The following is a 56,460-nucleotide window of genomic DNA, read 5'->3' as shown; positions in this document are numbered from 1 at the left end:
AGGTGGCGCCCAGTGGGTAGGCCGTTCCGGGCCACACGGGGATGTGTGTGGTGCCGATCTCGTCGCTGGCAGTCATGAGAAGAACATTAGCCCGCGGCGCCCCGGCGCTCAGCTCGAGGCGAGAGGGCTTCCGGCGCCGCGCGAGCTACCTGCCGCGGCAAGCATTCCGGCTGTGATGTTCCGCACGTCGTCCCCGGTGGACACGTAGGGAGGCATGGCGTAGATCAGGTTGCGGAACGGTCGAAGCCAGACCCCGGCGTCCACCGCCGCGTCGGTCGCCGCCTGCATGTCGACGGGGTCGGTGAGTTCGATGACGCCGATACCGCCGAGCACCCGCACATCCCGCACGCCGGGCAGGTCGCGGGCAGGAGCGAGGCCGGACTCGAGTCCGCGGTGCAGCGCCGCGACCTCACCCCGCCAGTCGCGCGCGAGCAGCAATTCGACGGCGGCGACGGCGACAGCGCACGCGAGGGGATTGGCCATGAACGTGGGACCGTGCATCAGTCCACCGGCATCCCCGGCGCTGATGGTCTCGGCCACCTCGGTGCTGCAGAGGGTGGCCCCGAGCGTGAGGTACCCGCCGGTGAGCGCCTTGCCGATACACATGACGTCCGGGCTGACACCCGCGTGCTCGGCGGCGAACAGCTCACCGGTCCGGCCGAACCCTGTCGCGATCTCGTCGAAGACCAGCAAGAGTCCCTGCTCGTCGCAGATTCTTCGTAGTTCCGTCAGGTAGCGGGAATCGTGGAAGCGCATACCGCCCGCACCCTGGACCACCGGCTCCACGATGACCGCCGCGAGCTCGTCGGCATGCGAGCGTGCGAGGCGCTCGAACTCGTCGACGTACTGCGGATCGAAGTCGCGTGGGGGCGGTCCTGCGAACACCTGCCGGGCGAGCACGTCCGTCCACAGCGAATGCATCCCGCCGTCCGGATCGCAGACGCTCATCGGGGCGAAGGTGTCACCGTGATAGCCGCCGCGCCAGGTCAGGACCCGGTGCTTCTGCGGCTTGCCCCGGCTCCGCCAGTACTGCAGGCACATCTTCACGGCCACCTCGACCGACACGGAACCGGAGTCGGCGAGGAAGACCTTGTCGAGCCCGTCCGGCGTGATGTCGACGAGCAGTCGCGCCAGCCGCGCCGCAGGCTCGTGGGTGAGACCCCCGAACATGACGTGGCTCATCCGCCCCAGTTGCTCCGCGGCCGCAGCATCGAGAACGGGGTGGCGATAGCCGTGCACTGCCGCCCACCAGGAACTCATTCCGTCCACCAGTTCGCGCCCGTCCGCCAGGACGAGGCGCGTGCCCCTGGCCTCGGTCACGACCAGCGGGGTGGTGGAGGAGGGAAAGGCGCCGTAGGGATGCCACAGCAGCGAGGCGTCGAGGGACGTGATCTCTTCGGCGGTCAGGCTGGGATGGGTCACGTTCGTGACCCTAGCCACTGGACGAAAAGGGGGCCCACCCGGGTTGAACACTGTTCAAGTCCCGTATCGTTCCGGAGGTGAGCAACGATCGCACCTTCTCCACGTGGCTCGACGACGTCGAGCATCGACGTCGTGTCGCCGGACTGCGCCGTGAGCTGCGTCCGCGGACGGCCGGAAGCGCACTCATCGACCTTGCCTCGAACGACTACCTGGGTCTCGTCCGTCATCCCGAGGTACTGCACGGAGCGATGACAGCTCTACGCAGATGGGGTGCGGGAGCGACGGGTTCTCGTCTTGTCACGGGATCGACCACCGAACACCAACTGCTGGAATCGGAACTCGCCGAGTTCGTGGGCGCAGAGGCCGGCTTGGTGTTCTCGTCCGGCTACACCGCCAACCTCGGGGCTGTGACCGCGCTGTCGGGGGCAGGGTCGTTGATCGTCAGCGATGCGGGCAGCCACGCCTCCCTCGTCGACGCCTGCCGGCTTTCCCGCGCCCGCGTCGTCGTCGCGCCGCACTCGGACATCGAGTTCGTCCGGGCCGCGCTGGCCACCCGGTCGGAAGAACGCGCCCTGGTCGTCACCGATTCGGTCTTCAGCGCTGACGGCGATCTGGCACCGCTCGTCGCGATGCACCGGGTGTGTCGCGACACCGGCGCCGTCCTCGTGGTCGACGAGGCCCACGGTGTCGGTGTGCGCGGCGAGGGCGGGCGGGGGCTGGTCCACGAGGTCGGGCTCGCGGGTGAACCGGACATCGTGATCACTGCGACGCTGTCGAAGTCCCTTGCCAGCCAGGGCGGTGCAGTCCTGGCCTCAGAGAAGGTGCGCGCCCATCTGATCGACGCCGCCCGCACCTTCATCTTCGACACCGGTCTGGCGCCCGCCGCGGTAGGAGCGGCGAGGGCGGCGCTGTCGGTGCTGACACGCGAACCGCACCGCGCGGCTGCCGTGCTCGACCGCGCGCGGGACCTTGCGCGTTTCACCGGCGCCGCGACTCCGGAATCCGCCGTGGTGTCCGTGATCCTCGGTGATCCTCAGCGCGCGGTCGACGCGGCAGCCGCATGCCGGGAGCTGGGTGTGCATGTCGGGTGCTTCCGGCCGCCGTCGGTGCCGGAGGGCACGTCGCGACTGCGACTCACCGCCCGGGCGACATTGGACGAAAAGGAATTGGCGCTGATCGAGACGGTGCTCACCAGCGTGGTGGCGGGAGCCTCGGCATGAGTGTGCTCATGGTGACGGGAACGTCGACCGATGTGGGCAAGACCGTCGTCACCGCCGCACTCGCTGCGACGGCTCAGGCCGCGGGCCGTTCCGTCGCCGTGTGCAAACCGGCGCAGACGGGCGTCGCCCCGGGAGAGCCGGGTGACCTCGCCGAGGTGACCCGGCTGTCCGGTGTCACCGCGGTGCGGGAACTCGCGCGTTATCCCGAGCCGCTCGCCCCCGACACCGCGGCCCGGCGGAGCGGTATGCCGCTGCTGCACTGCGCCGACGTGGTGGCGGCGGTCCGGGCGCTCGATGCCGGGCACGACCTCGTCCTCGTCGAAGGTGCCGGTGGTCTGCTGGTCCGGATGGGGGAGGCCGGGTTCACGCTCGTCGACGTTGCGCGTGCGCTCGATGCGCCGGTCGTCGTGGTCGCGGCCGCCGGGCTCGGCACCCTCAATCACACCGAACTGACCATCCGGGCCATCACCGGTGCCGGGCTGTCCTGCGCCGGCACGATCATCGGGTCGTGGCCCGATCACCCCGGGCTCGCCGAGCGCTGCAACCTCGTCGACCTGCCCGTCGTGACGGGAAGCGGCGTGGTCGGCAGTGTGCCCGCGGGCAGCGGCAGCCTCGACACGGAGACGTTCTCCGCAGCAGCACCGGGTTGGTTCGACAGCGGTTGGCGGACGTCGGTGCTCACCGGAAACTTCCTGACCGGACACTGATCGGGCGCACCGGGCGAGCGACGCCATGGTGCCGGGTCAGGACTCGGACAGCACCGACAGGATGTTCCCGGCGGGGTCGGTGAACCAGGCGATGTCGGGGCCGTTGCCGCGCATGATCCCCTTGTCGTCCTGCTCGAAACCGTCGTACCGCAGGAAGTGCACCCCGCGTTCGGCCAGGGCGTCGACCGTCTTGTCGACGTCGTCGACGGCGAAGTTCACGATGGTGTACGTCGCCGGTGTGTGGTCGGGTTTCGGGTAGATGAGCACCACTGGTCCGTTCGGCAGATGCAGCCCCAGTAATCCCATCTCCTCCTCGGTCACCTCGAGTCCCAAGGTGGTGGTGTAGAAGGACTCGGCGGCGGCAATGTCGTTCACCGCGAATCCACTGAATCCTCGCGACTGGGCCAACACGTCGGTCCGCCCGCTTTCCTGTCGAGTGGTCATGACATCTCCGCTCGCGCACGCTCGCTGAGCTCGATGATCTGTACGTAGTTTCCGTCCGGGTCGATCGCGGTGCCGAACCAGCTGCCGTCGCGATCTTCGAGCGGCGACAACCACGTGACACCCAGGTCGTCGAGACGCCCGGCGGCGGCGCGCGCATCGGCGACCTCCACGTTGAGCAGGATGCGTCCGGGTTCGGGGTTCGTGTCGCCGACATCGTCGCGGCGGTCGATCATGATGTAGAAACCGTCGAAGTCGAGTACGTCGTACCCCGGCTCGCCCGGCGTGCGATCGACCTTCGGTGAGAAGGCTGCGGCATACCAGTCCCGCAGTCGCTCAGGATGTGTGCTGGCGAGCAAGATGCTGCCGATGGCTGCGTCGGCCATGATTTCCTCCAGATGTTCGAGAGTGCTGTTGCCTTTCCGAAGGTATGGACTCGTGCGATCGCGGAAAGTCATCGCTGCGGGACTCGCCGGGCCGAAAAGCCGCCCGTATCCGGCGGGAAGTCGGTAGTGTGATACGCGTCACGGGTTCATCCGTCTGGGTTGGGAGGGGTCCAATGTCGACCTCCGAAATGCTCGAATTGAATCGCACGATCAACCACCTCCGGCGGTGCGTCGGGTCGTTGCGTTCGATGTATGGCGACGCTGCACAGGTGCGCCGGCTCAGTAACGATCTCGAGCGCCTCGAGATCGATGCCCAGGAACTCGACACGTCGCCGCCGCATGTCACGCGCCGCGAACCCGTCGAGCGGATCAAGATCCCCGACGTCCCCTACGACGCCTCGATGTGGGCGGGTGTCGACGACGAAGGTCTCGGCGGCTGCCACTACGAGCGCGGATGAGCGCGCCACCGAAAAATTCCGAAAATCTGGGTGTTGCGTCCCCGAGGCGTGCCCGAATCGCGGAACGGACACTACGCACCGACCGGTGGTGGCAGGCGCCGCTGCTGACCGTGCTCGGACTCGCGGCGTTCGTGATCTACGCGTCGATTCGTTCATGGGTACGGACCGCCTACTTCGCCGAGGAATACCACTACCTGACGCCGTTCTACTCACCCTGCCTGAGTGATTCGTGCGTGCCCGGGTCGAGTGACTTCGGAACTCCGATCGGCGAATTGCCGATGATCATTCCGCTCGGGTTCCTCGTGTTGCCGTTCCTCCTGGGGTTCCGGCTCACGTGCTACTACTACCGCAAGGCGTATTACCGCTCGATCTGGCTCTCGCCCCCGGCGTGTGCCGTGGCCGAACCCCACCGAACCTATACCGGTGAGACACGCCTTCCGCTGATCGTCCAGAACGTCCACCGATACTTCTTCTACGTCGCGGTGATCGTCTCGCTGATCAACACCTACGACGCCATCCGAGCGTTCCACGGCGCGGACGGGGGTTTCGGCATCGGGCTGGGCACACTCATCCTGGTCGGCAACGTCATCCTGCTCTGGGCGTACACCGTGTCCTGCCATTCATGCCGGCACGTCGTCGGCGGGCGGCTCACCCACTTCTCGAAGCACCCCGTCCGCTACTGGTTGTGGACCCAGGTGAGCAAGCTCAACGTACGCCACATGCAGCTGGCCTGGACCACCCTCGCCACGCTGATGATCACCGACTTCTACGTGATGCTCGTGTCCAGTGGGACTCTGTCGGACTTGCGACTGATCAACTGACCGCGCATCGAAGCCGCCGAACACGAGGGGAGTGGAATGACGGAAGTCGAACGGCACCGGTACGACGTCGTGGTGATAGGTGCGGGTGGCGCCGGACTGCGAGCGGTCATCGAGGCACGCGAGCAAGGCCTGTCCGTCGCCGTCGTCTGTAAATCGCTGTTCGGCAAGGCGCACACCGTGATGGCGGAGGGTGGCTGCGCGGCCGCGATGGGCAACGCGAACGACAAGGACACCTGGCAGACCCACTTCCAGGACACGATGCGTGGGGGGAAGTTCCTCAACAACTGGCGGATGGCCGAACTGCATGCGCGTGAGGCGCCCGACCGAGTCTGGGAACTCGAGACCTACGGGGCGTTGTTCGACCGCACCCCGGACGGGCGGATCAGCCAGCGCAACTTCGGGGGTCATACGTATCCGCGGCTGGCGCACGTCGGTGACCGCACCGGTCTCGAACTGATCCGGACGATGCAACAGAAGATCGTGTCGCTGCAGCAGGAAGATTTCGCCGCCACCGGCGACTACGAGGCGCGGGTCAAGATATTCGCCGAATGCACCATCTCGGAACTGGTCAAGGATGGCGACCGCATCTCGGGTGCGTTCGGGTATTGGCGGGAAAGCGGCCGATTCATCCTCTTCGAGGCTCCTGCCGTGGTGATGGCGACAGGGGGGATCGGGAAGTCGTTCAAGGTCACCTCCAACTCCTGGGAGTACACCGGCGACGGACACGCTCTCGCACTGCGTGCGGGGGCCAACCTGATCAACATGGAATTCGTCCAATTCCACCCGACCGGCATGGTGTGGCCGCCGAGTGTCAAAGGCATCCTCGTCACCGAGGGCGTGCGCGGCGACGGCGGGGTCCTCAAGAACGCCGAGGGTGAACGGTTCATGTTCAGCTACATTCCCCCGGTCTTCAAGGGCCAATACGCGGAGACGGAGGAGGAGGCCGACGGCTGGTACAAGGACTCCGACAACAATCGCCGTACCCCCGATCTGCTGCCCCGCGACGAGGTCGCGCGCGCCATCAACTCCGAAGTCAAAGCCGGGCGGCAGACACCGCACGGCGGCGTGTATCTCGACATCGCCTCCCGGATGCCCGCCGACGAGATCGTGCGCCGGCTCCCGTCTATGTACCACCAGTTCAAGGAACTCGCGGACGTCGACATCACCAAGGAACAGATGGAAGTCGGCCCCACCTGCCACTACGTCATGGGAGGCATCGAGGTTGACCCCGACAGCGGCGCGGCCAGTGTTCCGGGTCTCTTCGCGGCGGGGGAGTGCTCGGGCGGAATGCACGGGTCCAATCGGCTCGGCGGAAATTCGCTTTCCGACCTCCTCGTCTTCGGACGTCGCGCCGGGCTGGGCGCCGCGAAGTACGTGTCTTCGCTGACGGACCGGCCGACCGTGTCGGACGAAGCCGTCGATGCGGCCGCACGAATGTTGCTGTCGCCGTTCGACTCCGGGCAGGAGGGGGAAGCGGTCGAGAATCCATATACCCTGCACACCGAGTTGCAACAGAACATGAACGACCTCGTGGGCATCATTCGCAAGGCCGACGAAATCGAGCGCGCACTCGACAAGCTCGCCGATATCAAGAGCCGGATCGGTGCCGTCGTCGTGGAAGGGCACCGTCAGTTCAATCCCGGATGGCACCTTGCCGTCGACCTGCGCAACATGGTCCTCGTCAGCGAGTGCGTGGCGCGGGCGGCATTGACCCGCACGGAAAGTCGCGGTGGGCACACCCGGGACGACCACCCCGCCATGGATGCGCAATGGCGCAACACCCTGCTCGTCTGCAGTGTGGACGGCGACATGGCATCCCATCCGGATGCCGTGATCCCCGATGTGGTGGTCACGCGGGAGCAGCAGGAGCCGATGCGGGCAGACCTGCTGGAGCTCTTCGAGGCCGACGAACTCGCCAAGTACTACACCGACGCGGAACTCGCCGGGCATCCCGGGAGAAAGGCCTGACATGGGGTACGACGCACAGTTCCGGGTCTGGCGCGGTGACGTCGACGGGGGCGCCCTGCAGGACTACTCGATTCCCGTCAACGAAGGCGAGGTGGTCCTCGACATCATCCACCGGCTTCAGGCCACGCAGGCACCCGACCTGGCTGTCCGGTGGAACTGCAAGGCAGGTAAGTGCGGGTCGTGTTCGGCCGAGGTGAACGGTCGCCCCCGGCTGCTCTGCATGACGAGGATGTCCACCTTCACTCAGGACGAGGTGGTGACGGTAACGCCGCTGCGGACCTTCCCTGTGATCCGCGACCTCGTCACCGACGTGTCGTACAACTACCTGAAGGCACGAGAAGTTCCGTCGTTCACCCCGCCTCCCGGACTGGCGCCGGGCGAGTACCGGATGAAGCAGATCGACGTGGAACGGTCTCAGGAATTCCGTAAGTGCATCGAGTGCTTTCTCTGCCAGAACACCTGCCACGTCGTGCGCGATCACGAGGACAACAAGGCGGCGTTCTCGGGTCCGCGATACTTCATTCGCGTCGCGGAACTCGAAATGCACCCACTCGATACTGCTGACCGCCGCAACGCGTCGCAGGACGAGTTCGGTCTCGGTCTGTGCAACATCACCAAGTGCTGCACCGAGGTGTGTCCCGAGGGAATCAAAATCACGGACAACGCCATCATCCCGATGAAGGAACGGGTGGTCGATCATCGATACGACCCGCTGGTGTGGTTGGGTAACAAGCTCTTTCGCCGGGGTTAGCGCCTGCGGCGCCCGTGAGTACTTATTAACATCCCGAGGTTGACAAGTACTCACAGGGGCGTCAGCGCACGGTGTGGAGGCTGCGAGCGGTCGGCGACTTCTCCACTGACTCGGGGTCGGGCGCAGTGCCGAGTAGGCGGTCCGCCGTTCCGGTGGTGGTCACCGTGAACCAGTAGTGCTCGTTCTTGTAGTGATGGTGCCGGTGGCTGCGCCAGATCGCCCGATAGAACCGGGATTTCGGCTTGTAATCGCTGTGGATCAGATAGTGCGTCCATTCGTACACCACGCCCAGAGCGCTCAGTGTGACGAGGAACGTCAGCCCCAGGCCGAGGCGCGGGAAAGCCAGCACGGACAGACCGGCGAGAACCGGAATGAGCCACGTCAGGGTCTGCCAGGGGATGAAGACCAAAGGCACGTCCCGGGGATCGACGTGGTGCTCGCGATGCTTACGGGCAAGCAGCGAGTCGACGGTCAGGCCCAGGACTCTGCGGGGTTTCCAGTGCAGGATGCAGACGTGAATGACCCATTCGGCGAACGGGAACAGCGCCAGCATCACCACCGGCAGGACGGCATCGCTCAGGTGCCAGTCGCCCACCGCCAATCGTGCCGCGACAGCGACCGCCAGCATGCCGCCGACCATCCACGGGGACGGGTGGCGCCGGAATTGATCGGCAGCGTCACGCAGGGTGAGTGACCGACGTCGGCGGCGATCTGCCGAAGAGTGTGTCGTCATGAGTGCTGCTCCTGTTGTTGGAGTTGGTCGATGGCGGTGGTCACCGCAGCAGTCCCGAGGTCGAGAAGGGTGGCGGCGACACCGGTGGCAGTGTCCTCGTCGTGCGCGGCAACCGCTTCGGCGAGAGCGTGATAGAGGTCGGATCTCCCGACCTCGGCAACCATGACGCCGGCCATGGCCGTCATGGTCGGCTCATAAGCGTTGCGCAGGCTGTTGAAAATGAGCCGGAAGGCGATCGAATCGGCCGCGTCGACCACCCTCTCCCAGAACGTGAGGGCGTGCACCTGTTGCGAGACCGGATCGCTCGCGGCCGCCAGGGTCTCGGCCGCGTTCTGCACGGCGGCCGCCGCGTCGGGTGTTGCCCTGCTCGCGGCGAGTCGGGCCACCTGCGTGCCGATCATCCGGCGTGCCTCGAGGACGCTCCGCACGACCGGCCACTCGGGTTGTCCGTTCCGGATCAGCAGCTGGGACAGCAGTTCGGGCCCACCGTGCTGCCGAAAGTCGCGCACCGACGTCGCATCGCCCTGACGAACTTCGACGAGGCCGGCCTGCGCGAGCTTCTGGATCGCTTCGCGCACGGCCGGCCGGGACACACCGAACGCCTCGGCGAGTCGCCGCTCGCTGGGCAGCGATTCGCCCGCGGCGAGGTCCCCGCCCAACACGCGTGCGGTGATCTGGTCGAAAACCTCGGTGGATGCGGACTTCCGCGCGATCGGCTCGAACATCATGCAGTCACAATAGGGCGGCCATAGGTAAGAGGTCAAGTGGTAAGACCAGCCCCGAAAGGATTGCGAAAGCCTGGTGCCGTTAGGGGGTATGCGACTACGAGAAGGCCTGCCGGACGAACGGCGTGGTGTCGGGCAGGGACGCCGGCATGGTCTGCAGATGCCCGGTCGGGTAGGTGCGGTAGACGAAACTTTGCCCGTTGGCGGCAAGGTCGGCGGTCAACTTCCAGCTGAACGCTGCGGGGACGATGTCGTCGAGCAGTCCCTGGCCGATGAAGAGTGGCCGGTCGTATCCACGGACGGGAACTCCAAGGGTGCCCCGAATCGCGTCGAGGATGGCAGGGTCGTCGAGGTTTCGGGACATCAGTTGTCCGATGGTGACGCCCTGTAGCTGCGGCGCTGCGTCTTGGTAACAGAGTTCCTCGAGGCGGTCGAGCGCGGAGACGCCGAGGGGGCTGAGGTAACTGTCGACGTCGAGGTCGGGGCGAGATGCCCGCAGTCCGGCCAGGGCATACGCGACGAACACGGTGCTCCCGGTGAGGGGAAGCGGTGGGAAATTCGGACCCACCAGAGGTGCCAGCTGTTCGAGGTTCGACGGCGCCCCGGTTGCGACCGTGCCCCGGAAGTCGAGTTCGGGCGCATATCTGGTCGCCATCGAAGCGGCGACCAGCGCTGCGTGTCCGCCCTGAGACTGTCCGAGAGCAAGCCAGCGGTTCGACAGTGACGGCGTCACGCTGCGAGCGGCGCGCACCATGTCGATCATGCTGTGTGCTTCCGTCGGACCGTCCAGATAGGGATGGACACCGGGTGTGCCGAGGCCCACGTAGTCGGTGGCCACCACGGCATATCCCTCGCGGAGCCAATGCTCGACATATTGCCCGCCGAAGTTCCCGGTGGCGGTGGGAGCGCAAACGTCGGCCAGCCCGACCGTTCCGTGCGCCCACGACACCACGGGCCACCCGCCAGGGGGCGGTCCACCAGGTGGCAGAAACGTCGCGCCGGTACTGAGCGCGGGCCGGTTTAACGGCCCCGTAGTCCAGTAGGTCAAGAATGAACCCGTGGCGGCACCCGGCGGCCACATCTGCTGCGGCACCGACGAGGACGCGACCACGTCACCCGGTGCGCCGACGGGTTGCGACGGGCTCGGAGCCGGGCCGGCGAAAAGGGAGAAGGCCAGTACCGTCGCGACAACAATTCCGGCACGGCGGCCGACTGTCGACCTCATCGTCACCCCCTGGCGTGACCGGGTAGCCACTCGGTCTCGGATGTGAGTGTGCCCACCCAGCTTTCGATACGAGTGTGCCCACTCAGTATCGATACGAGTGTGCCCACTCAGTGTGCCCGTTCAGGGGTGCTGCGCGGGGTCTTTCAGCCGTGCACGGATGCCGTCGACGAACAGCGAGAGTCCGAAGTCGAATCGGACCGCGGGATCACCGTCGAGGAGGTCGTCGTCGTAGGCGCCGATTTCCGAGGTCGGGGCGTCGGGGGAGAGCGCAGCGCGGGTGAGGGCGCCGACGGATTCCATCTGTGCGCGCGACTGCTCGTCGACCGTGTGTCCGAGGACGTAGTAGAGGAGCGAGTACGACGCCAGCTCGGCGTGCTCGCGGGAAAGTCCGGATCGCAGCCCGACGGCGGCGAACGTTTCCCGAACGCGGGAGTTGGTCATCCGCGAGGCGTAGGTCGCGGAGACGAGCTCGGCACCGTCGCGGTGCGACAGCAGGGCGCCACGCAGGCGATGGGCCAGCTCGACGAACTCCTCGTTCCAGCCGGTAGCCGAGGTGGGCGCGTCGACATCTTCGAGGATCTTGTCAGCGAGAGCGCCGAGGAGTGTCTGCTTGTTGGGAAAGTGCCAGTACAGGGCGCCGGGTTGGACGCCGAGGGCGGTCGCAAGCCTCCGCATCGTGAGGTCGGCGAGGCCGAATTCGTCGAGGATGGCCAGTGCGCCGTCGAGTACGTCGCCGCGTCGCAATTGCACTGCTGTTCTCCTCAGGTATTCGGTCCTTGCTTTGACAGTATTCCATCACGGATCTAACCTGAACGCCGTTCAACTTGTACGGTGTTCAATTCTTGCTCATGTCGATCCACAACGCGTGATCGGCCCGCTCTTCAGGAGATTCGTGTGACGTCGGCCCCGGTACAGACAGACATTCTCGCCCTGGCGCGTGACCAGGTTCTCGAGCGCGGGGAAGGGCTCACGCAGAGCCAGGTACTCGAGGTCCTGCAACTGCCGGACGAGCGGCTCGAGGAGCTGCTCGCGCTGGCGCACGACGTGCGGATGACATGGTGCGGTCCCGAGGTCGAGGTGGAGGGGATCATCAGCCTCAAGACCGGCGGCTGCCCCGAGGACTGCCACTTCTGCTCGCAGTCCGGCCTGTTCCAGTCGCCCGTGCGAGCCGCCTGGCTCGACATCCCCTCGCTCGTGGAGGCTGCCAAGCAGACCGCCAAGTCCGGCGCCACCGAGTTCTGCATCGTCGCTGCGGTCCGCGGACCCGACGAACGGCTGCTCGCCCAGGTGGCGGCCGGTATCGAGGCCATCCGCAACGAGGTCGATATCCAGATCGCCTGCTCGCTCGGCATGCTCACCCAGGAGCAGGTCGACCAGCTGGCCGCCATGGGTGTGCACCGGTACAACCACAATCTCGAGACGGCGAAGTCGCACTTCCCGAATGTGGTGACCACCCACTCATGGGAGGAGCGGTGGAACACGCTGCGGATGGTTCGTGAGGCGGGCATGGAGGTGTGCTGCGGCGGCATCCTCGGGATGGGCGAGAGCCTCGAGCAGCGCGCGGAGTTCGCCGCGAATCTGGCCGAACTCGAACCCGACGAGGTTCCCCTGAACTTCCTCAACCCCCGTCCGGGCACGCCGTTCGGCGACCTCGACGTGCTGCCCGCGAGCGAGGCGCTCAAGTCGGTGGCCGCCTTCCGGCTCGCGCTGCCGCGCACCATCCTCCGCTTCGCCGGTGGTCGTGAAATCACCCTCGGCGACCTCGGCGCAAAACAGGGCATCCTCGGCGGAATCAACGCCGTGATCGTCGGCAACTACCTGACGACGCTCGGACGGCCCGCGGAACAGGACCTCGACCTGCTCGTCGACCTGCAGATGCCGATCAAGGCACTGAACGACACCTTGTGATGACCGGCACCGACGTTTCACCGGGCAGTGTCGCTGACGAGCGCGCTGCAGAGGAGCGGTACAACCCGTACACGGGCCGCCGAGTCGTTCCCGGAGTCGAGGACAGTGTCCCGACCGCGGCCCAGCTCGGGCTCGAACCGCCGCGCTTCTGCGAGTCGTGCGGTCGGCGCATGGTCGTACAGATCAGTCCCGACGGCTGGTGGGCAAAATGCTCACGCCACGGTGTGTTCGACTCGATCGGGCTCGCCCGGCGGTAGCGTCGTCGGTGTGACCAACTTCCCGCGCATCAGGCTTCGATCTGCCGCCGGAATCGTCTGCGGAACGGTCGTGGCAAGTGCACTCGTGGGGGCGATATGGGGAGTGCTCGCGCCGGCAGAACACCTGTTGGTCGTTGCGCCCGACCGCGGCGTGACGCTGACGGGTGAGAGTGTGCACCGGTTCGATGCGATCGGCATGTTCGCGTGCGCGGGGCTGGTCGTGGGAATCCTCGCCGCGGTTGCGGCCTGGACGGCGCGGCGGAGTCGTGGTCCGGTAGCTGTCACGGCTGTCCTCGCCGGCAACATCGTCGGAGCGGGTGTCATGGCACTCGCCGGACTCGGCGTCGCTGCACTGCGGTTCCCCGGCGACGACGTGTCGACGCCCGGAACGATCGTCGCGACGGCACCGGGGATCGGGACGCTGCTCGTGCTGGTGTTCCAGCCGCTGGCTGCCTGCGTCGTCACGTTGGTACTCGCCGCGCTCAACCCATTCGACGACCTCGGAATCAGCGATTCCCCGGTCGAACTCGACGAATGGGACGAGCGCGACGCGACACTTACTTCATGACCGCGGTTCGCATACGGACGTCCCCGAGGAGACGCCCACTGGCGAGAGCGCCGATGCGGCGAGTCGCGAACCGGGTGCTGACCGACGACACCCAGTTCATCAGCCCGGATACGACGCTCGGTGGTGTGCTGCGCCGATCCAGCGCGCGCAGTGCTGTCGTTACCACCTGATCCGCGGTCTGCATGCGGCCGACGGCGGCGTCCTCCGAACCGACGACGTCGAAGAATTCGGTGCGGGTGGGGCCCGGGCAGACGGCGAGCACGGTGAGGCCCGTGCCTCGGGCCTCTGCCCACAATGCCTCCGTGAAACTCATAACGAACGCCTTGGTCGCGCCGTACACGGCCATGCCGGGAGTCGGCTGGAACGCGGCGGTGCTCGCTACGTTCACGAGCTTGCGGCATGTCCGTCGCCGAACAGCCCTATCACCACGGGAGTCTTCGCCAGGTGCTGCTCGCGCGCGCCGAGAGCACGCTCGTTCCTGCGGGGGCTCGGACCGAGGACCGACGCCGACTCGCGGTGACGTCCTAGGTCCCTGATCGCAAGCGGGTCAGGCCGGCGGTCGAAGCGCCGCGAATTCGTCGGTGACCCGCAAAGTGGCGTCGGTGAACCGGTAGAGCGCGGCGGGGCGTCCGCCGGTGCGGCCCGACGGCGCGGTGTTACCGGTGGGCGTCAAGACCCCGCGCCGCCCGAGGACGCGTTGCAGATTCGTGGCGTCCACCTGGTAACCGAGTGCCGCACAGTAGATTTCGCGCAGCGTCGACATGGAGAATTCGCCGGGCGCCAGGCCGAACGCAATGTTGGTGTAGGAGAGCTTGGCGGCCAGGCGTGTACGCGCATGCTGCACGACGGTGCCGTGGTCGAACGCCATCTCGGGCAACTCCGAGACCGGATGCCACGCAGTGTCCGGCGGGAGGGTCGGATCGGCGGGGAGGGGAACGAGCCCGAGGAAGGTCGAGGCGATGGTGCGCGGCCCGGGGACGCGATGTGGATCGCTGAACACCGACAGCTGCTCGAGGTGTGACACCTCCCGCACGTCCACCTTCTCGGCGAGTTGCCGCCGGGCGGACGTGGTGAGGTCTTCGTCTTCACCCAGCAGGCCGCCCGGAAGCGACCAGGCGCCCGCCTGGGGGTCGAGGGCGCGTTGCCACAACAACACGGCGAGCTCGCTCGCGCCCGTCGCGTGACGCGCATCACCGGGCTGACCTGTGCAGATGCGATCGGCGAAGTGGCGAACCTGGAACACCGCGGTGAGCACTTCGTGCCTGGTGTTACTATGGGGCATGTTTTCGATCCTAAGTCGAAAACCTCGATTTAGGAATTCGGGCCAGCCCGCCCGAGTCCACGGTGAAGGAGCAGCCATGACGACCAGCACGTTGTGGGCGGGAACGCACCCGCAGATTCAGGACGGTCCCGGCGGTTACGGGGGTGTCGAGGCGAGCGAGGAGTGGGCTGCCGAAATCAAACGGCTGGCGCGTGAGCGAGGGGCAACCCTGCTGGCGCACAACTACCAGTTGCCCGCCATCCAGGACGTCGCCGACCACGTGGGTGACTCCCTCGCGCTCTCGCGCATCGCGGCGGAGGCGCCCGAGGACACCATCGTGTTCTGCGGTGTGCACTTCATGGCCGAGACGGCGAAGATACTCAGCCCGGACAAGACCGTGCTGATCCCCGACGAGCGCGCGGGGTGCTCGCTTGCGGACTCGATCAACGCCGAACAGTTGCGGGAATGGAAGGCCGAATTCCCGGACGCCGTGGTCGTCTCGTACGTCAACACCACCGCCGAGGTCAAGGGACTGACGGACATCTGCTGCACGTCGTCCAACGCCGTCGACGTGGTGGCATCGATCGACCCGGACCGTGAGGTGCTCTTCCTGCCCGACCAGTTCCTCGGCGCACACGTCAAGCGCGTCACCGGGCGCAAGAACATGCAGATCTGGGCGGGCGAATGCCACGTCCACGCCGGCATCAACGGCGACGAACTCACCGCCCAGGCGAAGGCGCACCCCGGCGCCGAGCTGTTCGTCCACCCGGAGTGCGGCTGCGCCACCTCAGCTCTGTACCTGGCGGGAGAAGGGTTCGTCCCCGAGGACAAGGTGAAGATCCTGTCGACGGGTGGCATGCTCGACGCCGCACGAGCGACCGGCGCCAAGCAGGTTCTCGTCGCGACGGAGGTCGGGATGCTGCACCAGCTGCGCAAGGCGGCGCCGGACGTCGACTTCCAGGCTGTCAACGACCGCGCTTCCTGCCCGTACATGAAGATGATCACTCCCGCGGCGCTCCTCCGGTGCCTGCTCGAAGGCAAGGACGAGGTTCACGTCAATCTCGAGACTGCCGAGCGTGCCCGTAAGTCGGTGCAGCGCATGATCGAGATCGGAAACCCTGGCGGCGGCGAGTGAGCAGCCCGGCCCGGGGGATCTCCTGGGAAGAGCATGCCGACCTGGTCGTGGTGGGCGGTGGGGTGGCCGGACTGACGGCCGCCCGTACCGCCTCCCTGCGGGGGCTGAGGGTCCTCACCGTCAGCAAGGGCGGTCCCACGGACACGGCGACGCAGTATGCGCAGGGTGGGATCGCGGTGGTGGGCGATGCGCTCACCGACTCGGTGGCCTCACATGTGGCGGACACCTGCGAGGCCGGAGTCGGTCTCTGTGACGAAGACGCCGTGCGGTCGATTGTGGCCGGTGGTCGCGATGCGGTCGCCGCCCTCACCGACCTGGGCGCGGTGTTCGATCGTGGACGCGACGGCGTCGTCTCCCGCACCCGTGAGGGTGGGCACAGCACCCGCAGGATCATCCACGCCGGCGGCGACGCCACGGGGGCCGAGGTGCAACGGGCACTGGGCGCCGCGGGTCTGCCCGTGCTCTTCGGCGCGTCCGCGGTGCGGGTCCTCACCGATGTGCGCGGGGTCACGGGTCTGCTCGTCGATGCACCGAATGGCCTCGGCGTGATCCACACGCCCGCAGTCGTCCTGGCAACGGGCGGACTCGGTCAGCTGTACGCGTGCAGCACCAACCCGCCCGGCGCGACCGCGGACGGCATCGCACTCGCGTTGGATGCGGGCGCAGCGGTGGCTGACCTCGAATTCGTGCAGTTCCACCCGACCGTCCTGTTCACTCCGGGCGGCCTCGGGCGGCGTCCGCTCATCAGTGAGGCCGTTCGAGGGGAGGGGGCACTGCTCGTCGATGCGAACGGCGATTCGGTGACCGAGGGCGTCCATGCCCGCGGTGATCTCGCTCCCCGAGACGTCGTCTCCCGGGCGATCGCCTCCCGGCTGCGGGAACTGGGGCACGACCACGTCTATCTCGACGCCCGGCACCTGCCGGGGTTCGCCGAGCGTTTCCCAACGGTGACGGCGTCTTGCCTGCAGGCGGGGATCGATCCCCGCGAGCACCTGATTCCGGTGGCACCGGCCGCGCACTACTCGTGCGGCGGCGTGGTCACCGACGTCTCCGGACGTACCGAGGTGCCGGGCCTCTACGCCGCCGGTGAAGTGGCGCGAACCGGGCTGCACGGAGCCAACAGGTTGGCGTCGAACAGTCTGCTCGAGGGTCTCGTGGTCGGTGAACGTGTCGGCGTCGCGGCGGCCGAGCGTGCCGGTCTGCGCGTGGAGGTGACGGACACGGTCCGGCCGGGACTGTCGTACGCGTCTCGTGAACTGGTGCAGCAGGTGATGACCGCGCACGCCTCTGTGGTCCGCGACGGAGCGGGCCTCGCTTCGGCGGCGGTTGCGCTCGCCGACGCACCCCGAAGTCTTCCCGACGGCCCGACCGAACTCGAGGACGCCGCGCTGACCACTACGGCCTCTGCCCTGGTGCTCGCTGCAGGTGCGCGAACCGAGAGCCGGGGCTGCCACACCCGCAGCGACTATCCGGAGTCCAGCGAACAGTGGCGGCGGAGCACGCACATCCGCTCCCGGGACGGCGAACTCGAACTGCTCGAACCCCAACTGACAGGAGTGCTGTGATGTCCGGCCATGTCCTTCCAAACGGTCTCGACGCGGACGAAGTGCGGGCACTCGTGCGACTCGCGCTCGACGAGGACCTGCGGTACGGCCCGGACGTGACGTCGACGTCGACGGTTCCGGCGGACGCGGTGGCCAAGGCGTCGGTCGTGTCCCGCGCGCACGGCACCGTGGCTGGTCTCGAGGTGGGCCTTCTGGTGCTCGACGAGGTGATCGGTGAGGGTAGCTACCAGGTGCTCGAGCGCGTTGCCGACGGCACCCGTGTGAGCCCCGGGCAACCGGTCCTGAGCGTGTCCGCCCCTACGCGAGCGCTGCTCACTGCCGAGCGGACCATGCTGAATCTGGTGTGCCACCTCTCGGGCATCGCGACCGCGACGGCGGCGTGGGTGGACGCGGTCGAGGGAACCGGGGCGCGGATCAGGGACAGCCGCAAGACGCTGCCTGGGTTGCGTTCGCTGCAGAAATACGCGGTCCGCGTCGGTGGTGGCGTCAATCACCGGATGGGGCTCGGGGACGCGGCGCTGATCAAGGATAACCACGTCGCCGCAGCAGGTTCGGTGGTGGCGGCGCTGCGGGCGGTGCGTGCGGCGGCCCCGGACATCGAGTGTGAGGTCGAGGTCGACAGCCTCGAGCAGCTCGACGAGGTACTGGCCGAGAATGTCGAACTCGTCCTCCTGGACAACTTCCCGCTGTGGCAGACGCAGATCGCTGTGCAGCGCCGCGACGCGAAGGCGCCCGGCACCAAGCTGGAGTCCTCCGGAGGTCTCACGCTCGACGTAGCGGCGGACTACGCCGGTACGGGCGTCGACTATCTCGCGGTCGGGGCTCTCACCCACTCCGTGACGGTGCTGGATCTCGGGCTCGACATGTAACGCCCCGTGAGTACTTGTTCACCGCGGGCGGTGAAGAAGTACTCACGGGTCAGGGCGGGTCGATGCAGCTGGTGGGCAGATCTACCAGTGAACAGAATCCCGGTTTCCGTGCCGGGACGTAGCTGTCCGGCAGCCCTGCCACGATGATGTCGCGGTAGGTCGCGACCGCATCTGTGGGGCGGCGGGTGAGGGTCGGATCGGTGAGCGCGTCGACGGTGTAGAGACCGAACCGGGGTCGGTACGTTCCCCACTCGTAATTGTCGGTGATCGACCAGTAGTTGTAGCCGATGACCGGTGCTCCGTCCTGCCGGGCGCGTTCCATCCAGTAGATGTGGTCGCGGAGGTGATCCGAACGGGTGTACCCGTCCGGTCGCGGTTGGCCGTTGTCGGTCGGCATACCGTTCTCCACGACGTACAACGGCAGTCCGGGGAACTTGCGGGTGTAGCGCATCAGCGCGGAGTAGATGCCGTCCGGTTGCGGATCGATGCGGTAGAAGTCGTCGGTGATTGCGTTGACGGCGGTGACGTTGTCGAGAGCGAGTCCGTAGTAGTAGTCGACACCGAGGAAGTCGAGCTTCTCGCGAACCCGGTCCACGAACATTGCATCCACGGCGTCGGTGGCGGCCGGGATGTAGGAGAGATTGCTGCTCACGCGGGCGTCCGGGTCGTACTCGTGAATCAGGTCGTACGCGCGCCGGTGCACCTCGACCAGGCGGTCGAGCATCCGGGGACCCTGAGCGGCGGTGACGCCGCCGAACGTCAGTTCCTTCTGCAGATACACGGTCGGTTCGTTGATGGTGATCCAGAGAGCGCCCGACCCGGAGTAGCGGGGAACGACCCTGCGGGCGTACGCGAGCCAGTGGTCGACCGTCGCCTGATTCGTCCACCCACCCTTGTCTGCGACCCAGCCCGGATACACCCAGTGGTCGAGGGTGATCATCGGTGTCATCCCTCGGCCGGTGATCTCCCGGACGACGTCGTCGTAGTACCGGAGTTCGGTGTCGTCCCAGGAGCCGGGCGACGGCTGTACCCGCGCCCATTCGATGCCGAAGCGGAACACGTCGACACCGAGATCTGCCGCGCGGGCGATGTCCTCGCGGTAGCGGTGACGGAAGTCGACCGAGTCGCCGATTGCATCGTCGGTCCTGCCCGACGCCGCGTAGCGCGCCCAGTTGCTGTCGGGCGACGAACCCTCCGATTGGAAGCCGGAAGTGGCGACGCCCCAGAGGAACTCGTCCGGTAGCGGTTCGGCGCCCGATGTGGCCGGGGGCGTCACGAAGCACAGGAGAAGCGCGCCGGCGCCCAGGAGAGTCGACGGAGTCCGCATCGGCCGAAGAGTAACCGAAATGCTGTGTCGACTCCGTCGATTTGGGGGATACTCGTCAGTAGGACTACCCGCCAGTAGGAGGCGCGTCATGGTCGATACATCAGCTCCGAAGGTCACCGAGGAAGAAGCACGAGCTGTAGCGGAGGAGGCGAGGGAATCCGGTTGGGACAAACCCTCATTCGCGAAGGAACTGTTTCTGGGACGGTTCCGGCTGGATCTGGTTCACCCATTTCCCCGGCCCGCGGCCGAGGACGCTGCCAAAGCCGACGAATTCCTGACTCGTCTCCGCGCCCACTGCGAGGAGATGGACGGCAGTGTCATCGAATCCCAGTCGCGGATCCCGGACGAGTACGTTCGTGGCCTCGCCGACCTGGGATGTTTCGGGCTGAAGATCTCCGAGGAGTACGGCGGACTCGGGCTTTCCCAGGTCGCGTACAACCGGGCGTTGATGCTGGTCGCGTCGGTGCACCCGAGCCTCGGCGCACTCCTGTCGGCGCACCAGTCGATCGGGGTACCGGAACCGCTCAAGCTCGCCGGCACACCCGAGCAGAAAGCCGAGTTCCTGCCGCGGTGTGCCCGAGGTGCCATCTCCGCGTTTCTCCTCACCGAACCGGACGTCGGTTCCGACCCGGCCAGGCTGGCGTCGTCGGCTACTCCCATCGAAGGCGGGGCGGCCTACGAACTGGACGGCGTGAAGTTGTGGACGACCAACGGCGTCGTCGCGGAACTGCTCGTCGTCATGGCACGGGTTCCGAAGAGTGAGGGTCACCGCGGCGGGATCTCGGCGTTCGTCGTCGAGGCCGACACCCCGGGCATCACCGTGGAACGGCGCAATGCCTTCATGGGGCTACGCGGGATCGAGAACGGCGTGACCCGCATGTACAAGGTTCGCGTTCCCAAAGAAAATCTCATCGGGCGGGAAGGCGACGGACTCAAGATCGCGCTCACCACACTGAACGCCGGCCGACTCGCTATACCCGCAATGTGCGCCGGCGCCGGCAAATGGTCGTTGAAGATCGCCAGGGAATGGTCCGGTGTCCGGGTGCAGTGGGGCAAGCCGGTCGGTGAGCACGCGGCCGTCGCCAACAAGCTGTCATTCATGGCCGCCACCACCTACGCCCTCGAAGCCGTGGTGGACCTGTCGGCACAGATGAACGACGAGGGCCGCAACGACATCCGGATCGAGGCGGCGCTCGCCAAGCTGTGGTCGTCCGAGATGGCCTGCGTTCTGTCCGACGAGCTCATTCAGGTGCGCGGCGGTCGGGGATACGAGACTGCGGCGTCGCTGGCGGCCCGAGGAGAACGAGCAGTTCCCGCTGAGCAACTCGACCGAGATCTGCGCATAAACAGGATCTTCGAGGGCTCGAGCGAGATCATGCGTTTGCTCGTCGCCCGCGAGGCCGTCGACGCCCATCTCACGGCGGCAGGCGATCTCGCCGACCCCCACGCCGACACCGGCGCGAAGGCCCGGGCGGCGGCCAAGGCGAGTGGCTTCTACGCGAAGTGGTTGCCGCAGCTCGTCGCCGGCAAGGGACAAATGCCGATGGCATACGGCGACTTCGGCATTCTGGCCAAGCATCTGCGCTTCGTCGAGCGGCATTCCCGCAAACTGGCCCGCTCCACGTTCTACGGCATGGCCCGATGGCAGGCGGCGCTCGAGAAGCAGCAGGGATTCCTCGGCCGGGTGGTGGACATCGGCGCAGAACTGTTCGCGATGTCCGCCAGCTGTGTCAAGGCGGAGATGCAGCGCGAGGAGAACGAGGCCGAGGGAGCCGCGGCCTACGAACTCGCCGACGTGTTCTGCCGGCAGGCCGCACTCCGTGTGGAGAAACTGTTCGACGGGTTGTGGCACAACACCGACGACGTCGATCGGCAGGTCGCGCATTCCCTTCTCGAAGGACGGTATGCATGGCTCGAACGGGGAGTGGTCGACCCCAGCGAGGGCACCGGTCCGTGGATCACCGAATGGACGCCCGGCGCGTCCACCGAAGAGAATCTCGCCAGGAGGTTCGTCGAATCCACTCGCCTTTGACCGGAGCATGCCACGACGCTGACCCCCGGGCTGCCACGACTCCGACCCGGGGGGTGCCACGACCTCGCGTAACGGGTGGAACTGAGGTCGACTCTTGCCGTCTTCACGGTCGGCCTCGTCGTGCGACCCACGGTCGGCAGTGTCTTCCGCCTATGGACGAAACTGCCGTCGAACTGGGCCATTGAGGTCCGTCCGGGGGTGGTTTAACGTGGAGGTGCGGGCCGTATCCCGTCGGGTCGAGACTGGGCATTCCGGGATACGACTCGCCGTGGGGCACACATGACGAAGTCGCGCGGCAGGCCCGCCGATTCGAAGTTCGGTGTGCTGCCGGCCCGAGAAATTCTCTGCGCGCGATCTCCATCGACCGGACGAGCGGGATCTGCAAGCCCGGCCCGCCACGGCAGCCACCGACCGGTGAAAACGCGGTACGCCTATCCTGGATAATCGGTGCAGAGCCCTGTTCTCCATAGGACAGCCAGCTCGTCAGTGACCTGCCGGCTCATCCGTGACCTGCGTGTCAGTGACACCGTGTCCCGCCAGTCGCAGAGAGGACCTCTCATGCTCGCCCGCACCGACCTTCGTGGTCGTACCCCTTCCACGGCCGAACTTCGTGCCGCACTTCCTCGAGGTGGAGTGGATGTGGACGCGGTGCTGCATCAGGTTCGCCCCGTGGTCGACGCCGTGCGCGAGCGTGGCGCCGCTGCCGCCCTCGACTTCAGCGAGCAGTTCGACGGCGTCCGGCCTGCGCAGATACGTGTCCCGCAGGCAGAACTCGACCGTGCGCTCGCCGAACTCGATCCCGCAGTCCGCGCCGCTCTCGAAGTCGCGATCGAACGCACCCGCAAGGTGCACGCCGACCAGCGCCGCAAGGACACCACTACTCAGGTAGTCCCCGGCGGCACCGTCACCGAGCGGTGGGTGCCCGTCGACCGGGTCGGCCTCTACGTGCCCGGCGGCAACGCCGTCTACCCGTCCAGTGTCGTCATGAACGTCGTGCCGGCGCAGGCCGCCGGTGTGCGCTCTCTCGTGGTGGCCTCGCCGCCCCAGGCGGAGTTCGGCGGGCTCCCGCACCCGACCATCCTCGCGGCGGCGGCGTTGCTGGGCGTCGACGAGGTCTGGGCCGTCGGCGGCGGGCAGGCTGTCGCCCTGCTCACCTACGGCGGCACCGACACGAACGGCGCCGAACTCGCCCCCGTCGACCTGATCACCGGTCCCGGCAACATCTACGTCACGGCGGCCAAGCGCCTGTGCCGCGGCCTCGTCGGCATCGACGCCGAGGCCGGACCCACCGAGATCGCGATCCTCGCCGACCACACCGCAGACCCGGTGCACGTCGCGGCAGACATGATCAGCCAGGCCGAGCACGACGTGATGGCGGCGAGCGTGCTCGTCACCACCAGCACCGAACTCGCCGACGCCGTCGACACAGCGCTGGCCGCGCAACTGGAGATCACCAAGCACAAGGAGCGCGTCACTGCCGCGCTGTCCGGCACGCAGTCGGGCACCGTCCTGGTCTCCGATATCGAGGCCGGACTGCGGGTGGTCAACGCCTACGCCGCCGAGCACCTCGAGATCCAGACCGAGAACGCCACCGCCGTCGCCGCGAAGGTGACCAGTGCGGGTGCGGTGTTCGTCGGGCCGTGGGCGCCGGTCAGCCTTGGCGACTACTGCGCCGGATCCAACCACGTCCTGCCCACCGCGGGCTGCGCCCGGCACTCCTCGGGCCTGAGCGTGCAGACGTTCCTGCGGGGCATACATGTGGTCGACTACTCGGAATCCGCGCTGAAGGAGGTCTCCGGCCACGTCATCACCCTCGCCAACGCCGAGGACCTGCCCGCACACGGTGAGGCTGTCCGGCTGCGTTTCGAGGCCTTGAAGTGACCGCGGCGAACGTGCCGGGTTCGTCCATCGGCGTGGACGCGCTGCCGATCCGGGAGAGTCTGCGCGGCAAGTCGGCGTACGGCGCGCCGCAGCTCGCCGTGCCGGTGCAGCTGAACACCAACGAGAACCCGCACCCGCCCACGCAGGCGCTCGTCGACGACGTCGCGGAATCCGTGCGGGAGGCGGCGCGGGAACTACACCGTTACCCGGACCGCGACGCGGTGGCGCTGCGCACCGATCTCGCCGCCTACCTCGCCGGCCAGACGGGTGTGCCGGTCACGGTCGACAACGTCTGGGCCGCCAACGGCTCGAACGAGATCCTGCAGCAGCTACTGCAGGCCTTCGGAGGTCCTGGGCGTAGCGCGATGGGATTCGTGCCGTCGTACTCGATGCACCCGATCATCGCGGACGGAACGCAGACGGACTGGTTGCCGATCTTCCGCCGCGCCGATTTCGCCCTCGACGTCGACGCTGCGGTGGAGGCGATACGGGCACGCCGTCCCGACGTCGTGTTCGTCACCAGCCCCAACAACCCCACGGGGCACAGCGTCGGCATCGCGGAACTGCGCCGGGTCCTCGACGCCGCGCCGGGCGTCGTGATCGTCGACGAGGCATACGCCGAATTTTCCGACGCCCCCAGCGCCCTGACATTGATCGACGAGTACCCGTCGAAGATCGTCGTGTCGCGGACGATGAGCAAGGCGTTCGCGTTCGCCGGCGGCCGGCTCGGATACCTCGCCGCCGCACCGGCATTCATCGAGGCGCTGCTCCTGGTCCGGTTGCCGTATCACCTGTCGGTGGTCACGCAGGCCGCCGCCCGCGCGGCGCTGCGGCACGCGAACGAGACACTCGGCAGTGTGCACGCGCTCGCCACGGAGCGGGTGCGGGTGTCGAAGGCATTGGAGGACACGGGGTTCCGTGTCATCCCCAGCGACGCCAACTTCATCCTGTTCGGTGAGTTCACCGACAGCGCCCACGCCTGGCAGGCCTACCTCGACCGCGGAGTGCTCATCCGGGACGTCGGGATCCCCGGATACCTCCGTGCCACCGTCGGACTGGCCTCCGAGAACGACGCCTTCATCGTGGCGAGCGACGCGATCGCCGCCACCGAACTCACGACCTCAGGAGACCGAGGATGACCGACCGCATCGCCAAGGTGGAGCGCACCACCAAGGAATCCAGCATCACCGTCGAACTGAACCTCGACGGTACCGGCATCGTCGACATCTCGACGGGTGTCCCGTTCTTCGATCACATGCTGACCGCGCTCGGCTCCCACGCGAGTTTCGACCTCAGTGTTCAGGCGCAAGGTGACGTCGAGATCGAGGCGCACCACACGGTGGAGGACACGTCGATCGTGCTCGGCCAGGCCCTGGGTCAGGCGCTCGGCGACAAGAAGGGCATCCGGCGGTTCGGTGACGCGTTCATTCCCATGGACGAGACGCTCGCCCACGCGTCGGTCGACGTGTCGGGGCGGCCGTACTGCGTCCACACCGGCGAACCGGAACACCTGCTGCATGCCGTCATCGGCGGTTATCCCGGAGTTCCCTACGCGACCGTGATCAATCGGCACGTGTTCGAGTCGATCGCACTCAACGCCCGGATCGCCCTGCACGTGCGGGTGCTCTACGGCCGCGACCAGCATCACATCACCGAGGCCGAGTTCAAGGCCGTCGCCCGCGCCCTGCGGGAGGCCGTCGAACCCGATCCCCGGGTGTCCGGGGTGCCGTCAACCAAGGGCAGCCTGTGATCGGCTCGCCTTCGTGAGCGTCGTCCTGGTGTACGTGCTGTTCATCGCCGCCGGAATAGCGGCAGGCGGCGCGTACTCGATGTGGAAGTTCAACAAGCTGGCCTCGGGTGTGCTGCTGGCACTGGCTGTGCTGGCGGCAGTGGCGGGCGTCGTCAGGCTGCTGTAGTGCCTGTCGCCTCCGTGACCGGACCCCGGTTGCTACGCACTCCTGGTCTGCTCGCCGCGCTGGTGATGGGTGCGGCGGCGTTCGGTGGGTGGGCGGTACTCCTCCCTGTGGTGCCGCTGATCGTGTCTCTGTCGGGAGGGTCGGACACCCTCGCCGGTGGTGTGACTGCCGTTTTCATGGCCGCCACGGTGCTGACGCAATTCGGCGTGCCCCGGCTCTTGCGCAAGTGGGGCTACCGATGGGTGCTCGCGGCCGGATGCCTCCTCCTGGGGCCGCCGTCCTTACTGTTCCTGCTGTCCACCGAGCCGATTCCGGTTCTCGCCGTGTCCGCGGTGCGGGGTGCGGGTTTCGGGATGCTCACGGTGGCGGGCAGCGCTCTCGTCGCCGAACTGGTTCCGCGGGAGATGCTCGGCCGGGCCACAGGCGCGCAGGGGATCGCGGTGGCTGCCGCGCAGATGGTGGGCCTGCCCGCGGGGCTGGCGATCATGCAGCACTGGTCCGCCACGCCGGTTTTCGTACTCGGTGCGCTGATTCCCTTGCTGGCGGTGGGCGCCGTCACTCGGCTGCCGCACCTGCATCCACGCCCGGCCGGTACCGCACGCGGGCGTCTTCCGCTGTCGGTCCTGCTCGTGCCGTGGCTGTCCATTGCCACGGCGGCTGCAGCGTTCGGCGGTGTGTCGAGTCTCCTGCCGATCGCGATTGCCGAGCGGGCGTCCCTCGCCGGCGGGGTCCTCGCGGTGGTCAGCGGCGCCGCAGTGTGCGGACGTTACGCGGCGGGGTCGTTCTCCGACCGGGTCGGAGTCGGCCGGGCGTTGATGCCCGCGCTTGCGTTCACTTGCGGCGGTCTGGCGCTGTTCGCGGTCGCGGCGGCACGGAACGGGGACGGGATCGTCCTGGTCTGTGCAGCAGTGATGTTCGGGTTCGGATTCGGCGCCGTTCAGAACGAATCGCTGGTCATGATCTTCACCGCAGCCGGGCCCGCCCGATTCGGTGCCGCGAGCGCCGGATGGAACATCGGATTCGACGCCGGCACAGGATTCGGGTCCCTCACCCTGGGGGCCGTCGCTTCGGTGGCGGGGTATTCGTGGGTCTTTGTGGTGGCGGCGATGGCGGTGGCCGTCGTCCCGGCGACGGGAATGCTGGTCGGCCGCGCCCTGGGTGGCCGGACACGGCCCGGATAGAATCAGGAGGCCGGACACGGCCCGGATAGAATCGATTCATGACCGTCCCCACCATTGCAGTCCTCGATTACGGCTCCGGCAATCTGCATTCGGCCACCCGCGCGCTGGCTCGCACCGGTGCACAGGTCGAGGTGACGGCAGACCACAAGGTGGCTCTCGCGGCGGACGGCCTGGTGGTTCCCGGGGTCGGCGCTTTCGCCGCCTGCATGGACGGGCTCCGCGCGGTGCGCGGCGAGCGACTCATCGGCCAGCGCCTCGCCGGTGGCAGGCCCGTTCTCGGCATCTGTGTGGGCATGCAGATCATGTTCGAACGCGGAGTCGAATTCGGTGTGGAGGCGGAGGGCTGCGGTGAATGGCCGGGCACGGTCGAACGCCTTCAGGCCGCTGTCCTGCCGCACATGGGATGGAACACGGTCGAGGCGCCCGACGACAGCACCTTGTTCAAGGGAATCGATCCTGACACCCGGTTCTACTTCGTGCACTCCTACGCGGTGCAGAAGTGGGAGATGCCCACACCCGAGCGGCTGGCACCGCCCGCGCTGACGTGGGCGGATCACGGTGGGAAGTTCCTCGCGGCCGTCGAGAACGGTGCATTGTCCGCCACCCAGTTCCACCCGGAAAAATCCGGTGACGCAGGAGCGGAGTTGCTCCGGAACTGGGTGCGCAGCTTGTGACGCCATCACCCGGTGAGGGGAGCGGTGACCTGTCGATCGGCCGGCTCGCGGTGTGCGCACTGGGTGCGGCCACCGTGGTGCTGGTGATCGCCACCACCGTCATCCTCGTCGTGAAGCCGGGGCCGGTCGTGGGCCTGGTCGTCGGACTTCTGGGAGTCGCGGGGGCGATCGCGTCCATGGGGTACGTGTCGAAGCGCATGACCCGCAACGCCTACGGTGGCGATCCGCAGGACCCCGAGCCGGGTTCCGGGCGCTGAGCGACTAGGGTTGTCGCACGTGAGCCTGGTCCTTTTGCCTGCTGTAGATGTCGTCAACGGTGAAGCTGTTCGCCTCGTCCAGGGGGAGGCAGGGAGCGAGACCGGGTACGGCTCGCCTCGTGATGCCGCCCTTGCGTGGCAGAACGACGGTGCCGAGTGGGTGCACATCGTCGACCTCGACGCCGCATTCGGTCGCGGTTCGAATCGGGAACTCCTCGCCGACGTGGTGGGTGAGCTCGACATCCAGGTCGAACTGTCCGGGGGGATCCGTGACGACGAGTCGCTCGAGGCCGCTCTGGCCACCGGGTGCGGCCGCGTGAATCTCGGTACCGCCGCCATCGAGAATCCCGACTGGTGCGCCCGCGCGATCGCGAAGTACGGCGACAAGATCGCCGTCGGCCTCGATGTCCGGCTGATCGACGGTGAGTATCAGCTCCGTGGCCGCGGCTGGGTCACCGAGGGCGGAAACCTGTGGGAGACCCTCGCGCGCCTCGACCGGGACGGTTGCTCGCGCTACGTCGTCACCGATGTGAGCAAGGACGGCACACTGACCGGCCCGAATCTCGAACTCCTCGCGCAGGTGTGCGCGGCCACCGACGCGCCCGTCGTGGCGTCGGGTGGTGTGTCCACCATCGACGATCTGACGGCGATCGCCGGACTCGTCGATCAGGGCGTCGAGGGCGCCATCGTCGGCAAGGCGCTCTACGCGGGACGTTTCACGCTCCCCGAGGCGCTCGCCGCGGTCTCGGGCTGATCCGGTCATGAGCGCGGACCGCGATCCTCAGGAACTGCTCGCCGTTGCCGGTGAGCTGCTCGACGGCGTCCACGACCGGTTCGTTGCCGGGGTGGGGTCGCCGAGTGCCGTGCACAAAGGACCCGACGACTTCGCGACTGCTCTCGACCTCGAACTCGAGAAACGGCTGACCGGAGAACTTCAGGATCGGACCGGCATCGCGGTTCACGGCGAGGAATTCGGTGGCCCCGATCTCGACGCGGGACTGGTGTGGGTTCTCGATCCCATCGACGGCACCTTCAACTACTCGGCAGGATTGCCGACGGCGGGCACACTTCTCGCCCTGCTCGACGACGGTGTCCCGGTCCTCGGTCTCACGTGGCTGCCGCTCGTCGGGCGACGGTACGCGGCCGTGGCGGATGGGCCGCTCCTCGAGGGCGGTCTGCCGCTGCCGCGTCTCACCGAGACGTCGCTGGCGTCGTCGATCGTGGGAATGGGCGCACTGAACATCGACAGCCGCGGACGCATCCCCGGGCCTTATCGGCTGCAGGTTCTCGCTCAGCTCAGCCGGGTGTCGTCGCGGATCCGGATCCACGGCTCGACCGGCGTCGACCTCGCCTTCACCGCGGCGGGAATACTCGGTGGCACGGTGGTGTTCGGCCACAATGCGTGGGACAACGCCGCCGGTGTGGCTCTGGTGCGGGCGGCGGGTGGCGTGGTCACGGATCTCGCCGGTCAGCCGTGGACGATCGCTTCGGGTTCTGTGCTGGCCGGTGCCCCCGGAGTGCACGGTGAGATTCTCGACATTCTCGGATCGCTGGGTGACCCCCGCGCCGAGCTCTCGGAAGGGCTTTCGTAATGACTCTGGCAGTGCGGGTTATCCCTTGCCTCGACGTCGATGCAGGACGCGTCGTCAAGGGCGTCAACTTCGAGAATCTGCGTGATGCAGGTGATCCGGTGGAGTTGGCGGCCGCCTACGACGCACAGGGTGCGGACGAGCTGACTTTCCTCGATGTCACAGCCTCGACCGCGGCCCGTGGCACCATGCTCGATGTCGTGAGCCGGACGGCGGAACAGGTCTTCATTCCACTCACCGTCGGCGGCGGCGTCCGTACCGTCGAGGACGTCGATCGGTTGCTGCGTGCCGGTGCCGACAAGGTCAGCGTCAACACCGCGGCCATCGCCCGGCCAGAACTGCTTCGTGAACTGAGCGAGCGTTTCGGATCCCAGTGCATCGTGCTGTCGGTGGATGCGCGCACGGTCCCGCAGGGTCAGCCGGACACCGCGTCCGGATGGGAAGTGACCACCCATGGCGGCAAGCGCGGAACCGGGATCGACGCGGTCGAGTGGGCAGTGCGCGGCGCCGAACTGGGTGTCGGCGAAATTCTGCTCAACTCGATGGACGCCGACGGGACGAAAGCGGGCTTCGACCTCCCGATGATCCGCGCCGTGCGGGCGGCCGTGCATGTGCCGGTGATCGCGAGCGGGGGAGCGGGTGCTGTGGAGCATTTCGCACCCGCCGTCGACGCGGGCGCCGACGCGGTACTGGCCGCAAGTGTCTTCCACTTCGGCGACATGACTATCGCCGAAGTGAAGAAGTCCATGCGCGAAGAAGGGATCACCGTCCGATGAGTCTCGACCCCGCTATCGCCTCGCGGCTCAAGCGCAACGACGCAGGCCTGTTCAGCGCCGTCGCGCAGGAACGGTCGACGGGCGACGTCCTGATGGTGGCGTGGATGGACGACGAAGCACTCGCCCGCACCCTCGACACCCGCAAGGGCACCTACTACTCCCGTTCCCGCCGGCAGTACTGGGTGAAGGGGGAGACGTCCGGGCACACGCAGTACGTCCACGAGGTGCGGCTCGACTGCGACGGCGACACGGTGCTCCTGATCGTGGATCAGGAAGGCGCTGCATGTCATACGGGCACGCACACGTGCTTCGACGCCGACGTTCTACTCGCCCCGCAGTAGAGTTCCGGGCGCTCGGGCAGAATGCCCGCATGCCATTGATTCAGATCAGTCAGACAACCGGGCTCACCGCCGAGCAGAAGCGCGCCACCATCGAGGCGGTCACCAAGGCGTACGCCGAGGCGACGGGTAAGGACCCGGCGAAGGTCTGGGTGACGATTGCGGACGTGCCGGCCGAGAACTGGGGTGTCGGCGGGTCGCCGCTGGGGTGAGGTGCGGTCGGGTCGCCGCTGGGGTGAGGTGCGGTCGGGTCGCCGCTGGGGTGAGGTGCGGTCGGGTCGCCGCTGGGGTGAGGTGGCTGTTTCGGCGCGTCACGCTCTTCCGGTGCCGGCGGCGATGCCCTTGTCGAGTTGGGTGAGCATGGCGCTGCCGAGTTCGGAGAGCTGACGTACTTGGTCCGTGGAGAGGCCGTCGAAGACGAGTGCGCGGACGGATTCGACGTGGGGTGGTGCTGCCTCCACTACTTTGGCCATCCCTGCGTCGGTGAGGACGGCGTCGGAACCACGGCTTCCCCGGATGCTCTCTCGCCGTACCCAGCCGGCTTTTTCCATCTTGGTGATGACGTGGGACAGCCGCGACAGTGACGCGTTGGCCCGCTGCGCGAGCAAGGAGAGCTGAAGTCGACGGTTGTCTTCGCCGGACAGGGAGGCGAGGACGAAGTACTCGAAATGGGTGAGCGCCGAGTCGCGCTGCAGCTGGGCGTCGAGGGCCGCGGGCAGGCGGGTGACGAGTGCGATGAGGGTGAGCCACGCCTGCTGCTGATCGGCGTCGAGCCAGCGTGTCTCCGTCTGCGTCGAGCTGTCCTCGTCGTACCCACCCATGAGTGGTGTCCTCCATTTCGTGCGCCGAACCGCTGTGCGACCTCTTCACCATAGGCAGCACGCCGCCTGCGGAACGGTACCCGGGAATAGTTGTCGCATCCGCGTGTTGACTCCTATACTAGCTTGAAGGTTCAACTTAGGGCCTTGCGAGTCGGACCTCGAGGAGTCACGATGACGAACGTCATGCCCGCGCTGTTCCTGAGCCACGGAGCGCCGCCGTTGGTCGACAGCGAACTGTGGGTGTCGCAACTGGCGAAGTGGGCCGGCGACCTGCCGCGGCCGAATGCCATCCTCATGGTCTCGGCGCACTGGGAGTCCGCGCCGCTCACCATCGGCTCGACCACCACCGGGACCCCCCTCGTCTACGACTTCGGTGGTTTTCCCGAACGTTTCTACCGGGCCACGTACGCCTCACCGGGTGCTCCGGATTTGGCCGCGCTGGTCGCGGCACTCATGCCCGACAACGAGACGGTGGCGCATCAACCGGATCGGGGCCTCGATCACGGCGCCTACGTGCCGCTCACGGTGATGTATCCGGACGCGGACATCCCCGTCCTGCAGATCTCCTTGCCGACGCTCGACCCCGAACGGCTGCTGCACCTCGGTGAGCGGCTGCGCCCACTGCGGGAGCAGGGAGTCCTGATCGTCGGCTCCGGGTTCACCACCCACGGGCTGCCGTTCCTGCGCGACCCCTCGCCGGAGGCGAAGGCCCCGGGATGGTCGGCGGAGTTCGACGCGTGGGCGAACGAGCGCCTGGCCGCAGGCGATGTCGACTCGCTCATCGGCTTCCGCTCACTCGCCCCGGGAATGCCCTATGCGCATCCGACGATCGAGCATTTCGCTCCGCTGTTCGTGACGCTCGGCGCCTCCATCGACCCCGAGCAGATTCCCCGCCAAGTGATCGACGGGTTCTGGATGGGCTTGGCGAAGCGGTCTTTTCAGGTGGCCTGACGGGCACGGAGGAAGGTCAGCGCCTGATCGCCGTGGGCATTCGCGCGAAACTCGCTCGAGATCACCTCGAGCACCGTGCGGTCGGTGTCGATGACGAACGTCGACCGTTTGACGGGTGCGAGTTTGCCGAGCAGTCCACGCCGGACACCGAACTTCTCGGCGACCGCGCCGTCGCGGTCCGACAGAAGTGGGTAGTCGAACGACTGCGCCTGCGCGAACGACGCCTGCTTGGGCACCGCATCGGTGCTGATCCCGGCGCGGGAAGCCCCGACGGCTGCGAACTCGTCGGCGAGGTCGCGAAAATGGCATGCCTCGGCAGTGCAGACCGGGGTGGACGCCGCCGGATAGAAAAACAGCACCAGCGGACCGTCCTCCAGAAGGCTCGACAGCGAACGTTTGCTGCCGTCCTGGTCGGGCAGGGTGAATTCCGGTGCGAGCTGACCTGGCTTCATGACAGCCGAGGCTACCCGCGCACGCAGACGCGCCGAACGCGCCTGGGATGATGGTCGGCATGCACGGTGAGCCCACCACGATGTCCGCGCCCAAATCCGCCGCCGCCCTGCCGGATGGCGGATCCGACTCGACCACCACGCGCGAGCAGTTCCACGCTCTCGCCGCCGAGCATCGGGTCGTCCCGGTGACTCGTAAGGTGCTGGCGGACGCCGAAACTCCGCTGTCGGCGTACACGAAGCTGGCGGGAAACAGGCCCGGCACGTTCCTGCTGGAATCGGCGGAGAACGGTCGGTCGTGGTCACGATGGTCGTTCATCGGCGCAGGAAGTCCCGCCGCGTTGACCGTCGTCGACGGGGAGGCGGCCTGGTACGGAAACGTTCCGGCGGGAGCGCCGTCGGGTGGGGATCCCATCGCGGCGCTCGGTCAGACCCTCGAGCTCCTGCGGAGCGAACGGTTGCCCGACCTGCCGCCGCTGACCGGCGGCATGGTGGGCTTCCTCGGCTACGACGCCGTGCGGCGCATCGAACGCATCGGTGAACACGCCGTGGACGACCTGCAGATCCCGGAAATGGTCATGCTGCTCGCCACGGATCTGGCGGCCGTCGATCACCACGAGGGGGCCATCACCCTCATTGCCAATGCGGTGAACTGGGACGGCACGGACGAGCGGGTCGACGAGGCGTACGACAATGCCGTCGAGCGCCTCGACCGGATGACGGCCTCGCTGTCGGCGCCCGCGCCGTCCACGGTGTCCACGTTCGCCACACCCGCACCCGACTACCGCCGGCAGCGCACCACCGAGGGATTCGGTGCGGACGTACAGCGCCTGGTGGGGGAGATCGAGGCGGGCGAGGCGTTCCAGGTCGTGCTGTCGCAGCGTTTCGAAATCGATTGTGCTGCTGCACCTATCGATGTGTACCGCATGCTGCGCGCCTCGAATCCCAGCCCGTACATGTACCTTCTCAACGTTCCCGGTGGTGACGGCGAGACCGCGTTCTCGATCGTCGGCTCCAGCCCGGAAGCACTGGTGACGGTCAAGGAGGGTGTCGCCACCACCCACCCGATCGCCGGCACCCGGTGGCGCGGTGCCACCGAGGAGGACGACATCCTCCTGGAGAAGGATCTCCTCGCCGACGAGAAGGAGAACGCCGAGCACCTCATGCTCGTCGATCTCGGCCGCAACGACCTCGGCCGCGTGTGCGAACCCGGCACGGTGAAAGTGCACGACTATCGGCACATCGAGCGGTACAGCCACGTGATGCACCTCGTCTCCACGGTGACGGGCCACCTCACGGCCGGCAAACAGGCACTCGACGCCGTCACCGCCTGCTTCCCGGCCGGCACGCTGTCTGGCGCGCCGAAGGTCCGGGCCATGCAGTTGATCGAGGAACTCGAACCGACGAGGCGCGGGATCTACGGCGGCATCGTCGGATACCTCGACTTCGCCGGCGACGCAGACACCGCGATCTCCATCCGGACGGCGTTGATCAAGGACGGCATCGGGTACGTCCAGGCCGGTGCCGGTGTGGTGGCCGATTCGAATCCCGAATACGAGGACACCGAGGCGCGGAACAAGGCCATGGCCGTGCTCAGCGCCATCGCCGCGGCGCACACGATGAAGACCCTGGGAGGCGGCGCGCAGTGACCGAAGGGACCGGAGCGGGAACCGAGGCTCCAGGACGCCGCCGGTCGATCCTCGCAGTGCTCCTTCTCGCCGTCGCGGCGGTGTGCTTGTGGGGAGCATCTCGGATGACGTGGGTGGAGGTCACCTCCTCCGACGGACTCGGTGAGCAGCGCACCACGGCGCTCGACGGGGGCACCTGGGCGGCGGCGCTCACGCCGCTGGCCCTGACCCTTGTTGCCGCCATCGCAGCATCCTTTGCCGTCAAGGGCTGGGCGCTCCGCATTCTCGGCGTACTCGTCGCCGCCGTGGCCGTCGTAGCGGCCGTCCCGGCGGCAACTGTGCTCGTTTCCGGCGCAACGGACGAGCAGGCGGGACGGCTGGCGGAATTGCCGGGCCGTGCGGTGATCGATTCCGTGACGGTGAATCAGGGGCCCGCGGTGCTGGCTCTCGCCGGCGCTGTCGCCGCCCTCGCCGCCGCCGTCGAACTGGCCCGCCGTCCACGGGTACGCGCCGGGCTCTCCTCGAAGTACGACAGCCCGGCCGTCCGGCGCGCGGCGGCCAAGAAGACCAGCGCTGATTCCGCCGACGAGCCCCTCACACAACGCATGCTGTGGGACGCGCTCGACGCGGGCGAAGATCCGACGGTCGACGGCTCCCGCGCAGACAAGAAAGCCGATGATGTCGACCGGCTGGACGGCGACACCAACGAGCCGGGTACCCGATCGTAAACAGAATCAGAGTGCCATCTACGCTTGCTTCACTCCTGATGATGTTCCTCACATCGGGTTCCTGCCCAGAAAGGACTCGGGCCACGATGACCGTTCTCGACTCGATTCTCGACGGAGTGCGCGCCGATGTGGCCGCCCGCGAAGCCGTCCTTGACTTCGCCGCTGTCAAGGCCGCCGCGGCTGCCGCACCGCCTGCGCTCGACGCTGCGGCTGCTCTGCTCGAGCCTGGCATCGGAGTCATCGCCGAGGTCAAGCGTGCAAGCCCGTCGAAGGGCCCGCTCGCCGAGATCACCGACCCCGCCGAACTCGCCAAGGCCTACGAGGCCGGAGGCGCCCGGGTCATCAGCGTGCTCACCGAGGAACGACGCTTTCAGGGATCCCTCGCCGACCTCGACGCCGTCCGGCGTGCGGTCAGCATCCCGATCCTGCGTAAAGACTTCATCGTCGGGCCGTACCAGATCCATGAGGCCCGCGCGCACGGCGCCGACGTCGTCCTGCTCATCGTCGCCGCGCTCGAGCAGCATGCGCTGGCGTCGTTGATCGACCGCACCGAGTCGCTGGGAATGACCGCGCTGGTCGAGGTCCACACCGAAGAGGAAGCCAACCGGGCACTCGAGGCCGGCGCCAGGGTGATCGGCGTCAACGCCCGAAACCTCAAGACACTCGAGGTCGACAAGAACACCTTCGGGGAGATCGCACCCGGACTGCCCACCGAAACCATCAAGATCGCCGAATCCGGTGTCCGGGGTACCGCCGACCTCCTCGCCTACGCGGGTGCCGGAGCGGACGCCGTACTCGTCGGCGAAGGCCTCGTCACCAGCGGAGATCCACGCAAGGCCGTGGCCGATCTGGTCAATGCCGGGGCGCACCCCTCCTGCCCCAAGCCGTCGCGCTGAACCGACTGCGGCCGAATTGACCCGGACGGCGGCAGTGCCCGGCGTTGGGGCAGACTGGACCTGTGACTTCACGTAATCAGGACACCGTCTTCAAGGGTGGCGATTTGCCGACTGCCAGCGCCGGAATCGCCGAACGCACGTCGCACGACCCCGACTCCGGAGGACACTTCGGCGTCTACGGCGGACGCCACGTGCCCGAGGCTCTGATGGCGGTGATCGAGGAGGTCACGGCCGCGTACGACAAGGCGCGGTCGGATGACACCTTCCTGTCCGAGCTTGATCGGTTGCAGCGCGATTACACGGGCCGCCCGTCGCCCATCTTCGAGGCCACTCGGATGAGTGAATTCGCCGGGGGTGCGCGGCTGATTCTCAAGCGCGAAGATCTCAATCACACGGGCTCGCACAAGATCAACAACGTGCTCGGTCAGGTGCTGCTCGCCAAGCAGATGGGCAAGACCCGCATCATCGCGGAGACCGGTGCCGGTCAGCACGGTGTGGCCACGGCGACGGCGTGTGCACTGTTCGGGCTCGAGTGCGTCATCTACATGGGCGCGGTCGACACCGAGCGGCAGGCGCTGAACGTGGCCCGTATGCGGTTGCTCGGTTCGTCGGTGGTTTCGGTGGAGTCCGGCTCCCGGACGCTCAAGGACGCCATCAACGAGGCGCTGCGGGACTGGGTGACCAACGCCCACAACACGTACTACTGCTTCGGCACCGCGGCCGGACCGCATCCCTTCCCGACCATCGTCCGCGACTTCCAGCGTGTCGTCGGGCTCGAGGCGCGGGCGCAGGTGCAGGCGCTCACGGGCAGGCTGCCCGACGCGGTCACCGCGTGTGTCGGTGGTGGGTCCAACGCCATCGGAATCTTCCACGCCTTCCTCGACGACCCCGGGGTGCGGCTGGTCGGGTACGAGGCTGCCGGTGACGGAGTCGAGACGGGGCGCCACGCCGCGACCTTCGCGGCCGGCACCCCGGGCGCCTTCCAGGGTGCGTACTCGTATCTGCTGCAGGACGAGGACGGGCAGACCATCGAATCGCATTCCATCTCGGCTGGTCTCGACTATCCCGGCGTCGGACCTGAGCACGCCCTGCTCAAGGACATCGGCCGCGCCACCTACGAGCCCGTCACCGACACGGAGGCCATGGATGCCCTGCGCCTGCTGTCCGAGCGTGAGGGAATCATCCCGGCCATCGAATCAGCGCACGCCGTCGCAGGATCGTTGCGACTCGGCCGTGAGCTGGGGGAGGGCGCGATCATCGTCGTCAGCCTCTCCGGGCGCGGCGACAAAGACATGGACACGGCGGCCAAGTGGTTCGGGCTCTTCGACCCCGACGCCGCCACCGAAACCCCCACGACCACCGACAAGGAAGGTTCGGCCAAGTGAGCGAACGACTCTCGCGCCTCGCCCCGACATTCGCGCAGTGCCGTGAGGAAAAGCGTGCCGCTCTCGTCGGATACCTACCCGCCGGGTACCCCACCGTCCCCGAATCCATCGACGTCTTCAAGGCCATGGTCGACTCGGGCTGTGACATCGTCGAGGTCGGTATCGCCTACTCGGACCCGGTGATGGATGGACCCACCATTCAGGCGGCCGCCGAGAAGGCGCTGAGCAACGGCGTCAAGGTGCGTGACGTGTTCACGATCATCGAGCAGATCGCGTCGGTGGGCGGCAAGGCCGTGGTGATGACGTACTGGAATCCGGTTCTGCAGTACGGTGTCGACCGGTTCGCCCGTGACCTCGCAAACGCCGGCGGCCTCGGACTCATCACGCCGAACCTGATCCCCGAGGAGGCCGGCGAGTGGATCACGGCGTCGAAGGAACACGACCTCGACCGGATCTTCCTTGTTGCCCCGTCGTCGACCGAAGAACGACTGGCGATGACCCTGAAGGCGAGCAGCGGATTCGTGTACGCGGCGTCGACGATGGGGGTGACCGGCGCGCGTGACGCGGTGTCGTCGATGGCGCCCGAGTTGACCGCGCGCATCCGCGCCCATTCCGACATTCCGGTGGGTGTCGGTCTGGGTGTCCGTTCGGGGGCGCAGGCCGCCGAGATCGCCGCCTACGCGGATGCAGTCATCGTCGGGTCTGCCCTCGTCACCGCGGTCGAATCCGGGCTCGACGCTGTGCGCTCGCTGACGAGGGAACTCGCCGAGGGCGTTCGCTCCGCTACCGTGGCGTCGTGACTTCCACTGTGGACGTGCTGGCGTATATTCCGAGTCCGCCTCAGGGCGTCTGGTACGTCGGCCCACTGGCCCTGCGCGCGTACGCGCTGTTCATCATTGTCGGCATCGTCGTCGCGATCTTCTGGGGCGACCGCCGCTGGGTCGCCCGCGGCGGCGAGAAGGGCACCGTGCTCGACATCGCCATCTGGGCGGTGCCGTTCGGGTTGATCGGTGGCCGGCTGTATCACGTCCTGACCGACTGGCCCACCTACTTCGGGGAGGGCGGGGATCCCGTCGACGCCCTGAAGATCTGGCAGGGCGGGCTCGGTATCTGGGGCGCGGTGGCGCTCGGCGGCGTCGGCGCGTGGATCGGCTGTCGCAGGCGTGGGATACCGCTGCCTGCGCTCGGTGACGCGGTAGCGCCTCCCATCTTGCTGGCCCAGGCGATCGGACGAATCGGCAACTACTTCAACCAGGAACTGTACGGACGGGAAACCGACGTGGCGTGGGGGCTCGAGATCTTCGAGCGCCGCAACGACGCCGGGCAGGTGCACCCCGAGTTGATCGACGGTGTCTCCACCGGGCAGGTCGCTTTCGTGGTGCACCCCACCTTCCTGTACGAAGCGCTGTGGAACGTGCTGATCGTGATCCTGCTGGTGTGGGTGGACCGCCGCTTCCGTATCGGGCACGGCCGCCTCTTCGCCCTGTATGTGGCCGGGTACTGCGCGGGTCGGTTCTGGATCGAGCTGATGCGCAGCGATCACGCCAGCCTCATCGCCGGCGTCCGCGTCAACTCGTTCACATCGGCGATCGTCTTCGTCGCAGCGGTGGTGTATGTCTTCGCCGCGACCAAGGGCCGGGAAGACCCGGCGGAGTTGCAACCGCATCATCCTGTCGCGGCGGAACAGGGGACGCCCAATCAGGAGACGACCGAACAGGACAACGGGGAGAAAGACAAGCCTGCGGGTGACGACAAGGCTGTGAGTACTGCGAGTGCCGGCACCGATGCGGGCACGACGACCACCGACAGTAAGAAGGATGACGCGAATGACTGATCCGGGGAAAGCATCCGACGATTCCGCCAAGGCCGACACCTCCGGCGACGACACCCAGCGGGTGGATCTGGGGAAGAAGAGCGGAAGCGGTGAGTCGAGCCTTCCGCCCGAGTTCGGTTCGCCCTTCGATTACGACGCCACCGCCGAGGCATCGCTGTCGCAGCCACCCGCCACCTCGGACGCAACGCCCTCACCGGCGTCGTCGGGAACCGGGCCCGGATGGGACACCTACTCCGGGGTCGGCAATGGTCCCGGCTGGGGTTCGACTCCCACCTACCCGTCGCCGAGTGGAACCGAACCCACCACCGCACTGCCTAATGTGGGCGACACCCCGCCGCCGACCGCCCCGTACACCGGTTACGACAAGCCGCAGCAGCCTGCGGACGGCCCGATGTACGGCACCCCCGATCCTTACTACAACGCGCAGTACGGGACGTCGCCGCAGTCCGGGCAGGACTATCAGCAGCCCGGCTACCCGCAGGCCGGTTACGGTCAGCAGGGTGCCGCACCCCAGAGTTACGGTCAGCCGGACTACGGCCAGCAGAATTACGGCCAGCAGAATCCCGGACAGCAGTATGGCCAGCAGGGGTACGGCCAGCAGGGATACCCGCAGCCCGGATATGCCCCGGTCGGGTACAACGCCTACGTCGATCCGTCTGCGCCGTTCGGCCGGCACCCGGTCAGCGGTGAGCCGTACTCCGACAAGTCGAAGCTCACCGCGGGACTCCTGCAAATTTTCCTGGGTGCCTTCGGTGTCGGACGGTTCTACCTGAACCAGCCCGGCATCGCGGTCGCGCAGATCGCCGTCACCTGGCTGACGTGCGGATTAGGCGGGCTCTGGCCGCTGATCGACGGCATCATGATGCTGACGGGCAGCGTGAAGGACAAGTACGGACGACCCCTCCGGGACCAGTGACGACGTAGCGTCGCCGCTCGATTCCACCGCTGTGGCCCCTGTTGCTCGTGCGACGGGGGTCACAGCGCTGTCCTGTCCGGAAATCGGCATATCCGACGCTTATCGGTGCTGGTAAGCTGAGCGCGCCGGATGTATGTCCGGTAACAACCTTCACGGGCCGAGGCTGTCCCGGTAGACCCCCGAAAATGCAGTTAGCGCCCGTCGTGGCGACCCCGCTAGCGGAGGCCGCCGGCAGGGACGCGCAAGCGCCACCGGTGGTCCCCTCGGCCGATGTGGAGGTATATCGGTGCTGTTCTCTCAGTCGCCTGGTCCGCAAGGTCTCTATGACCCGGATCGCGAAGTCGATTCGTGCGGTGTCGCCATGGTGGTGAACGTGCACGGCCGCCGTTCGCACTCCATCGTCGCGGATGGTCTCGTCGCTCTGGACAACCTCGAGCATCGCGGCGCTGCCGGCGCCGAGACGAACAGCGGAGACGGTGCCGGAATACTGGTGCAGCTGCCCACCGAGCTCTTCGAGGAGGTCGTCGATTTCGACCTTCCTTCGCCGGCCCCGGACGGAAGTAGTACCTACGCCGCGGGTTTCTGCTTCCTTCCTCGCGACCCGGAGGCGCGATCGACGGCCCGGAAGCGGATCGAGGACCTCGCCGACGAGGAGGGGCTCGACATCCTCGGGTGGCGGGACGTGCCGATCGATTCGCAGGGCGCCGACCTCGGGGCTACGGCACGCGGATGCGAGCCGCACATGAGTCAGCTGTTCGTCGCGGCGCCGCCGACCGGCGGACGGCGGCCCAGTGGTCTCGACCTCGATCGCCTCGTCTACCCGTTGCGCAAGCGCGCCGAGCAGAGCACTCCGGAGGTCGAGTCGAGCGGATCGGGCGTCTACTTCCCGTCGCTGTCGAGCCGCACCATCGTCTACAAGGGCATGCTGACCGTTCCCCAGCTGCCTCTCTACTACGTGGACCTGCGGGATTCCCGCATGATGAGTGCGCTCGCGGTGGTGCACAGCAGGTTTTCCACCAACACGTTCCCGTCCTGGCCGCTTGCGCACCCGTTCCGCTTCGTGGCGCACAACGGGGAAATCAACACCGTTCGAGGCAACCGGAATCGGATGCGGGCGCGGGAGGCGATGCTGTCGAGTGCCGCCATCCCAGGCGACCTCCGGCGGTTGTACCCCATCTGCACACCCGAGGCGTCGGACTCTGCCTCGTTCGACGAGGTGCTCGAGCTGCTGCATCTCGCGGGACGCAGCGTGCCCCATGCGGTGATGATGATGGTGCCCGAGGCGTGGGAGAACGACACGAGGATGTGTCCCGACCGGCGCGCTTTCTACCAGTTCCACGCTTCGTTGATGGAGGCCTGGGACGGGCCGGCGTGTGTGACGTTCACCGACGGAACCGTCGTAGGGGCAGTGCTGGACCGTAACGGTCTGCGGCCCGGCCGCTGGTGGCAGACCGTCGACGGGCGGGTGATCCTGGCGAGCGAGAGCGGAGTCCTCGACGTGCCCCAGGACGAGGTCGTGGCGAAGGGGCGCCTCGAGCCGGGGCGCATGTTCCTGGTCGACACGTCGGAGGGACGTATCGTTCCCGACGACGAGATCAAGTCGCGGCTGGCAGCCGAGAAGCCGTACGCCGAGTGGCTCTATGCAGGGTTGCTCGACCTGAGGACGCTGCCCGAGCGACCGCACGCCCAGAACAACCACGAGTCGGTGGTCCGGCGACAGGTGGCGTTCGGCTACACCGAGGAAGATCTGCGGATCCTGTTGTCGCCGATGGCGGCGTCCGGCGGGGAGCCGCTTGGCTCGATGGGAACCGACACCCCCATCGCTGTGCTGTCCGCCCGGTCGCGGCTGCTGTACGACTATTTCGTCGAACTGTTCGCCCAGGTGACCAATCCGCCGCTCGACGCCATTCGCGAAGAGATCGTGACGTCGCTGTCCCGGGTCATGGGTCCGGAACAGAATCTGCTCGAGCCCACTGCGGCGTCGTGTCGTCAGATAGTGCTGCCGTGGCCAGTGCTCGACAACGACGACCTGAACAAGATCATCAATGTGAACGCGGACGGCAACCACCCCGGTCTGGCGGCGACCGTTCTGCGCGGTCTCTACGAGGTGGAGCGCGGCGGTGCGGGCATGGCCGATGCGCTGGAAGAACTGCGCACCCAGGCGAGCGCTGCGATCGCGCAGGGATACCGGACACTGGTGATCTCGGACCGCGACTCCGACCACACCCGCGCACCCATCCCGTCGTTGCTGGCCGTGGGCGCAGTGCATCACCACCTGATCCGCACCAAGGAACGAACGAAGGTGGCGCTGGTCGTCGAGTCCGGCGACGCGCGCGAAGTGCATCATCTGGCGCTGCTCATCGGCTACGGAGCGGCCGCGGTCAATCCATACCTCGCGATGGAGTCGATCGAGGATCTGGTGTCCGAGGGCGAGCTGACGGGAGTCGATCACACGATCGCGGTGCGCAACTATTTGACGGCACTCGGCAAGGGTGTGCTGAAGGTGATGTCGAAGATGGGCATCTCGACAGTTGGTTCGTACACCGCCGCCCAGGCTTTCGAGGCACTCGGCCTCGACCGCGGCCTCGTCGACGAGTATTTCCGGGGGACCACCAGCAAACTCGGTGGCGTGGGACTCGACGAGATCGCGCGGGAAGTGCTGCTCCGGCACCGGCAGGCCTACCCCGACAATCCCACCGAGTACGCGCACCGCCGGCTTGCCCACGGCGGCGAGTACCAGTTCCGCCGCGACGGCGAACTGCACTTGTTCACGCCCGAGACCGTGTTTCTCCTCCAGCACGCCACCCGCACCGGCAGGCATGAGGTTTTCGCCCAGTACAGCGACGAGGTGAACAGGCTCGCCGCGGCGGGAGGTGCACTGCGCGGCCTCTTCAGCTTCCGGGAGGGCCTCCGGCCTCCGGTGCCGCTCGAGGAGGTGGAGCCGGCGGAGCGGATCGTCACTCGTTTCAACACAGGCGCGATGAGCTATGGGTCCATCTCCGCCGAGGCGCACGAGACGATGGCCGTGGCCATGAACAATCTCGGTGGGCGATCCAACTCCGGGGAGGGCGGGGAGAACGTCGACCGCCTCTACGACCCGTCCCGTCGCAGCGCCGTGAAGCAGGTGGCGAGCGGAAGATTCGGCGTCACCAGTGATTACCTGGTCAACGCCAGCGACATCCAGATCAAGATGGCCCAGGGCGCCAAGCCGGGCGAGGGCGGGCAGTTGCCCGCTTACAAGGTGTACCCATGGGTGGCGGAGACCCGGCATTCGACTCCGGGCGTGGGGTTGATTTCACCTCCGCCGCACCATGACATCTACTCGATCGAGGACCTCGCACAGCTGATCCACGACCTCAAGAACGCCAACGACCAGGCCCGTGTCCATGTGAAGCTGGTCAGTTCGGTGGGTGTGGGGACGGTGGCGGCCGGTGTCAGCAAAGCGCACGCGGACGTGGTCCTCATCTCGGGCAACGACGGCGGCACCGGCGCGACTCCGCTCACGTCGATGAAGCACGCGGGTACGCCGTGGGAGATCGGACTGGCCGATGCGCAGCAGACACTCGTGCTCAACGGTCTGCGCGATCGGATCACCGTTCAGTGCGACGGCGGCATGCGTACCGCGAAGGATGTCGTCGTCGCTGCGCTGCTCGGGGCGGAGGAGTTCGGCTTCTCGACGGCGCCGTTGATCGTGGCAGGGTGCATCATGATGCGTGTGTGCCACCTCGACACCTGCCCGGTGGGAGTGGCCACTCAGAACCCCGAATTGCGTAAGCGGTACACCGGCAAGCCCGAGTTCGTCGAGGAGTTCTTCCGCTTCATCGCCGAGGACGTGCGGCAGCACCTGGCGCGTCTCGGCTTCCGCAGCATCGACGAGGCGGTGGGGCACGCGGACATGCTCGAGACGGCCGAGGGAATCGCGCACTGGAAGAGCCGCGGACTCGACCTCTCGCCGATCTTCGCGTTGCCGAAGGGCCCCGACGGGACCCCGCTCACCCAGCGGCGCAAGGTGACCGACCAATACCATGCCCTGGACCGGGCGCTGGACCGCACGCTCATCCAGCTGGCCGAAGGTGCCCTCGAAGACGCGCATCCGGTCGAGATCGAGATGCCCGTGCGCAATGTGAATCGGACGGTCGGGACGCTGCTCGGGGCCGAGGTCACCCGTCGTTACGGTGCGGGCGGGCTGCCCGACGACACCATCCGGCTCACCTTCACCGGCTCGGCGGGTCAATCACTTGGTGCGTTCCTGCCGCCGGGCATCACCATCGACCTCACCGGCGACGCCAACGACTATGTCGGGAAGGGGCTGTCGGGCGGGCGAATCGTGGTGCGACCGGCCGCCGACGTCCTGTTCGTCCCGGAGACTCAGGTGATCGCCGGCAACACACTGCTCTACGGTGCGACCTCCGGTGAACTGTTCCTCCGCGGACGGGCCGGCGAACGGTTCTCGGTGCGCAATTCCGGAGCGACCGCCGTGGTCGAGGGCGTGGGCGATCACGGGTGCGAGTACATGACGGGCGGACGGGTCGTCGTCCTCGGTCCCACCGGACGGAACCTGGCGGCCGGAATGTCGGGCGGGATCGCGTATGTGCTCGACCTCGATCCCGCCGACGTCAATCCGGCCATGGTCACCCTGCTGACACCCGACCCCGAGGACCTCGACTGGCTGTGCCGTACCGTCAGCGACCATCTGCACTGGACCGGCTCCACCGTCGCGGCTTCGATGCTCGCCGATTGGCCCCGGCGGTCTGCGCTGTTCACCAAGGTGATGCCGGTGGACTATCAGCGGGTTCTCGAGGCCACTCGGCTGGCCCGCGCCGAGGGGCTCGACGTGGACACCGCAATCATGGAGGCGGCTCGTGGCTGATCCGCATGGTTTCCTGCACATCCCCAAGAAGGAAGCACCCAAGCGACCCATTGCGGAAAGGGTGCACGACTGGCACGAGGTCACCAGTCCACTCAGTCCCGAGGAGCGCAACGCCGAGGTAGCCGAGCAGGCCACCCGGTGCATGGACTGCGGTATCCCGTTCTGCCACTCGGGAAGTGCGGGCTGCCCGCTGGGCAATCTGATTCCGGAATGGAACGATCTCGTGCGCCGCGGCCGCTGGTCGGCGGCGAGCGAGCGTCTGCATGCCACCAACAACTTCCCGGAGTTCACCGGCAGGTTGTGCCCGGCGCCGTGTGAATCGGCGTGTGTGCTCTCGCTCGCCGATACCCACACGACCGGCAGCGTAACCATCAAGCGGATCGAGCAGACGATCGCCGACGTCGCCTGGGAGTCCGGAACGGTGGAGCCTAAACCGCCAATGATCGCTACGGGAAAGAAGGTCGCGGTGGTCGGTTCCGGTCCGGCCGGGCTCGCGGCCGCCCAGCAGCTCACCCGCGCCGGACACGATGTCACCGTCTACGAGCGCGACGACCGGCTCGGGGGACTCCTTCGCTACGGCATCCCCGAGTTCAAGATGGAGAAGTCGGTTCTCGATCAGCGGCTGGTCCAGATGCGCGCGGAGGGAACACATTTCGTCACCGATTGCGAGGTGGGTGTCGATCTCACCGTGGACCAGTTGCGGACCAACTTCGATGCGGTGGTCCTCGCCATCGGCGCCCTGCGTGCCCGCGACAACACGACGGTGGAGGGCCGGGAGTTGGGCGGCATCCATCTCGCAATGGAGCACCTGGTGACGTCCAACAAGGAGTGCGAGGGTGACGGCCCTGCGTCGATCACCGCGAAGGGCAAGCACGTCGTCATCATCGGTGGCGGTGACACCGGCGCGGATTGCCTCGGAACGGCGCATCGGCAGGGAGCGCTGTCGGTGACCCAGTTGGACTACCGCCCTGAGTTGCCGAGCGAGCGGGACGAGTCCGTGACTCCGTGGCCGGCCTCGCCGATGGTGCTGCGCACGTCGCCGGCCCACGCGGAAGGCGGCGTCCGCCGATATCAGGTTGCGGTGCAACGGTTCCTCGGTGACGAGAACGGAAACGTCAGGGCCATGGTGCTCGCGGAGGTCCGGGTGTCGAGGGAGGACGGCAAGCGCATCATCACCCCGGTGGGGGAGGAAATCGAATTACCCTGCGGATTGGCGCTTTTCGCGATCGGTTTCGAGGGCGTCGACCTCGGTCCGCTGCTCGACGACTACGGTTTGAGCCCCACCCGTCGGGGCGTGCTGTCCTGTGGTCCCGACTGGCAGACCACCGCACCGGGAGTGTTCGTGTGCGGCGACGCGCATCGCGGTGCCTCGCTCATCGTGTGGGCGATCGCCGAAGGCAGGTCCGCCGCGCATGCCGTCGATGCGTACCTCACAGGGGCGTCCGACCTCCCCTCGCCGGTGCATCCGACGGCGCTTCCGCTGGCCGTAGTCTAAATGGAGATGGACGGGCGGGACGACTAGGCTTCAGGCCGTGAACCGACGGACGAAGATCGTATGCACTCTTGGACCTGCTACCGCCACCGGTGACCGTATTCGCGAACTCGTCGAAAGCGGTATGGATGTGGCCCGGCTGAACTTCAGCCACGGGGAACACTCCGACCACGAGGAAAATTACAACCGCGTCCGAGCCGCATCGGATGCGACGGGAAAGGCGGTCGGAGTCCTCGCCGACCTCCAGGGGCCCAAGATTCGGCTCGGCCGGTTCGCCGAAGAGCGCACCACCTGGGCCAACGGTGAGCTCGTCCGGATCACCGTGGACGAGGTCGACGGCACGCACGACCGGGTGTCGACCACGTACAAGCAGCTCGCGGAGGACGCCAAGGCGGGTGACCGACTTCTCGTCGACGACGGCAAGGTCGGTCTCGTCGTCACCGGCGTCGAGGGCAACGACGTGGTGTGTCGTGTCACCGAGGGTGGCCCGGTCAGCAACAACAAGGGTGTGTCCCTGCCGGGGATGAACGTGTCGGTGCCCGCGCTATCGGAGAAGGACATCGCCGACCTCGAGTTCGCGCTGAACCTCGGTGTCGATTTCATCGCCCTCTCGTTCGTGCGTTCACCTGCCGACGTGGAGTTGGTGCACGCGGTCATGGATCGCGTCGGTCGCCGCATCCCGGTCATCGCGAAGCTCGAGAAGCCGGAGGCCATCGACAACCTCGAGGCCGTCGTCCTCGCGTTCGACGCGGTCATGGTCGCGCGTGGTGACCTTGGCGTGGAACTTCCGCTCGAGCAGGTCCCGCTCGTGCAGAAGCGGGCCATCCAGATCGCCCGCGAGAACGCGAAGCCGGTCATCGTTGCCACGCAGATGCTCGAGTCGATGATCGAGAACTCGCGCCCGACGCGAGCCGAGGCGTCCGACGTGGCCAACGCGGTTCTCGACGGTGCCGACGCGGTCATGCTCTCCGGGGAAACCTCGGTGGGCAAGTACGTGATGGAGACAGTGCGCACCATGGCCCGCATCGTCGAGGCCGTGGAGGGAGAGTCGACCCGGGTGCCTCCGCTGACCCACGTTCCGCGCACCAAGCGGGGCGTCATCTCCTACGCCGCCCGCGACATCGGTGAGCGACTCGACGCGAAGGCGCTCGTTGCCTTCACCCAGTCCGGCGACACGGTGCGGCGACTCGCTCGCTTGCACACCCCGCTGCCGTTGCTCGCGTTCACCCCGCTCCCGGAGGTGCGCAGCCAGCTCTCGCTGACCTGGGGCACGGAGACGTTCCTCGTCGACCCCGTCGAGAGCACCGACGCGATGGTCCGTCAGGTCGACCACGCACTCCTGGGCCTCGGCCGTTACCAGAAGGGTGAACTGGTCATCATCGTGGCAGGTTCGCCGCCCGGCACCGTAGGATCGACCAACCTGATCCACGTCCACAGAATCGGTGAAGAGGACCACTAGGTGAGCGAAGTCGCGGCGAAGACCGATCTCGAGACTCTTCTCGAACTCCTCGATCTGGAGAAAATCGGGGAGGACACCTATCGAGGTCGGCATCCCGCGCAGGTGGGCAGCCGGACGTTCGGCGGCCAGTTGATCTCGCAGGCTCTGGTCGCCGCCGGCCGCACCGTCTCCGGTGAACGGGCGGTGCACGCGGTCAACGCCCACTTCATTCGCGGTGGTGACGTGAAGGAACCGATCGAGTATCGCGTCGATCGGCACCGCGACGGCCGAGCCTTCGCCAACCGGCAGGTCACCGCCCTGCAAAACGGTCAGGAACTGTTCGTGATGCTTGCGGCGTTCCAGGACTGGGGCCAGGGACTCGAACACGCGGTCGCGGTTCCCGATGTTCCGTTCCCGGAGACACTTCCGCCCCTGGGTGATCATTTTCTCGGTTACGAGGACCGGCTGAAGATGTTCGTCAACGCCCTGAAGCCGATCGACATGCGGTATGCGAACGACCCGTCCTGGATCATGAAGGGTACGGGGGAGAAGCTCACCCACAACCGGGTGTGGATGAGGGCGGACGGCGATCTTCCGGACGATCCGCTGATCCACGTCGCCGTCATGGGTTACTCGTCGGACACCACGGTGCTCGATTCGATCATCACCACGCACGGGTTGTCGTGGGGCCTCGACCGGATCGTGGCGGCCACGGTCAATCATTCGATGTGGTTTCATCGCCCGTTCCGGTTCGACGACTGGGCGCTCTATGCCACCGAGTCGCCGGTGGCCGCCGGTTCACGAGGGCTTGCGACCGGGCGCTTCTTCTCGCTCGAGGGCGAACTGCTCGCCACCGTGGTGCAGGAAGGGCTGATTCGTCATTTCCCGCCCAGGAAGTGACGGTTCGGGGCGTATCGTCGATTCCGGATCTCCGACGGAACGGACGTGCACCATGAGCGCAGACGACACCGAGCAGAAGAACACTGGCGAGCAGACCGAGGGCGAAGTGCCCCGTCCCGACGACGAAGCGATCGAGAAGGCCAAGAAGAAGGCCGAAGAAATCGACGCTCGGTACGATCCGGGAGCCAGGGAGACGGTCGTGCTCCCCGGCTCCGGGGGCACGGTCTCCGGCACCGCCTTCGACGACTATGTCGACGACGAGGGCAACCTCAAGGAAGAGTATCGGGACCGAGATCCAGACACCGAAGAAAAGCAGGAACCTGCACAAGACGGGTAACTTTCCGGGCGACGACGGACGTGTCGTTCACGTTTCTCTCGCCGATCACGCCGAACCAGGGTTAGACTTCGCCATCTTTTCTCCTGAGCTTCATCTCGTGATCGGGGACCTGGGTCGTGGACTGGAACAACGTGGTGTGGGACAGCACTGTATGGCTGTTGAAGGCCTACGTGATGACTGCCGTCGTCTTTGTCGTCGTCGTCGTGCTGCTGGCCCGATTCACCAAGTGGGGCAGGCAGTTCTGGCGTTTCGCGGCGGCGTATTTCAATCCGCGGCGTAGTCCCAAGCCGCTGGTGATCCTCGCGGTCCTCCTGCTGTTCACCGTGTTCGCCGTGCGGATGAACGTACTGTTCTCCTATTGGTCCAACGACTTCTACGACTCGATCCAGAACCTCGACGAGACCGCGTTCTGGCACTTTCTGCGGGTGTTCGCGTTCCTCGCGGCCATCCACGTCGTACGCGCCCTGATCGAGTTCCTCATCGGCCAGACCCTCGACATCGATTGGCGTGTCTGGCTCACCCACCACCTCACGGACGACTGGCTCGACAGTCGCGCCTATTACCGCGACCGCTTCCTCGACGACGCGATCGACAACCCCGATCAGCGAATTCAGGCCGACATCACCAATTTCGTGACCACGGCCCGGGTGCTGTCCATGGGCGCGGTCACGGCGGTGCTGTCGATCGTGTCGTTCACCGGGATCCTGTGGGACCTGTCCGGTCCGATGACCATCTTCGGCACCGAGATTCCGCGGGCGATGATCTTCCTCGTCTTCGTCTACGTTCTCGTCACCACGCTGGTGGCGTTCTGGATCGGTAAGCCGCTCATCAGGCTGAACTTCCTCAACGAGAAGCTCAATGCGAACTTCCGCTACGCCTTGATCCGGGTCCGTGAGTACGGCGAGAGCATCGCGTTCTATCGCGGCGAGAACGTCGAGCGGCGAACGCTGGCAGGCCGGTTCGCGCACGTCATCCGCAACATGTGGCACATCGTCTTCCGGACTCTCAAATTCAACGGCTGGAACCTCTCGGTGAACCAGACAGCGGTCATCTTCCCCTTCCTGATTCAGGGGCCGCGGCTGTTCAGCGGTCAGGTCTCACTCGGTGACGTCATGCAGACCTCGACGGCGTTTTCACAGGTGCACGACTCACTGTCCTTCTTCCGCGAGTCGTACGACGACTTCGCGAGTTTCCGCGCCACCCTCATCCGACTCAATGGTCTGGCCAACGACAACATGCACGCCGCCGCACTCCCGATCTTGAAGACGGGCAAGTCCGGGAACGAACTCGACGTCGACAAGCTCGACGTGCGCACTCCGTCCGGAGCGACGCTCATCGAGGGTCTCGATCTCACCGTCGGCCCCGGTCAGTCGCTGTTGGTCAAGGGTCCGTCCGGTTCCGGCAAGACGACGCTGCTCCGGACCCTCGCCGATCTGTGGCCCTACGCGGACGGCACGGTGTCGCGACCATCCGGGGATGCCATCTTCCTGTCCCAGCGGCCGTATCTGCCGCTCGGTTCGCTCCGGACAGCGCTGGCGTACCCCAGCGAACCGACAGCGGCGGACGGCACTCTCCGTGAGGCGCTGTCGAAGGTATCGCTCGGCAATCTCGGCGACCGACTCGACGAGACAGCCGACTGGACCCGCATCCTGTCCCCGGGAGAGCAGCAGCGGCTGGCTTTCGCGCGGGTCCTGACCGCGCGGCCGGCCGTCATCTTCCTCGACGAGGCCACCTCGGCGATCGACGAGGGGCTCGAGCACACGCTCTACACACTCCTGCGGTCCGAATTGCCGGACAGCATCGTGGTCAGTGTCGGGCACCGCAGCACGCTCAACCAATTCCACTCGCTCGGAGTGGAACTGGAAGGCGAGGGGCAGTGGACCGAAACTTCGCTCGTGGGTTGAGCGGCCTTGCCCGGGTGCTGGGTTGAACGGCTCCGCCCGGGTGCTGGGTTGAACGGCTCAGCCCGGGGCTGGGTTGAACGGCTCCGCCCGGGTGTCTCGGCGGCACCCGGGCGGACTGTCAGTTGGCCTTGCGGTAGGCCGATGCGAGTTCGTCGGCCCGATCCCACGGTGACCAGTTCACCTCGCGGCCGTCGAGTTGCGCTTCCACCACCTCGAGGCCGGCGTGCCAGCCCGCGGCGTGTGCATAGGCGGAGTCTTCCTCTTCCACCGTGTGCGTGAGCGTCAACCAGCAACCGCCGCTTCCGTCGGGACTCAGCTCCCAATGCAGGGTCTCCGCGTCCCACAGATACTCGAGGATGTGGCCCGGGTGCACCGAAATGACCGTGCCGGTGGTCGTGTGGTCTTCGGGTAATCCGAACCGGCGGACCTGCTCCGGGGTTACGCGAAACACCAGTTCCGCGCCGGGGGTGAGGTCGAAATCGACGTCGGCGGGGAACCAGACTTTCAAATACTGGGGGTCCGTCAGTACCCGCCACACCTTCTCCGGCGAATGCGACAACGCTTGCTGGAATCGAAGAGCTACGCGCCCGTCGTACGTGAAGTTGACGGTGCCGAGATCCATGGGTGACCTCCGTGCTCGAGGGCGGAACCGTGCCACCATGGTACTGGCAGGCACACGCCGAACCACAGGGTTCCGGCACAACAAAGCCGCCACTACCTGCGGCTCAGTTCTCTTCGCGCGTACGCAGGTCGACAAGGAGGTACAGCGGATGGCCGTCAGAATGATCGACCACTTGATGCAGGCTCGGCAGGAGCTCCGATACCAGCCGACTCCCAAGCGTGTGCGTGCGCGTCTCGGCGGCGCCACGGTCGTCGACACGCGTGACGCCGTGCTGGTGTGGGAGCCACGACGCGTCGTCCCGTCCTATGCGGTGCCGATCTCCGACGTGACGGGCACCCTGGCGGAGGCGTCCGACGATGCCGCCTCGGAGCTGCCGGTATCGCTGGAAGAGGGCGGCCCACCGGTCATCGACCCGCGGACGGCCTTCGGGTTCCACACGACCGCAGGGACGCCGATGACGGTCACTGCCGGTGCCGCCACCGGGCAGGCGTTCCGGCCGGCCGAACTCGACTCGATGGTCATCCTCGACTTCGACGGCTTCGACTGGCTCGAGGAGGACGAACCGATCTTCGGGCACCCCCACGACCCGTTCTCCCGAATCGATGTGCGGCGGAGTTCGACGCCCATCCGCATCGAACTCGACGGCCGACTCGTCGCAGAGTCGGCCCGCGCGCTGATCCTCTTCGAATTCGTGCTCCCTGCGCGCTACTACCTGCCCCGCGCCGACGTCGTCGCGGCGCTCGAACCGAGTCCGACCGCGACGGTCTGTGCGTACAAAGGCCACGCGTCACATTGGTCGCTCGTGGGAGGCGGTGACAAAGGCGTCGACATCGCGTGGAGTTATGAACATCCCCCGCTCGAGCTCGCTCAGATCGCGGGGATGGTGTGCTTCTATCAGGAACGTGTCGACGTCGTCCTCGACGGCAAGGCACAGATAAGACCCGTCACCCCGTGGTCGTAGCCGTCCGCGGCGATACGCAGCCCGCAGGCAGTGGTGCGGACGGTGCGATAGTAGTCCATTGCGCGAAGTGCAGGTCAGGGATGACCCTGACCTGCACTTGATGCGACTGTCCGGCAGTGCCCTCGGTGAGACTCGAACTCACACTGGACGGGTTTTGAATCCGTTTCCTCTGCCAATTGGGATACGAGGGCGTGTTGCGCTGTACCACTGTAGAAGATCGTCGTCGGGAGTCAACCACCGGTACCCTCTAACCGTTCGCTCCCCGGCTTCGGGGTCGTCCGAGCAGAGGAGAATGGTGACCATGAACGCTCCGCAGCCGCAAGGCGTGCCGACCCCGCCGCGACGGGTCGTGGTGGCCGAAGACGAGGCGCTGATCAGGCTGGACCTCGTCGAGATGCTGCGTGAAGAGGGTTACGACGTGGTCGGTGAGGCCGGTGACGGGCAGACTGCGGTCGATCTGGCGGTCGAGCTGAAACCCGACCTCGTCATCATGGATGTGAAGATGCCGAGGCGTGACGGCATCGATGCGGCGTCCGAGATCGCCGCGAAACGTATTGCCCCCGTGGTTATTCTCACAGCGTTCAGTCAGCGAGACTTGGTCGAACGGGCCCGTGACGCGGGCGCAATGGCGTATCTGGTCAAACCGTTCTCCGTCGCCGACTTGGTGCCCGCCGTGGAGTTGGCAGCCAGCCGGTTCAAGGAAGTGACCGCACTGGAGCGGGAGATCTCCGACCTGTCCGAACGGCTCGAGACACGCAAGGTCGTCGAGCGCGCCAAGGGCGTGCTGATGGACAAGCAGTCACTCACGGAACCCGAAGCGTTCCGGTGGATTCAGCGGGCAGCGATGGATCGCCGTTCGACCATGAAAGCGGTGGCCCAGGTGGTCCTCGAGACTCTCGGCGGCGAGAAGCCCCGGTAACCCTTTACGGCCGCGTAAACACTGACCGCATCAAGGTCACAGTAAGGTCACGAGCCGTTCGCCGAGGGTCGCGAACGCCGCCGGACAGCTAGCGTCTGATCCCACAGCGGACGCCAACTCGGGTGGCGTCCGTACACAGGTGATCTAAGGAGACTTTGGATGGCTAAACGGACCCTCGTGCGGGCGGCCGCGGTTCTCGGCGCGGCGAGCCTCGCACTCGCAGGTTGCAGTTCGGACAGTGGCGACGAGTCCGCAAGCGGAGGCGACGGTGCCGCCGCCTCAGCCACCACGGTGACCACCGACTGCACCCCCGAAGAGGCGACGGCCGGAACGACACCGTCCACGGCGCCACTGAAGATCGGCACCCTGCTGCCCGACACCGGTAGCCTCTCCTTCCTCGGGCCGCCGATGGTGGCGGGCACCCAGCTCGGTGTCAACGACGTCAACGCGGCCGGCGGAGTGCTCGGTCAGCCCGTGCAGTTGATTCCCGGCGACTCGGGCGACACCACCACGGATACGGCCAACTCCACGGTCGACCGCGAATTGGCCGCGGGCACACAGGTGATCGTCGGTGCGGCATCGTCCTCGGTGTCGCTCAAGGTCATCGACAAGGTGGCCAGCGCGGGTGTCGTGATGTTCTCGCCGGCGAACACGTCCGACCAGTTCGTCTGCTATGCCGACAAGGGGCAGTACTTCCGTACGGCCCCCACGGACGTGTTGCAGGCTCAGGCTGTGTCGCAGCTCATCTCGGACGACGGCGGCCAGCGTGTGTCCGTCCTCGCGCTGAACGATCCCTACGGCACCGGGCTCGCCGACAACATCGTGAAGAACCTCGCCGACGCCGGCATTCCGGAAGATCAGATCCAGAAGATCATCTACGACCCCAACGCACAGTCGTTCAACTCGGAGATCGATCAGGTCAAGGACTTCGCCCCGGATGCTGTGGCAGTAGTGGGATTCGAGGAGTCGGCCAAGATCATCACACGTATGCACGAGGTGGGCATCGGCCCATCCGACGGCATGAAGGTCTACGGTGTCGACGGCAACATGGGTAACGCGCTCGGCGAGGCCGTAGCGCCGCCGCTGCTCGACGGGATGCAGGGCACCACTCCGCTCACCGACGTCGGTCCGGCGTTCCAGGATCGCCTCAAGGGCATCAACGGTGCGCTGATCGACTTCAACTACGCCGGTGAGTCTTACGACGCCGTCGTGGTCTCCGCGCTGGCTGCGGAGGCGGCGAAGTCGACGGCGGGCCGCGACATCGCCGCCAACATCAACAACGTCACCGAGGGTGGCACGCCGTGCACGTCGTACCAGGAGTGCCTGCCGCTCGTGCAGGCCGGAACGGACATCGACTACAACGGCGTCACCGGCAAACTCGACTTCAGTGATGCCGGCGAACCCTCCATCGGTTCGTACGGAAAGATGAAGTTCGGTGCCGACAACAAGCTGACGACGGACGGATACATCGTCGTGGGGGAGTGATCCTTCTCAGCTGAAACGTACTGTGTTTCAACGAACTGTGGGCCAGGGAAACCCCTGGCTCACAGTTCGTGTGTGCGGACTATTTCTTCTCTTGACTGCCCGCCAGCGTGCCCAGGTACAGTTCGATCACCTTGGGGTCGTGCATGAGGTTGGGTCCCGAGTCGGTGTAGGCGTTGCGGCCCTGGTCCAGAACGTAGCCACGGTCGCAGATCTGGAGGCATCGACGGGCGTTCTGCTCCACCATGATCACCGAGACGCCCGCGGCGTTGATCTTCTTGCAGCGGATGAACACCTCGTCCTGGAACATCGGGGAGAGTCCGGCGGACGGTTCGTCGAGGAGCAGTACGGACGGGTCCATCATCAGCGCCCGGCCCATTGCCACCATCTGCCGCTCACCGCCGGAGAGGGCGCCGGCCTTCACTTTCCTGCGTTCGATCAGCAGCGGGAAAAGATCGCCCACGAAGGCGAATCGCTCGTCGAATGCCTTCGGGCGCAGATACATTCCCATCTCGAGGTTTTCCTCGATGGTGAGCGAAGGGAAGACGTTCTGCGTCTGCGGAACGTAGCCCACACCCTTCCGGACGAGCACGTGCGCGGGCTTGGCCGTGATGTCCTCGCCACGCAGCGTCACCGAGCCCTGCCGGACCGGAATGAGTCCGAACAAGGACTTCAGTAGTGTCGACTTACCGGCGCCGTTGGGGCCGATGATGCCGACGATTTCGCCGTCGCGAAGGAAGAAGTTACATTCGCGCAGAATGTTGACGCCGGGAATGTATCCCGCGACCACACCGTCGGCCCGGACGAGAGCGCCCTCGGCGAGCCGTGCGTGCTCCTCGGGCGTCGCCGCGAATTCCGCTGGGGTCAATTCGGTCATGGGTTCTCACGCCTCAGCTCGGTGATGTCGGGTTCGGAGAGGTCGCCACCGGTCTCGAGGGTCTGCGCCTCCGCAGTCTCGAGCGCCTCGGCGAGCGCCGCAGTCTCGCCGACGGGGTTTCCTTCCTCGTCGAACTCCAGGGCCTGATCGTGGTGGCTACCCAGATAGGCGTCGACGACGGCGTTGATCGACGAAAGGTGAGCGGGTATGGATTCGGCGATGACGCTGCCCTGTGCCATGACCACCACCCAGTCGCTGATGTCGCGGATCACGTCCATGTCGTGTTCGACGAAGACGACGGTCATGCCTTCGTCGCGCAGCGATTTGATGTGCCCGAGCAAGCTCTGAGTGAGGGCCGGATTCACGCCCGCCATCGGTTCGTCGAGCATCACCACGGTCGGCTCGGTCATCAGCGCGCGCGCCATTTCCAGCAACTTGCGCTGGCCACCGGACAGCGAGCCGGCGAGGTCGTCGGCCTTGGTGTCGAGCTTGAACCGTGCGAGCAGTTCATTGGCCCGCTCCGTGACGTCCTTCTCCTGTGCCTTCCACATCCACGGCAACAGGCTGGTGAGCATGCGTTCACCGCGCTGGCCGGTGGCGCCGAGACGGACGTTGTCCAGCACCGTCAGCTTCGACAGCGCCTTCGTGAGCTGGAAGGT

At 66.7% G+C, this 56,460-nt stretch carries 57 protein-coding genes, 1 tRNA gene and 2 pseudogenes (2 of these 60 only partly in view); 43 read left to right on the top strand and 17 right to left on the bottom strand.

The features are described 5' to 3' along the window. Together glgX and L1080_RS12720 are read right to left on the bottom strand one after the other, a co-directional pair. Positions 1–76, bottom strand: partial view of a glycogen debranching protein GlgX gene (glgX, locus tag L1080_RS12725; RefSeq protein ID WP_250774270.1) — the beginning only. The gene continues 2,186 nt to the left of window position 1, outside the view; the window shows 76 of its 2,262 coding nt (coding positions 1–76); the start codon lies at positions 74–76; the stop codon falls past the left edge of the window. A gap of 32 nt (positions 77–108) precedes the next feature. After that, positions 109–1,422: an adenosylmethionine--8-amino-7-oxononanoate transaminase gene (locus tag L1080_RS12720; RefSeq protein WP_250774272.1), complete on the bottom strand. Its 1,314-nt coding sequence runs from the start codon at positions 1,420–1,422 to the stop codon at positions 109–111. Between the two features lie 77 nt (positions 1,423–1,499). On the opposite strand from L1080_RS12720, the gene L1080_RS12715 reads away from it, so the two are divergent. Both L1080_RS12715 and bioD read left to right on the top strand, forming a co-directional pair. After that, positions 1,500–2,642, top strand: a complete 1,143-nt coding sequence (locus tag L1080_RS12715; RefSeq protein ID WP_250774274.1) for an 8-amino-7-oxononanoate synthase — start codon at positions 1,500–1,502, stop codon at positions 2,640–2,642. Next, positions 2,639–3,349, top strand: a complete 711-nt coding sequence (bioD, locus tag L1080_RS12710) for a dethiobiotin synthase (protein WP_250774276.1) — start codon at positions 2,639–2,641, stop codon at positions 3,347–3,349. The genes L1080_RS12715 and bioD overlap by 4 nt, the downstream gene beginning before the upstream one ends. 36 nt (positions 3,350–3,385) lie before the next feature. On the opposite strand, the gene L1080_RS12705 is transcribed toward bioD, so the two are convergent. Then, positions 3,386–3,793, bottom strand: coding sequence for a VOC family protein (locus L1080_RS12705; RefSeq protein WP_284708477.1), 408 nt, complete (start codon positions 3,791–3,793; stop codon positions 3,386–3,388). Beyond that, positions 3,790–4,176: a VOC family protein gene (locus L1080_RS12700; RefSeq protein ID WP_159921781.1), complete on the bottom strand. Its 387-nt coding sequence runs from the start codon at positions 4,174–4,176 to the stop codon at positions 3,790–3,792. Before L1080_RS12700 ends, L1080_RS12705 begins: the two co-directional genes overlap by 4 nt. Before the next feature lie 173 nt (positions 4,177–4,349). Here L1080_RS12700 and L1080_RS12695 point away from each other — a divergent pair, with 173 nt between their 5' ends. The 4 genes from L1080_RS12695 to L1080_RS12680 are packed head-to-tail and all read left to right on the top strand — an operon-like array spanning position 4,350 to position 8,174. Next, complete coding sequence (locus L1080_RS12695; RefSeq protein ID WP_109329332.1) at positions 4,350–4,634, top strand: hypothetical protein; 285 nt, start codon at positions 4,350–4,352, stop codon at positions 4,632–4,634. Continuing rightward, positions 4,631–5,455 (top strand): hypothetical protein, encoded by an 825-nt coding sequence (locus L1080_RS12690; RefSeq protein ID WP_159921783.1) that lies wholly within the window; start codon positions 4,631–4,633, stop codon positions 5,453–5,455. The genes L1080_RS12695 and L1080_RS12690 overlap by 4 nt, the downstream gene beginning before the upstream one ends. Positions 5,456–5,491: 36 nt before the next feature. Continuing rightward, positions 5,492–7,423 (top strand): fumarate reductase/succinate dehydrogenase flavoprotein subunit, encoded by a 1,932-nt coding sequence (locus L1080_RS12685; protein ID WP_250774278.1) that lies wholly within the window; start codon positions 5,492–5,494, stop codon positions 7,421–7,423. 1 nt (position 7,424) lies between these two features. Then, the gene (locus L1080_RS12680) at positions 7,425–8,174 is read left to right on the top strand and encodes a succinate dehydrogenase/fumarate reductase iron-sulfur subunit (RefSeq protein WP_109329337.1); all 750 of its coding nucleotides are present in this window, start codon (positions 7,425–7,427) and stop codon (positions 8,172–8,174) included. Between the two features lie 61 nt (positions 8,175–8,235). On the opposite strand, the gene L1080_RS12675 is transcribed toward L1080_RS12680, so the two are convergent. The 4 genes from L1080_RS12675 to L1080_RS12660 form a co-directional block, all read right to left on the bottom strand. Further along, positions 8,236–8,907 carry a sterol desaturase family protein gene (locus tag L1080_RS12675; RefSeq protein WP_159921789.1) on the bottom strand — a complete coding sequence of 224 codons (672 nt, stop codon included), beginning with the start codon at positions 8,905–8,907 and terminating at the stop codon, positions 8,236–8,238. Further along, a complete protein-coding gene (locus L1080_RS12670; RefSeq protein WP_250774287.1) occupies positions 8,904–9,635 on the bottom strand; it encodes a FadR/GntR family transcriptional regulator in 732 nt (243 codons plus the stop codon). The genes L1080_RS12675 and L1080_RS12670 overlap by 4 nt, the downstream gene beginning before the upstream one ends. Positions 9,636–9,729: 94 nt before the next feature. Further along, positions 9,730–10,857 (bottom strand): lipase family protein, encoded by a 1,128-nt coding sequence (locus tag L1080_RS12665; protein ID WP_250774289.1) that lies wholly within the window; start codon positions 10,855–10,857, stop codon positions 9,730–9,732. 120 nt (positions 10,858–10,977) lie between these two features. Further along, complete coding sequence (locus tag L1080_RS12660; protein ID WP_159921795.1) at positions 10,978–11,607, bottom strand: TetR/AcrR family transcriptional regulator C-terminal domain-containing protein; 630 nt, start codon at positions 11,605–11,607, stop codon at positions 10,978–10,980. Positions 11,608–11,751: 144 nt separating this feature from the next. Here L1080_RS12660 and bioB point away from each other — a divergent pair, with 144 nt between their 5' ends. From bioB to L1080_RS12645, 3 genes are read left to right on the top strand one after another with little or no spacing between them, the layout of a single operon-like run. Further along, positions 11,752–12,765 carry a biotin synthase BioB gene (bioB, locus tag L1080_RS12655; RefSeq protein WP_250774293.1) on the top strand — a complete coding sequence of 338 codons (1,014 nt, stop codon included), beginning with the start codon at positions 11,752–11,754 and terminating at the stop codon, positions 12,763–12,765. Continuing rightward, a complete protein-coding gene (bsaP, locus tag L1080_RS12650) occupies positions 12,765–13,022 on the top strand; it encodes a biotin synthase auxiliary protein BsaP (RefSeq protein WP_159921797.1) in 258 nt (85 codons plus the stop codon). Before bioB ends, bsaP begins: the two co-directional genes overlap by 1 nt. 10 nt (positions 13,023–13,032) lie before the next feature. Further along, positions 13,033–13,590 carry a DUF2567 domain-containing protein gene (locus L1080_RS12645; protein WP_250774295.1) on the top strand — a complete coding sequence of 186 codons (558 nt, stop codon included), beginning with the start codon at positions 13,033–13,035 and terminating at the stop codon, positions 13,588–13,590. Here the strand turns inward: L1080_RS12645 and L1080_RS12640 are convergent. After that, a pseudogene (locus tag L1080_RS12640) lies at positions 13,580–13,996 on the bottom strand (SDR family NAD(P)-dependent oxidoreductase); the annotation flags it as partial. The gene L1080_RS12645 and the pseudogene L1080_RS12640 sit on opposite strands and share 11 nt — an antisense overlap. Here L1080_RS12640 and L1080_RS12635 point away from each other — a divergent pair. After that, on the top strand, positions 13,990–14,118 hold the full coding sequence (locus tag L1080_RS12635) for a hypothetical protein (protein WP_284708478.1): 129 nt from the start codon (positions 13,990–13,992) through the stop codon (positions 14,116–14,118). The pseudogene L1080_RS12640 and the gene L1080_RS12635 overlap by 7 nt on opposite strands. A gap of 19 nt (positions 14,119–14,137) precedes the next feature. On the opposite strand, the gene L1080_RS12630 is transcribed toward L1080_RS12635, so the two are convergent. Beyond that, on the bottom strand, positions 14,138–14,872 hold the full coding sequence (locus L1080_RS12630) for an NUDIX hydrolase (RefSeq protein ID WP_250774297.1): 735 nt from the start codon (positions 14,870–14,872) through the stop codon (positions 14,138–14,140). A 76-nt stretch (positions 14,873–14,948) separates the two neighbouring features. On the opposite strand from L1080_RS12630, the gene nadA reads away from it, so the two are divergent. From nadA to nadC, 3 genes are read left to right on the top strand one after another with little or no spacing between them, the layout of a single operon-like run. After that, a complete protein-coding gene (nadA, locus tag L1080_RS12625) occupies positions 14,949–15,986 on the top strand; it encodes a quinolinate synthase NadA (protein WP_250774299.1) in 1,038 nt (345 codons plus the stop codon). Beyond that, entirely contained in the window at positions 15,983–17,551 is a 1,569-nt protein-coding gene (locus L1080_RS12620; protein WP_250774301.1) for an L-aspartate oxidase, read from the top strand. Before nadA ends, L1080_RS12620 begins: the two co-directional genes overlap by 4 nt. Continuing rightward, complete coding sequence (nadC, locus tag L1080_RS12615) at positions 17,551–18,420, top strand: carboxylating nicotinate-nucleotide diphosphorylase (protein ID WP_250774302.1); 870 nt, start codon at positions 17,551–17,553, stop codon at positions 18,418–18,420. The genes L1080_RS12620 and nadC overlap by 1 nt, the downstream gene beginning before the upstream one ends. Positions 18,421–18,469: 49 nt before the next feature. Here nadC and L1080_RS12610 read toward each other — a convergent pair whose 3' ends face one another. Continuing rightward, complete coding sequence (locus L1080_RS12610) at positions 18,470–19,747, bottom strand: glycoside hydrolase family 1 protein (protein WP_250774303.1); 1,278 nt, start codon at positions 19,745–19,747, stop codon at positions 18,470–18,472. Between the two features lie 88 nt (positions 19,748–19,835). Between L1080_RS12610 and L1080_RS12605 the strand changes: the two genes are divergently transcribed. The 13 genes and pseudogenes from L1080_RS12605 to L1080_RS12545 all read left to right on the top strand — a co-directional run. After that, positions 19,836–21,779: an acyl-CoA dehydrogenase family protein gene (locus tag L1080_RS12605; RefSeq protein WP_109329362.1), complete on the top strand. Its 1,944-nt coding sequence runs from the start codon at positions 19,836–19,838 to the stop codon at positions 21,777–21,779. A gap of 558 nt (positions 21,780–22,337) precedes the next feature. After that, positions 22,338–23,660 carry a histidinol dehydrogenase gene (gene hisD, locus L1080_RS12600; RefSeq protein ID WP_250774304.1) on the top strand — a complete coding sequence of 441 codons (1,323 nt, stop codon included), beginning with the start codon at positions 22,338–22,340 and terminating at the stop codon, positions 23,658–23,660. Further along, entirely contained in the window at positions 23,657–24,799 is a 1,143-nt protein-coding gene (locus tag L1080_RS12595) for a histidinol-phosphate transaminase (RefSeq protein WP_213572370.1), read from the top strand. Before hisD ends, L1080_RS12595 begins: the two co-directional genes overlap by 4 nt. Continuing rightward, the gene (gene hisB / locus L1080_RS12590) at positions 24,796–25,410 is read left to right on the top strand and encodes an imidazoleglycerol-phosphate dehydratase HisB (protein ID WP_109329368.1); all 615 of its coding nucleotides are present in this window, start codon (positions 24,796–24,798) and stop codon (positions 25,408–25,410) included. Before L1080_RS12595 ends, hisB begins: the two co-directional genes overlap by 4 nt. A 13-nt stretch (positions 25,411–25,423) precedes the next feature. Next, positions 25,424–25,576, top strand: a complete 153-nt coding sequence (locus L1080_RS12585) for a hypothetical protein (protein ID WP_201453564.1) — start codon at positions 25,424–25,426, stop codon at positions 25,574–25,576. A gap of 65 nt (positions 25,577–25,641) precedes the next feature. Then, positions 25,642–26,757, top strand: coding sequence for an MFS transporter (locus L1080_RS12580; protein WP_250774395.1), 1,116 nt, complete (start codon positions 25,642–25,644; stop codon positions 26,755–26,757). Positions 26,758–26,795: 38 nt separating this feature from the next. Continuing rightward, positions 26,796–27,431, top strand: coding sequence for an imidazole glycerol phosphate synthase subunit HisH (hisH, locus tag L1080_RS12575; protein ID WP_159921816.1), 636 nt, complete (start codon positions 26,796–26,798; stop codon positions 27,429–27,431). Further along, positions 27,428–27,688 carry a hypothetical protein gene (locus L1080_RS12570; RefSeq protein ID WP_250774307.1) on the top strand — a complete coding sequence of 87 codons (261 nt, stop codon included), beginning with the start codon at positions 27,428–27,430 and terminating at the stop codon, positions 27,686–27,688. Before hisH ends, L1080_RS12570 begins: the two co-directional genes overlap by 4 nt. A 19-nt stretch (positions 27,689–27,707) precedes the next feature. Beyond that, positions 27,708–28,442 carry a bifunctional 1-(5-phosphoribosyl)-5-((5-phosphoribosylamino)methylideneamino)imidazole-4-carboxamide isomerase/phosphoribosylanthranilate isomerase PriA gene (gene priA / locus L1080_RS12565; protein ID WP_109335048.1) on the top strand — a complete coding sequence of 245 codons (735 nt, stop codon included), beginning with the start codon at positions 27,708–27,710 and terminating at the stop codon, positions 28,440–28,442. Between the two features lie 7 nt (positions 28,443–28,449). Further along, a complete protein-coding gene (locus L1080_RS12560; RefSeq protein ID WP_250774309.1) occupies positions 28,450–29,280 on the top strand; it encodes an inositol monophosphatase family protein in 831 nt (276 codons plus the stop codon). Next, the gene (gene hisF, locus L1080_RS12555) at positions 29,280–30,053 is read left to right on the top strand and encodes an imidazole glycerol phosphate synthase subunit HisF (RefSeq protein ID WP_159921822.1); all 774 of its coding nucleotides are present in this window, start codon (positions 29,280–29,282) and stop codon (positions 30,051–30,053) included. Before L1080_RS12560 ends, hisF begins: the two co-directional genes overlap by 1 nt. Next, on the top strand, positions 30,050–30,394 hold the full coding sequence (gene hisI, locus L1080_RS12550) for a phosphoribosyl-AMP cyclohydrolase (RefSeq protein ID WP_250774311.1): 345 nt from the start codon (positions 30,050–30,052) through the stop codon (positions 30,392–30,394). The genes hisF and hisI overlap by 4 nt, the downstream gene beginning before the upstream one ends. Positions 30,395–30,414: 20 nt before the next feature. Next, a pseudogene (locus L1080_RS12545) lies at positions 30,415–30,603 on the top strand (tautomerase family protein); the annotation flags it as partial. Between the two features lie 99 nt (positions 30,604–30,702). On the opposite strand, the gene L1080_RS12540 reads toward L1080_RS12545, so the two are convergent. Next, complete coding sequence (locus tag L1080_RS12540; RefSeq protein ID WP_159921828.1) at positions 30,703–31,212, bottom strand: MarR family winged helix-turn-helix transcriptional regulator; 510 nt, start codon at positions 31,210–31,212, stop codon at positions 30,703–30,705. Between the two features lie 171 nt (positions 31,213–31,383). Here L1080_RS12540 and L1080_RS12535 point away from each other — a divergent pair, with 171 nt between their 5' ends. Then, positions 31,384–32,163: a dioxygenase family protein gene (locus L1080_RS12535; RefSeq protein ID WP_250774318.1), complete on the top strand. Its 780-nt coding sequence runs from the start codon at positions 31,384–31,386 to the stop codon at positions 32,161–32,163. On the opposite strand, the gene L1080_RS12530 is transcribed toward L1080_RS12535, so the two are convergent. Beyond that, complete coding sequence (locus L1080_RS12530) at positions 32,151–32,615, bottom strand: peroxiredoxin (RefSeq protein ID WP_159921830.1); 465 nt, start codon at positions 32,613–32,615, stop codon at positions 32,151–32,153. The two genes, L1080_RS12535 and L1080_RS12530, sit on opposite strands and share 13 nt — an antisense overlap. 59 nt (positions 32,616–32,674) lie before the next feature. Here L1080_RS12530 and L1080_RS12525 point away from each other — a divergent pair, with 59 nt between their 5' ends. The 13 genes from L1080_RS12525 to L1080_RS12465 all read left to right on the top strand — a co-directional run bounded on the left by L1080_RS12525 (position 32,675) and on the right by L1080_RS12465 (position 50,940). Beyond that, positions 32,675–34,261 (top strand): anthranilate synthase component I, encoded by a 1,587-nt coding sequence (locus L1080_RS12525; protein ID WP_250774320.1) that lies wholly within the window; start codon positions 32,675–32,677, stop codon positions 34,259–34,261. Beyond that, on the top strand, positions 34,258–34,968 hold the full coding sequence (locus tag L1080_RS12520; RefSeq protein ID WP_250774322.1) for a TIGR02234 family membrane protein: 711 nt from the start codon (positions 34,258–34,260) through the stop codon (positions 34,966–34,968). Before L1080_RS12525 ends, L1080_RS12520 begins: the two co-directional genes overlap by 4 nt. Before the next feature lie 86 nt (positions 34,969–35,054). Then, on the top strand, positions 35,055–35,864 hold the full coding sequence (gene trpC, locus L1080_RS12515) for an indole-3-glycerol phosphate synthase TrpC (protein ID WP_109329383.1): 810 nt from the start codon (positions 35,055–35,057) through the stop codon (positions 35,862–35,864). A gap of 62 nt (positions 35,865–35,926) precedes the next feature. After that, a complete protein-coding gene (gene trpB / locus L1080_RS12510; protein ID WP_159921833.1) occupies positions 35,927–37,249 on the top strand; it encodes a tryptophan synthase subunit beta in 1,323 nt (440 codons plus the stop codon). Next, positions 37,246–38,049 (top strand): tryptophan synthase subunit alpha, encoded by an 804-nt coding sequence (gene trpA / locus L1080_RS12505; RefSeq protein ID WP_159921834.1) that lies wholly within the window; start codon positions 37,246–37,248, stop codon positions 38,047–38,049. The genes trpB and trpA overlap by 4 nt, the downstream gene beginning before the upstream one ends. After that, positions 38,046–39,083: a prolipoprotein diacylglyceryl transferase gene (gene lgt, locus L1080_RS12500; RefSeq protein WP_159921835.1), complete on the top strand. Its 1,038-nt coding sequence runs from the start codon at positions 38,046–38,048 to the stop codon at positions 39,081–39,083. The genes trpA and lgt overlap by 4 nt, the downstream gene beginning before the upstream one ends. Then, on the top strand, positions 39,076–39,999 hold the full coding sequence (locus tag L1080_RS12495) for a TM2 domain-containing protein (RefSeq protein ID WP_250774330.1): 924 nt from the start codon (positions 39,076–39,078) through the stop codon (positions 39,997–39,999). The genes lgt and L1080_RS12495 overlap by 8 nt, the downstream gene beginning before the upstream one ends. 286 nt (positions 40,000–40,285) lie before the next feature. Beyond that, positions 40,286–44,869: a glutamate synthase large subunit gene (gltB, locus tag L1080_RS12490; protein WP_250774332.1), complete on the top strand. Its 4,584-nt coding sequence runs from the start codon at positions 40,286–40,288 to the stop codon at positions 44,867–44,869. Next, positions 44,862–46,364, top strand: a complete 1,503-nt coding sequence (locus L1080_RS12485) for a glutamate synthase subunit beta (protein WP_109329389.1) — start codon at positions 44,862–44,864, stop codon at positions 46,362–46,364. The genes gltB and L1080_RS12485 overlap by 8 nt, the downstream gene beginning before the upstream one ends. 37 nt (positions 46,365–46,401) lie before the next feature. Continuing rightward, on the top strand, positions 46,402–47,820 hold the full coding sequence (gene pyk, locus L1080_RS12480; protein WP_159921839.1) for a pyruvate kinase: 1,419 nt from the start codon (positions 46,402–46,404) through the stop codon (positions 47,818–47,820). Beyond that, entirely contained in the window at positions 47,821–48,699 is an 879-nt protein-coding gene (locus L1080_RS12475) for an acyl-CoA thioesterase (protein WP_159921841.1), read from the top strand. Between the two features lie 52 nt (positions 48,700–48,751). Then, entirely contained in the window at positions 48,752–49,036 is a 285-nt protein-coding gene (locus L1080_RS12470; protein WP_109329392.1) for a hypothetical protein, read from the top strand. Between the two features lie 116 nt (positions 49,037–49,152). After that, on the top strand, positions 49,153–50,940 hold the full coding sequence (locus tag L1080_RS12465; protein WP_250774334.1) for an ABC transporter ATP-binding protein/permease: 1,788 nt from the start codon (positions 49,153–49,155) through the stop codon (positions 50,938–50,940). Positions 50,941–51,058: 118 nt separating this feature from the next. On the opposite strand, the gene L1080_RS12460 is transcribed toward L1080_RS12465, so the two are convergent. Then, positions 51,059–51,562, bottom strand: coding sequence for an SRPBCC family protein (locus L1080_RS12460; RefSeq protein WP_159921845.1), 504 nt, complete (start codon positions 51,560–51,562; stop codon positions 51,059–51,061). A gap of 148 nt (positions 51,563–51,710) precedes the next feature. Between L1080_RS12460 and L1080_RS12455 the strand changes: the two genes are divergently transcribed. Next, entirely contained in the window at positions 51,711–52,523 is an 813-nt protein-coding gene (locus L1080_RS12455) for a DUF427 domain-containing protein (protein WP_250774336.1), read from the top strand. A 117-nt stretch (positions 52,524–52,640) separates the two neighbouring features. Here L1080_RS12455 and L1080_RS12450 read toward each other — a convergent pair. Further along, a tRNA-Leu gene (locus L1080_RS12450) sits at positions 52,641–52,714 on the bottom strand. 101 nt (positions 52,715–52,815) lie between these two features. Between L1080_RS12450 and L1080_RS12445 the strand changes: the two genes are divergently transcribed. Both L1080_RS12445 and L1080_RS12440 read left to right on the top strand, forming a co-directional pair. Further along, a complete protein-coding gene (locus L1080_RS12445) occupies positions 52,816–53,442 on the top strand; it encodes an ANTAR domain-containing response regulator (protein ID WP_250774337.1) in 627 nt (208 codons plus the stop codon). A gap of 159 nt (positions 53,443–53,601) precedes the next feature. Further along, complete coding sequence (locus L1080_RS12440; protein ID WP_109329397.1) at positions 53,602–54,927, top strand: ABC transporter substrate-binding protein; 1,326 nt, start codon at positions 53,602–53,604, stop codon at positions 54,925–54,927. Between the two features lie 79 nt (positions 54,928–55,006). Here L1080_RS12440 and L1080_RS12435 read toward each other — a convergent pair whose 3' ends face one another. Both L1080_RS12435 and L1080_RS12430 read right to left on the bottom strand, forming a co-directional pair. Beyond that, complete coding sequence (locus tag L1080_RS12435) at positions 55,007–55,801, bottom strand: ABC transporter ATP-binding protein (protein ID WP_250774339.1); 795 nt, start codon at positions 55,799–55,801, stop codon at positions 55,007–55,009. Next, positions 55,798–56,460: the 3' portion of an ABC transporter ATP-binding protein gene (locus tag L1080_RS12430; protein ID WP_250774341.1), read on the bottom strand. 357 nt of this gene lie beyond the right edge of the window; 663 of the gene's 1,020 nt are visible here — the last part of the coding sequence; the start codon falls outside the window, past its right edge; it ends in the stop codon at positions 55,798–55,800. The genes L1080_RS12435 and L1080_RS12430 overlap by 4 nt, the downstream gene beginning before the upstream one ends.

Source organism: Rhodococcus sp. MSC1_016 (assembly GCF_023667485.2).
Lineage (GTDB): Bacteria > Actinomycetota > Actinomycetes > Mycobacteriales > Mycobacteriaceae > Rhodococcus_F > Rhodococcus_F oxybenzonivorans.
Note: the sequence above shows the minus strand (reverse complement) of the source record. Positions and strands in the feature narration are given on the sequence as shown.

Excerpts from the sequence above, each read along its gene's own strand:
- hisF (WP_159921822.1), top strand. The coding sequence starts at position 29,280 with ATGACTCTGGCAGTGCGGGTTATCCCTTGCCTCGACGTCGATGCAGGA.
- L1080_RS12535 (WP_250774318.1), top strand. The coding sequence starts at position 31,384 with ATGACGAACGTCATGCCCGCGCTGTTCCTGAGCCACGGAGCGCCGCCG.
- L1080_RS12680 (WP_109329337.1), top strand. The coding sequence starts at position 7,425 with ATGGGGTACGACGCACAGTTCCGGGTCTGGCGCGGTGACGTCGACGGG.
- hisB (WP_109329368.1), top strand. The coding sequence starts at position 24,796 with ATGACCGACCGCATCGCCAAGGTGGAGCGCACCACCAAGGAATCCAGC.
- nadA (WP_250774299.1), top strand. The coding sequence starts at position 14,949 with ATGACGACCAGCACGTTGTGGGCGGGAACGCACCCGCAGATTCAGGAC.
- L1080_RS12700 (WP_159921781.1), bottom strand. The coding sequence starts at position 4,176 with ATGGCCGACGCAGCCATCGGCAGCATCTTGCTCGCCAGCACACATCCT.
- L1080_RS12605 (WP_109329362.1), top strand. The coding sequence starts at position 19,836 with ATGGTCGATACATCAGCTCCGAAGGTCACCGAGGAAGAAGCACGAGCT.
- L1080_RS12690 (WP_159921783.1), top strand. The coding sequence starts at position 4,631 with ATGAGCGCGCCACCGAAAAATTCCGAAAATCTGGGTGTTGCGTCCCCG.
- L1080_RS12470 (WP_109329392.1), top strand. The coding sequence starts at position 48,752 with ATGAGCGCAGACGACACCGAGCAGAAGAACACTGGCGAGCAGACCGAG.
- L1080_RS12685 (WP_250774278.1), top strand. The coding sequence starts at position 5,492 with ATGACGGAAGTCGAACGGCACCGGTACGACGTCGTGGTGATAGGTGCG.
- L1080_RS12455 (WP_250774336.1), top strand. The coding sequence starts at position 51,711 with ATGGCCGTCAGAATGATCGACCACTTGATGCAGGCTCGGCAGGAGCTC.
- hisH (WP_159921816.1), top strand. The coding sequence starts at position 26,796 with ATGACCGTCCCCACCATTGCAGTCCTCGATTACGGCTCCGGCAATCTG.
- bsaP (WP_159921797.1), top strand. The coding sequence starts at position 12,765 with ATGACCGGCACCGACGTTTCACCGGGCAGTGTCGCTGACGAGCGCGCT.
- nadC (WP_250774302.1), top strand. The coding sequence starts at position 17,551 with ATGTCCGGCCATGTCCTTCCAAACGGTCTCGACGCGGACGAAGTGCGG.
- L1080_RS12635 (WP_284708478.1), top strand. The coding sequence starts at position 13,990 with ATGTCCGTCGCCGAACAGCCCTATCACCACGGGAGTCTTCGCCAGGTG.
- L1080_RS12440 (WP_109329397.1), top strand. The coding sequence starts at position 53,602 with ATGGCTAAACGGACCCTCGTGCGGGCGGCCGCGGTTCTCGGCGCGGCG.
- trpC (WP_109329383.1), top strand. The coding sequence starts at position 35,055 with ATGACCGTTCTCGACTCGATTCTCGACGGAGTGCGCGCCGATGTGGCC.
- L1080_RS12670 (WP_250774287.1), bottom strand. The coding sequence starts at position 9,635 with ATGATGTTCGAGCCGATCGCGCGGAAGTCCGCATCCACCGAGGTTTTC.
- L1080_RS12460 (WP_159921845.1), bottom strand. The coding sequence starts at position 51,562 with ATGGATCTCGGCACCGTCAACTTCACGTACGACGGGCGCGTAGCTCTT.
- L1080_RS12580 (WP_250774395.1), top strand. The coding sequence starts at position 25,642 with ATGGGTGCGGCGGCGTTCGGTGGGTGGGCGGTACTCCTCCCTGTGGTG.
- L1080_RS12630 (WP_250774297.1), bottom strand. The coding sequence starts at position 14,872 with ATGCCCCATAGTAACACCAGGCACGAAGTGCTCACCGCGGTGTTCCAG.
- hisI (WP_250774311.1), top strand. The coding sequence starts at position 30,050 with ATGAGTCTCGACCCCGCTATCGCCTCGCGGCTCAAGCGCAACGACGCA.
- L1080_RS12540 (WP_159921828.1), bottom strand. The coding sequence starts at position 31,212 with ATGGGTGGGTACGACGAGGACAGCTCGACGCAGACGGAGACACGCTGG.
- bioD (WP_250774276.1), top strand. The coding sequence starts at position 2,639 with ATGAGTGTGCTCATGGTGACGGGAACGTCGACCGATGTGGGCAAGACC.
- L1080_RS12675 (WP_159921789.1), bottom strand. The coding sequence starts at position 8,907 with ATGACGACACACTCTTCGGCAGATCGCCGCCGACGTCGGTCACTCACC.
- L1080_RS12695 (WP_109329332.1), top strand. The coding sequence starts at position 4,350 with ATGTCGACCTCCGAAATGCTCGAATTGAATCGCACGATCAACCACCTC.
- L1080_RS12610 (WP_250774303.1), bottom strand. The coding sequence starts at position 19,747 with ATGCGGACTCCGTCGACTCTCCTGGGCGCCGGCGCGCTTCTCCTGTGC.
- L1080_RS12495 (WP_250774330.1), top strand. The coding sequence starts at position 39,076 with ATGACTGATCCGGGGAAAGCATCCGACGATTCCGCCAAGGCCGACACC.
- L1080_RS12705 (WP_284708477.1), bottom strand. The coding sequence starts at position 3,793 with ATGACCACTCGACAGGAAAGCGGGCGGACCGACGTGTTGGCCCAGTCG.
- hisD (WP_250774304.1), top strand. The coding sequence starts at position 22,338 with ATGCTCGCCCGCACCGACCTTCGTGGTCGTACCCCTTCCACGGCCGAA.
- L1080_RS12525 (WP_250774320.1), top strand. The coding sequence starts at position 32,675 with ATGCACGGTGAGCCCACCACGATGTCCGCGCCCAAATCCGCCGCCGCC.
- L1080_RS12530 (WP_159921830.1), bottom strand. The coding sequence starts at position 32,615 with ATGAAGCCAGGTCAGCTCGCACCGGAATTCACCCTGCCCGACCAGGAC.
- L1080_RS12445 (WP_250774337.1), top strand. The coding sequence starts at position 52,816 with ATGGTGACCATGAACGCTCCGCAGCCGCAAGGCGTGCCGACCCCGCCG.
- L1080_RS12665 (WP_250774289.1), bottom strand. The coding sequence starts at position 10,857 with ATGAGGTCGACAGTCGGCCGCCGTGCCGGAATTGTTGTCGCGACGGTA.
- L1080_RS12435 (WP_250774339.1), bottom strand. The coding sequence starts at position 55,801 with ATGACCGAATTGACCCCAGCGGAATTCGCGGCGACGCCCGAGGAGCAC.
- L1080_RS12560 (WP_250774309.1), top strand. The coding sequence starts at position 28,450 with ATGAGCGCGGACCGCGATCCTCAGGAACTGCTCGCCGTTGCCGGTGAG.